Here is a 57671-nt window from a genome sequence, read left to right on the forward strand (position 1 = left end):
AAAAATTGATATAATTTTGTCTTTACAAAGCATTGGTTCTGTTTATTGGTTCGCAAAACAAATTTACTTAACCTCTGCTTTGTGTTTTTTATGCTTTGCAAACTAGCAACTTGAATTAATTAATTTAATTTTGATTCTCTAAATAACCTCTTGATTATGAAAAAACAACTACTTGTACTGCTTTTTATTTTTTGTTGTATTAAGGTTCATGCTCAGACAAATGGGCTTTGGGAAAAAGTGAATTCAGTTTCTGCTAAAAAGGCAGGTAGTGTTCTTGGTCAGGATAAGTTATATTATAAGCTGAACGAAAATCTTTTTACTCAGAAAATTGCTGTTTCAGGTAAAACATCAAAAAGTGAAGCCTCTGAAATTACAATTCCAAATGCAGAGGGCGTTTTAGAAAGATTTATGGTTTGGGAATCCTCAAATTTCGATCCTGAACTGCAGGCAAAATACCCTGAAATCAGAGCGTATGAAGGAACTGGTCTGGATGATAAAACTGCAAAAATCCACTTCAGTGTAGCGCCAATAGGAATTCAGACAATAGTGTTTCGTACAGACAAAGCAACTGAATTTATAGAGCATAATCAGGACAATAAATCAGAATACGTTTTGTTTACCTCTAAAAATAAGGAGACTTCAAAATCTATGATTTGTGTTACCAAAGATGATGGTAGTAAAAGCTTTTCAGGAAGTACAGCCAAAACAACATCCAATACAAAAACTTTAAAAACCCTTCGTCTGGCAATATCATGTACGGCAGAATATACCAATTTTTATGGAGGTACAAAGGCAGGTGCTTTAGCCGGGATCAATGCTACAATGACAAGAGTGAATGCTGTTTTTAATAAAGATCTTTCAGTACAATTAAAATTAATAGCCAATAATGAAGATGTTATTTATACAAACACCACTACGGATCCTTATTCTAATGCAAGAGAAGGTGTTGCAGGAGCCTGGAATTTAGAAGTTCAGCAAACACTGACAACTGTTATTGGAAATGGAGGTTATGATATTGGGCATTTATTTGGAGCTTCCGGAGGAGGAGGAGATGCAGGCTGCATAGGCTGTGTATGCGATAATCCTGTTTCTGCGTCAGATGATCAGGCGAAAGGAAGTGCTTTTACCTCTCCTTCAAACAGCATTCCGCAAGGAGATACTTTTGATATTGATTACGTAGCTCATGAAATGGGACACCAGTTAGGAGCCACCCATACTTTTTCTTATGAAACCGAAGGAACCGGAACAAATGTAGAACCAGGAAGTGGTTCAACCATTATGGGCTATGCAGGATTAACAGACTATGATGTACAAAATCATTCAGATGATTATTTTGCCTATGCAAGCATTTTGCAAATTCAGGATAATCTTGCCACAAAAAGTTGTCCGGTTAGTACAGCAATTTTAAATAATCCTCCTGTTATAAATGTCGGTTCAGATTATACGATTCCTATTAATACGCCATTTGTTTTAACGGGTACAGGTTCAGATTCTGATGGAGACATTCTTACCTATAGCTGGGAACAGAATGATAGTGGAAATCAGCAGGTGATAAAAGAGAAAAGTATTGCCTATCCCACAAAACCAGACGGACCATTATTCAGGTCACTGCCGCCTACATCATCTCCAGTCCGCTATATGCCAAGCCTGAATACCGTGCTTCAGAACAGACTAACGACAACATGGGAATCCGTTTCGTCAATACCAAGAAGTCTGCATTTTTCTTTAACAGGAAGAGACAATTCAGTCTTAGACACACCTCAGACAAATACTGGTAATATGGTGGTTACCGTAAGTTCTGTTGGGCCATTTGTGGTAACTTCTCAAAACACAACAGATATTGGATGGCAAAAAGGCTCTTTTCAGCCTATAACCTGGAACGTAAATAATACAAATACATTGATGGGTTCTGCTAATGTCAACATTAAATTGTCTACAGATGGCGGACTGACTTTTCCAATAACTCTGGCTGCCAACACACCCAATGATGGTTCGGAGACTATTACAGTACCTACAGATATTACCGCTACAAATTGCAGGATTTTAATTGAACCAACGGCTAATATTTATTATGCTTTAAATACAAATTCATTTGCAGTGGGTTATACCTCGGCAACAACTTGTAATACTTATAGTTTTGGCAGTGCATTTAGTATTCCTTTCTCGACTTCGAACGCTTTTACAACAAAAACAGTCACTGTACCGGCTTCTTCAGCAACGGTTTCAGATGTAAATGTAGCTGTAAATGTAACGCATGACAGATTTTCGGATATCGAAATACAAATAGAAAGCCCGCAGGGAACTGTTGTAAAACTGTATGATAAAAACTGTGATATTGTTAGCTCGACATTAATACTTGGGTATGATGATTCAGGAGTTGCTTTGGATTGTTCTAAAACTACTAGTCAGATTGTTTTGCCGATCGGATCTTTAAGTGCTTTTAATGGGCAAAATCCCCAAGGACAGTGGAAATTTAGTGTTCGTGATGCTGTTTCAGGAGGTTTTGGAACTATAAATTCTGCTTCGGTAAATATTTGCACCCAAACCTTTACGCTCGATAATTCTGAATTTGAAAAGATAGATTTTGTGTTATATCCTAATCCCAATAAAGGAAATTTTACTGTTCAGTTTGATTGCGATTCAACCAAAGTAGTAGAAGTAACAGTGCATAATATTTTGGGAGAAAAAGTCTATGCTAAAACATTTGGTAAGACAACTTATTTCTATCAGAATATTCAAATGCAAAATACTACTGCGGGATTGTATCTGGTAACAGTTACAAATGGTGATAGAAGAATCGTTAAAAAGATGATTGTAAACTAAAGTCTAGTGTGCCATTGCCATACAAACAATACTGATTTTGGCTCCCGGAATTTTAAGCAATGAACGGGAGCAGGCTTCAAGAGTGGCGCCTGTGGTAAGAACATCATCTATGAGTAAAAAATGTTTGTTGTGGTTCTCTTCTGAAAAGTTCACATCAAATACATTTTTAATTCCTTCTGAACGGCCCAAAAGATTTTTTTTGGATTGTGTTTTGGAATATTTTTTTCTGAATAAAATCGAATTATCATAAGGAATATTTAATCCTTTGGACAAAGCTTTCCCAAAAGTAGTGACCTGATTATAGCCTCGTTCCTTAAATTTCTTTTGATGTAAAGGAACAGGAATTACAACATCAAAAGCAGTTTTGAGATTGATGTTTTTTAAATCTTCCACATACCAGTTTCCCAGAACGGTCCCAATTTCCTCGTAGCCTTTGTATTTCAAATTATGAATCAGCTCCTGAACCATTCCTTTTTTATTGAAGTATAAAAAAGCAGAGGCATGTTCAATTTCAATTTTGCCATAAAACTTTTTGACTGCTTCATTGTTAGTGTCTAAATGATATTGTGTGAGAGGCATTTCATGACGGCAAGTAGTACAGAAAACCGTTTCATTGGTCATTAAAAGAGTATGACAGCCTGCACAAACTTTAGGAAAAAATAGATTTTTTAAAGATTCAAACATATTTTGTTTTTAATAAAAGTAAGAAAAATATTAAATATATAAAAACACAGGTTAAAAAGTTAGAAGTATAATTCAAAAAAAATAACATCAAATGAAAAGATTGTGAATGTAGATTATTTGAAAAAATATTCTGAAGCATAAAAATCAGGATTTATTTATAAAAAATTAAAAATCAAGGGGCAATCTTCAACTATTTTTCTTTTTTTTAAAATCACTTTTTATATTTTTGCACCACTATGGCAAAACAAGACGATTTATTTAAGAATGTGGTTTCGCACGCAAAAGAGTACGGATTTATTTTTCCGTCAAGCGAAGTTTACGACGGATTGAGTGCAGTGTATGATTACGCACAAAATGGTGTCGAATTAAAAAAGAATATCCGTGAATATTGGTGGAAATCAATGGTTCAGATGAATGAAAATATTGTCGGCCTTGACGCTGCAATATTAATGCATCCAACAACCTGGAAAGCTTCAGGTCACGTTGATGCCTTCAATGATCCGTTAATTGATAATAAAGATTCTAAAAAAAGATATAGAGCTGACGTTTTAGTAGAAGATTACGCTGAAAAAATTCACCAAAAAGCGCAAAAAGAAATTGACAAAGCAAAGGCTCGTTTTGGCGATGCATTCAATGAAGAGGAATTTAAAACAACAAATGCCCGTGTAATTGAATATTTAGCCAGAGAAAAAGAAATCAGGGAGCGTTTAGGGCGTTCTTTAGGAAACGGAGATTTAGAAGATGTAAAAGCTTTAATAGAAGAGCTGGAAATTGCAGATCCTGAAACCGGTTCTAAAAACTGGACAGATGTAAAACAGTTCAACTTGATGTTCGGAACTAAATTAGGAGCTTCTGCAGAAAATGCAATGGATCTTTATTTACGTCCGGAAACCGCTCAGGGTATTTTTGTGAACTTCTTAAATGTTCAGAAATCAGGTCGTATGAAAGTTCCTTTTGGAATTGCTCAGACTGGTAAAGCATTTAGAAACGAAATCGTTGCAAGACAATTTATTTTCCGTATGCGTGAATTTGAACAAATGGAAATGCAGTTTTTTGTACGTCCTGGAGAAGAAATGAAATCATACGAATACTGGAAAGAAACGCGTTTGAAATGGCATTTGTCTTTAGGGCTAGGAAAAGAAAACTACCGTTTTCACGATCACGAAAAATTAGCGCATTATGCCAATGCGGCTGCAGATATCGAATTTAATTTCCCATTCGGATTTAAAGAATTGGAAGGAATTCACTCCCGTACTGATTTCGATTTGAAAGCACACGAAGAATACTCTGGTAGAAAACTGCAATATTTTGACCCTGAACTGAACGAAAACTATGTGCCATACGTAGTAGAAACTTCAGTTGGTTTAGATCGTATGTTCCTGGCTGTTTTTGCAACTTCATTACAGGAAGAAACTTTAGAAGACGGTTCAACAAGAACAGTTTTGAAATTGCCAGCAGTTTTAGCACCAACAAAAGCAGCGGTTCTTCCATTGGTTAAAAAAGACGGATTACCTGAAATCTCAAGAAAAATCATCGAAGATTTGAAATGGGATTTCAACGTAGCTTATGACGAAAAAGATGCAGTAGGACGCCGTTACAGAAGACAAGATGCTTTGGGAACGCCTTTCTGTATTACGGTAGATCATCAGACTCTTGAAGACGAGACGGTAACAATTCGTCACAGAGATACAATGAAACAGGATCGTGTAAAAATTACTGAATTAAGAGCTATTATCGAAAATGAAGTTTCGATGAAAAACTGGCTGATGAAAATGTAAAATTTTAATTTTCCAATATATTAAATCTCAAATTCCGAATAGGAGTTTGGGATTTTTTTATATAATGCATCCGGTTGTTTTTTATAAATGTAGGTTATACGTTTCAATATTTTTTATAACTTTAGATGTTTTCTTTTACAGAAAATACTTTCCAGAATTAATAGATTAACCCCAAAATTTAATTCCACAAAAAAAAAATGAATTACACCTACATTATTTTAGATGATGATCCGGAAAGTGTTGAGCGAATCAGGAAGATCGCAAATGAGTTTTCAGAGCTGAATTTTATAGCTTCTGCCAATAACTATAACGATGGACTAAACCTGATCCTGAAACATATACCTGATTTGGTTTTTTTAGAAATTGATCCCAAAGACAAAGCCAGTGGGCTTGGTCTGACCTTAATTAATGGCTTATTAATGTATTTAAAAGAACTGCCAAAAATTATTGTAACAACAAAAAGTAAGGATTTAGCGTTTGATTGTATTCAGTATGAAGTAAATGATTATTTTCTTAAACCATTATCAGCTATAGATTTTGTAAAATTAATCCATAAGCTGAATAAATTATATAACGAAGATGAGGTACTCCTGGTTCAGAAACTGAAGCCAAAAGAAAAACAAAGCATGGAAGAAGGTATCCAAATCAATAAAAACCGTAAATCTTTCATCTTATGCGTAAAATCATATGGAGATCATCGTTATATTGATTCAAATGAAATCTGTTATTTTCAGGCCGACAACAACTCGACTGATATTCATTTGAAAAGCGGAGAAATGATTACTGCTTTTAAAACACTGAAACATTTTGAAACAGTTTTATCAAATCCTTTTATCAGGATACATAACAGTTATATAGTAAACCGGAATTATATTTCGAGAATTCATACCGGAAATTCGTTATGTTATATTAAAAAAACAACTATAAAACTGCCTTTTTCAAAGTCTTATAAAGCAAATGTTGATTTCATTATTAGTGAATTTGCGAATGAAAATTACATAGAAACTTAAAATAAAACCATCTGCCCTGATTTGCTATCTATTCACTCATGAACGGGTAGCATTGACCATAAATGCCTTTTTTTAAGGCGATTGTTGAGCTTTACTGTATTAGTTTTACAAAAGAATTCCGAACGAAACGGAATCAGAAAATGTAAAAAAGTATAACAATATAAAACTCAACAGTCATGAAAAAATTAGCTTTAACAACAGGATTATTCTCTTTCGTAATGGTATTAACTTCTTTTAATACATCTGCAACAACTACTAATGATATTATCATAAACAATACAACAATCGGTATTGATGGAAATCAGTCAGTAGGACAAAGCAGAAAAGTGGATATGATGGGTTCTGACTTATCAAATCAAAAAGTAAGTATTGATGGAAATCAGTCAGTAGGACAAAGCAGAAAAGTGGATTAATTGCTTCTAATTCATTCAAATATATCAAAGGCCGTCTAATTTAGACGGCTTTTTTGTTTAAGGCTAATGGATAGTTTTGTATTTTTGAGTAAACAATACAGACAAAGTTGAAAAAATACTACCTGATATTACTTATTTTTTTTATTGGTTGTAACAGGCAAAATGAGGAAACTCATGTGTCTCGCAGATCCAAAGACAGCCTTAATTTGTATTTATCACTTGCCAATGAATACAAATTGCCTGTAGAAATAAAAAAAAAATACACCCGAAAGGCTTTTGAAGTTATTATGAGCCAACCTGAAGATTCTCTCAAAAGGGTGAACCTTTTCAAAGTTGCCAACCGTTATTTTAATATGCGTGACTGGAATGAATACAATAAGACGGTTAAGATTATTCTGGAGAAGGCACAAAAAGCAAATGATTCTGTTTCAATGTCAAAGGCTTACACTTATCTGGGAGATTATTACAGTTCTCAGGCAATTTCAGATAGTGCATTTTTATACTATTTTAAGGCGGAAAAAATTTATACCGACTCTAATTCGTTCTATAATTTAGCCAAGACAAGACTCAGTAAAGCTTTGCTTCAATTTAATGAAGGGGATTTTTATGGGAGTGAAAAGGCTGTTTTTAATGCTCTTAGAGTTATTAAAGGTAAGAACAATAATGATATTTTATATGAAGCATATAATTTACTTGGAGTAATATATAATGAATTGGGTGATTATGAAAAAGCCATAGAATTTCATAATAAAGCAATCGCCAGTATTGATAATAACCTGATTCCTGCTGAATTTCAGTCGAAGGCGACTTCGTTGAATAATATCGGTTTTGTTTATCAGAATCTTAATGATTATAAAAAAGCCAATTTTTACTTTAAAAAAGGGCTGGAAGAGAAAAACCTTTACAACCAAAAGCCTGAGCTATATGCCATTTTGCTGGATAATTTAGCTTATTCGAGATTCAAACTAAACCAGAATGAAGAACTTCCTGACTTGTTTTATAAGGCTCTCAAAATAAGAGACAGTCTTCAGTTGACTGCAGGTATAACAGCCAGTAAAATGCATTTATCCGAATATTATGCTGTTAAGAAAGACACCGCTAAGGCAATTCATTATTCAAATCAGGCACTTTTGGTTTCAAAACGAACGAAGAATTTTCGAAATGTTTTGGTTGCTTTGAAGCAGTTGTCTTTAATACAGCCTGAAAAAGCTTCAAAATATTCCGAAGACTATATTCATCTTAATGACAGTCTACAAAAGGCAGAACGTAAGATGGGGGATAAATTTACCCGAATAGAATATGAAACAAATGAAATAAAAAACGAAAATTCGAGTTTAGAGATACAGAACAGGACGTTAGTTTATGTTTTTAGTATATTTTCTCTCATTGTTTTGTTCTTTTATATTTATAAAACGCAGCAGGCGAAAAACAGAGAACTGCTTTTCAAACAGCAGCAGCAGGTTGCCAATGAGGATATTTACAATCTGATGATTTCTCAGCAAAATGCAATTGAAACGATGCGAATTCGTGAAAAGAAAAAAGTCGCACAGGATTTGCACGATGGTGTTTTGGGAAGAATGTTTGGTGTCAGGATCAGTTTAGATAGTCTTGATAAGTTAGATGAAGAAACAGCAAATGACAAAAGGAAAAAATATTTGCTTGAGCTGAAAGAGATTGAACAGGATATACGTGAGATTTCGCATGATTTGAACAAAGAAAAATCGGGACTGATGAACAATTTTGTAGCGATTTTAGAAAAGTTGTTTCAAAACCAGACGAATACATTTAATACGAAGCTAATTTATAATATAGATTCCAATATAAAATGGGATCTGGTAAGCAATGTTGTAAAGATTAATTTATACAGGATAATTCAGGAAGCGCTTCAAAACGTAAATAAATATGCGCAGGCAAAAACAATTAATGTTGAGTTTAAAAACGAAATCAATTATCTGGCAGTACTAATATCAGATGATGGTGTCGGATTTAATACACACAAAACAAAAAAGGGGATTGGGCTGCAAAATATTGTGTACAGAACCGCAGAATGTAACGGGAATGTAGAGATACATTCGGCGAAAGGGGAAGGGACTTCTATTGTAATAAAGATACCAATTGATCAAAAAATAAATAAAATTCATAATGAAAGCTGATTCAACGCTTAAAAAAATAAACAGGATTCTCATAGTAGACGACCATCCGTTTATTATTGAAGGGTATAAAAATGCAATTACGCGTTATAATCCTGACACCCATGAGTTTTTGATTTCTCAGGCAAAAGATTGTAAGTCTGCTTATGAAATTATTACAGATCCCGAAACGGTACCTTTTGATATTGCTTTTTTAGATATTAGCATGCCGGCTTATGATGAAAAAGAAATTTTTTCGGGAGAAGATCTGGCCAAGTTGATTTCGGAATACATGCCTCACTGCAAAATTATTCTGCTCACGATGTATACCGAATTATTAAAAATAAAAACAATTATTCGGACCATAAACCCAAACGGTCTGATTATCAAGAACGACCTTACCTTTGATGAACTCCTTCTGGCTTTTGATAAAGTGTTAAAAAGTGATAAATATTACAGTCATTCGGTTCAGAAAATGCTGAACCAGTCGCCTCATAATTCAATTGAAATCGATGAATTTGACAAACAGATTTTATTTCATTTGTCTAAAGGAACCTCAGAAGAAGAAATGCCACATTATATTCCTATTTCTATAAACGCAATTAATAGGCGAAAAAAAGGACTTAAAGAACTGCTCAAAATAAAAAATGATTCTGATGATGATTTGGTAAAAGAAGCCAAAAGCAAGGGACTTTTCTAAATGAAATTACAAAATAAAAATTCCAAATTCCAATGACATTTTCAAATTGGAATTTGGAATTTTTTTATTTGATTTTTTAAAAATTTATTCACTCAGCGCATCCCAGCCTCTGGCTTTTAAAGCAATTTTAGTATTCGCTCTTGTCACCAGATGAATTCCTTCGCTTTCCTGAGTCATGTGACCAATTACAGAGAAGTTTGGATTTCCTTTTATTTTGTCAAAATCATTAATATCGATTGTGAATAAAAGTTCATAATCTTCACCACCGTTAATCGCAACGGTTGTACTGTCGATATTAAATTCTTCGCAGGTCGAAATAAACTGAGGATCCAATGGCAGTTTGTCTTCGTACAGATTACAGCCCACTTTTGATTGCTTACACAAATGAATAATTTCTGAAGATAATCCGTCAGAAATGTCAATCATCGAAGTTGGTTTTATTTCAAGGGCATGCAAAAGCGTACGAACATCTTTGCGGGCTTCCGGTTTTAATTGTCTTTCGACCAAATAGGTGTAAGGGTCCAGATCAGGCTGGTTGTTTGGATTTACCTGAAAAACCTGTTTTTCGCGTTCCAAAACCTGTAATCCCATGTAAGCCGCGCCAATATCTCCGGTTACGACCAATAAATCGGTTTGTTTGGCTCCGTTTCTGTACACGATTTCCTCTGCATCGGCTTCGCCAATTGCCGTGATACTGATAATTAATCCTTTTTGAGATGAGGTCGTGTCACCGCCAATCACATCTACTTTATACTCTTTTGCAGCGTGTGTAATTCCTTCAAATAATTCTTCTAAGGCTTCGAGTGGGAAACGATTAGAAACGGCTACAGAAACCGTTATTTGGGTTGGTTTGGCATTCATAGCGCAAATGTCAGAAACATTTACCACTACCGACTTGTAGCCTAAATGTTTTAACGGCATATAAGCCAGGTCAAAATGTACGCCTTCTATCAGTAAATCGGTAGAAACAACTACTTTTTTATCCTTAAAATCAAGAACAGCAGCATCATCGCCAATGCTCTTTAAGGTCGATTCCTGAGTGACATCAAAATTTTTGGTTAAATGCTCAATAAGGCCAAATTCACCTAATTGCGCTATACTGGTACGTTGCGGATTTTTATCTTCGATCATTTTTCTAAAGTTCCAAAGTTTGTAAGCTGCAAAGGTACAAAGTTGAGGGTGGAATAACTATAAACGAAGTTGGATTATTGATTTGAAGCAGAAATATCCGGCTTGAAGTTCACTGAACTCTGGTTAAAAATTAAAATGTAAGTGAAGTAATTGAAATACATTTTACTTTTTTTGGTGATATCTAAAAATAACTTTGAATCTATTTTAGGATTATTTGTAGATGAGTGAAACTTTTTTAGAGTGAGAAAATTTTCCAGTTTTTATTTGTCTCTGTAAATTTCAAACTCTCCATTTGCGATTTCCTCTATATATTCATCTTCAGAAATTTTCTCTTCAAAAATGATCATTTCCCAGGTTCCTGAATATTTGTTTTCGCTTTTATCATAATAACCAAAATATTCTATAGTAGGATGTTGCACGTTTTTATCGAACTTAATATTTCCATCTTCGTCTTTATAATAGTGATAAGGATAGTTTATGACAAAGCTAATTATGTCGTTTTCAATAAATCCTTTTACCATTATGGGTTCTGAGAAAATATTTTCAGATTCTGAATCGGTTGATGTTCCTGTAAATGAATTACCGTTAAAAGTCAAATCCATTTGAAATGCTACTTTTACATAAGTATCTATAATTTCATAGCCGTGTAAGTATGTAAAAAATCCTTTCCAGGTTTGTTTGTTATCAATGATTCTCATAGGTGTTTATATTGATTTGGAACTGTTAGGGGGTAATTTATTGACTGTTTCTTTTCCATTATGGCAGGACGCACAAATAGAGGATACTTGTCAGCGAAGCTTTATGTTTTCCCAGGAATCTTTTGTCATTTCAAATTTGATTTCCTTGGTTCCATGCATTCCGTTTTTTGTCCAGCCAGACTTTAAATAAAATTTTTCAGCCCTTGTATTTGGTGAAGTTCCGAGCCAAACGTAGTCTTTTCCGTTTGCGAAATACCAATCAAGCATAATGCTTTGAAGTTTTGCAGCAATTCCTTTACCCTCAAATTCACGTTTTAGAAAAAGAGCCCAGATATTATTTTCTTTTAAATCGGCAATAGCAAATCCGACTATTTGATTTTCAATCTCGCAAACCCAGCCTTTTCCCCGATCAAACAGAAACTCTTCACAATCTTTATCACTTACCAAATCGGGATTTGACAAGATATTTTCTTTTACAGCGTTTCTAACCACTTGAATCTGCCTGATGTCTTCTATTTTTGCTTCTCTAAATAACATTTCTTCGAATGAATTAAAATATTGGTTTGTGTGAGTGTTCTCCTTTGACGAGACTTTAAATCTGTTGCTCGTTTGTAATGCGGCTATTTAAATAATTGCATAAAATCTTTAAGGGACTTTTGAGTTAATAACCGCGTTACAAACGCTACAAATTATCTTTTAATTTATGTAGGGATAGTTTTTCGGTTAAGCATAAATTTTTCAAATGCAAAACCATCTTTAAATTCAGCCTAAAACCCCAATCTCGTCAAACGGCTAAGTGTGTTAGTGGCTGCTTTTATTTTTTACGAAACTCTATTTTTCAATTCTTTTAAAATTACTTTTGCTTTATCAAATCCAATTTTTTCTAAATCAGGAATAATTTTATCTTTAAATATTTTGTCATTTCTCCTTTGATTTGATTTTAGAATAATTGATTTTCTACAGTTGAATAATAATTCGTCTGCGTATATTTTGAATTTACTTTTGTGTAATTCGAATAAGCCTGAAAGTGATTTTAGAACATCTTCGTTTTGAATTGTGATTATAAAATTGTCATTATTATTGTTTAAAAATGTTAGTAATTCAATGTCATATTTTCCATTAGTTGTTTCAGAAATACGTTTTATAGCTTGAAACAATGGACCGATTTGAAAACCTTTATGATTGTTTTTTTGCAATTTGTTTAATAAATCATTTTTGCAATGTTTTTCAGTAATTTCTGGATTTATTGAATAACTAAAATAAAATGATTTTAAAAAATCACTGATTGTTAGTTTATTATAACGCTTTTCAATATTTGTGTATTTTTTTAGATATTCATCAAGTAAATAGTTAACTTTTTCATTGCAGTTCTGTTTGTTATTTTTATCGACTTTATTCTTTAATCTATATAAAACTTCAAGTGATTGAGACATATTTAAATCGATATTTAATAGCGAAGCTATTAAATATTCATTTTTAAGTTGACTAAAAAGACTAATCGATTTATCAATATTAAAATTTGAAATTACTCTAAATATATCTTCTAAATATGTAATTTTCTTTGATTTTATATAGTCATCAATTTCTTCTGGAGTAATTGATAAAATAATATTTTTATCAAAACCTTTAATTTTTAATATTTTTGGATTTCTTATTAATTCGATAATTGAGCTACTCGAATCAATTTCATCAATTGCTTTTTTTGTAATCTGAATTGTTTGAGAATTTTTAATATTTAAATTTTCTTTTGCAAATTCATAAAATGAAAGAAGCGAATTAATATCTTTTTCGGTTTCAATTTTTGTTATGAATTCATTTTTATTGGTTACTTCACTAATAATTGAAATAAATTCTTTTGGTTCATTTGAAAGACGTTTTAATTCTAAAACCCTTGCTCTAAAATTTGATAAACTACATTCATTTAGCAATTTGATTTTTAAAATTCCATTTTTTAAGTCATTTGATAAAAACATTTTGACTGATTCAGAATTTATGTTTGATAAATCAGATAATGCTTTTGAATATTCAGATAAAGAAGAATCTAATAATTTTTGATTTATTGTATTGTTTTCAATAAGCTCATTAAAAATAAATGTGCAAGAATTTGTACCTACAGAAATGTCAATTTTTTGAAGTTCTCTTAAAGATTTTGCAATTTGATCTATTTTTTGCTTTTTAGCTTTCTCGATTAGTTTATTCCAATCCATTTTTCGGATTAGTCCATAAACAAGTTTTTTTGTTTCACTTGAAGTATTTAATTCCGAAAGTGAATTTGTTATGTTTGAAAAACCAGGGAGTTTGTTGATTTTTTCTAGCCATTCAGGAAAGTGTAAAGAATTAAGAATTTTATAAACTGTTTCGGGTTTTCTACTTTGTTTACTTATTCTCATTGTCAATTCTACAATAGAATTGGTTTTTACAATTTCATTTTCGTATAATACATTTATTATTTTTTCAAATGGTAATTCTATTGATAATAATTCTGAAATCTGTATTAGATTAGAATAATTCATATAATCCTGAAATAGAAATAAATTAAGTTTGTTTTTATTTAGATATGTTATAATTAAATTGTAATATTTTGATAATTTTATTTTATCAATTCGAGTACAAAGTTTAAATAGAATTGTAATTAAAGAATTTACTTCAAATTCTTTAATGTTTGTTGAAAATGATTCTATTATTATGTGCTCTATTTTTTCATTTTCTAAAATGTTTATTAGAATTTCTGTTTCTTCTAAAATTTCTGAATTAATGAATTTATTAAGTATAAGATGAATATTTAATGAGTATTCTTGTCTATTAAATTTTGATATATAATTGATTATTAATTCTGATTTTTTTGCCAAATCAACATTCTCATTTACGTATGAAATAGAATCAAATATTAATTTTGCATATTCTTTATGGGGGAAATAATGATAATCACTTGATGAGTATTTTAAAATTATTCCTTTTTCTTTTAGTTTTTCATCAATACTTTTTTGACCTTTTAACAAGATAAATGGAATATCATTTTTATATAAAATACAATAAGTATAAAGAGAATCACTCTCAACTTCATTAAGATTGTGTTCCTCATAAAAATATTGAAGAATAATATTTTGATTAATTTTATCAAAAGTTAAATTGTTTGATATTCGATTCTTCTTTTCCCAAACTCTTAATGCAATATTTAACTTTAATAGATTACTACTTGTGTTTTTTAAAATATCAAGAAAATTTCCTTTGTACCAATTTATTTCTGAATATTGATTTTTTAACGAATCAATTTTTTTTGAAATTATTCCTGAAATTTTTTCTTCTAAATCTTCATTTAAATCTATTCTATAATATTTGATTCCTTCAATTTTATCATAAATGCTATTTTCATCAAATTCATCAAAAGTCTTGTAGTATCTTGAAAGAAAAAGACATTTTATCCATTTATGTTTTGATAATCTTTCTTTAATTTTTAAAAACGACTTAATATTGTCGTGAATGTTGTCTAATATTATCAATGAATGACAATGAGATATTTGAATTAATTCTTCAAGGACTTTTGATTCATCAAAAATTGGTTCTGTAAGATTTAAATAAAAGATTCTTTTGTTTTTTATTTTTTGAATAATTGCATAAGCAATTGTAGTTTTTCCACTGCAAGGGTTTCCTAAAACACAAAATTGGTCTGTGATGTTATGAGTAAAATTGTAAGCTAAATTATCAATCTTAAGTTGTTCTTTTTTACTGAAATATATTAATTCTTCTTTATTGAAATAATTTGTACTATCAAATTTTTGGTTTTTTCCAATTTCTTTAAAAAGTACTAATTTTGACAAACCATAAAACTCTTCACTTACTTCTTGTTTAATCAATTCAGAGATTTCAATCCTTTTTTCTTTGTCTAATTTACTTATATCACCAATAAGATTTTTAATTGTTTTAATGTGAATTTTTACTCCGTCAATTTCTTCAACAATTGATGTGTCAATATCTTTCAGATATTTTGTTTCAATTATAAAGAATACCCAAAGTTTTTTTAATCCTTTAATTTTCCAATTATTTAGGGTTAGTGTTTTTGTATCATTAATTTTGGTTTTCTCATTACTTTGGATTGCAGTAATTTGAATTCCAATTTTTTCTTTTGAATCATACAAGTCGATTCCTTTTGAGTTTAATTTTTCGTAGTTTAAATTGATTAACTCTTCAAAACCATAAACTTTATTGAAAATCCTCAAAAAGAAATCTTCTGCTTTTACTTTTTCATCGTGAAGATTCAAAAGACTTCCTCTTTGTATTTTATCAGTATAAGCGAAAAGATTAAGTTCTATGTCGTTCATTTTCGGCTTTAATTTGTTGTTTAGAGGTTTCGTCGTCAGAAGGTTGCCACTAACGTCAGTATGTGAAAAAACTTGTCCAAATTTAGAAAGTATTCGGAGAGCTATCTGTGAAAAATCTCAAATATGGGATTCTCAAGAGGCAGATTTTAGTTTTTTCACAGACTGACGTCTTGGCACTACCGGGTTTGGGATTAAATTAAGCCCTATTTTCGGATTTCCAAATCATTCCAAATACAAAACCATCTTTCCATTAAGCCAAATGCCCAAATCCGTTGTAGTGGCTGTTGGTAGATGGCTTTTTTATATCTTATTATTTTCGTCTTTTTTTATTGCTAGTTCTTTTTGTTCTTTTGCAACTTCTTCAACCCAATCTTTTTTATTTGGATCGTTAATTGCTAAATCATAATATTTAATTGCTTCATCAAAATTTCCAATTCTTCTTTCCATTTCAGCAACTAAATAATTAATGTTTGCAATTACTGTTTTGTCATCATATTCATTTTTGTCTAAAGCAGAAATTAAATTATCTTTTGCTTTTGATTGGAGTTCTTTTCTAAATTCAATTTGTTTACCATTTTCACGTAATAAATATGAACCTGTAACATAGCAAAAGGCAATTTCTTTGTTTGATTTTTTTTGAAATTCCTTGATTTCGCCTGCAATTAAACATTGTCTTGCATCATCAATTTTTATTTTATCAAATTTTGTTAGATATTCTTTAATTTTAATTTTGTCTTCTTCACTTATTCTTTCTTTGAAGTCATCAATATAACCTGAAAAATGACATTTTGGACAAGTGTTTATCAACTCTTCGTAATGTTCTCCAATTGCACCTTGCTTCTGAAAATCTTTAAAAGAACCAAAAGTTGTCATACTCATCGTCACACAAAATGTTACGTCTTTTCCATCTATTGGACATTTTACAGTTTCATTTTCACAAGTATGTGCATTTGCAAGATTTTGCCCAATTAAAAGGACTATTACAATTAAAATTAATTTTTTCATAGTTGTTTAGTTTTATTCTAGGTGTCGTTTTTTTTTAAGCTATCTGCCAACGGTCTGCTAGTAGGCGCAGGTTGGGATTAAAAATGAGATTTATTTACATTAAACACAAATTTTGCAAATACAAAACAGATTTTTAATTGTCACCAAAACCCAACTTGTGCTTACTAGCTGTTAGCAGATGTTTTTTTATTCCCATCCAGGTCCATTTTTTTCATTACAAGGTTGGATAGTTCCCCAATCAGAAAATTCTAAAGCTGGTTCTCCATCTTCACATAAGGTCACCATTTTATAAAATATTTCGAAATAATCAATATTTAGTGGAGAGTAATCATCTTGAAATTCTAATAACTTTTCACGACCGTTATGAATTGCTTTTATAAAAAGTTCTTGATTATCTGTCGTGAAGCTCCTTATGTCTAAATGTCGATTTAGAAATTCATCTGTGCTAGGTTTATAAAAACCCCATCCACATTCTCCGCTTTCGTCATCTAAATCTGGTATTTGAGTTTCAAGCCATTTAGCCAACTCATTTTCATTTTCGAGTAAATACAATTCTTTAATTGCAATTTTCAAAATTTCGTCATACCCTGTCCATCTGCGACCAAAACATCTTCCGTCCTTTAGTATAATAAATCCACTTGCCATAATTAGTTACTTTTCGGTCATTAGTTGTTAAAATATCTGCTAACTCATATATACCCGCTACAAAATAGCGACAAAGCTACTTAAAATAGATGCATATACGAAGTTTTTACTTTTCTCCAAATATAGAAAAATAATAATCTCAACCTTACAAAAATGTTCTTCTGCCCGCGTGAAGGATGGGAGCAGGTTACCGAAGTAACGCGTACAGCCTGACAGCCTGCCGGTAAGAGGGCGAATAACCGTAAAGTATGTTTGCCCTCTTACCGGGATGGTGGCACGCCCAAATTATTATCGTTTCATGCTAAAATGGGCTTTGAAAACCTGAATTGTTCCGTTTTGTGTATAAGTGGCCTGAAACCAGTAATCTGAAGAAGGTAAGGGACTACCATTGAAAATGCCATCCCAGCCGGTACCGGAAGGCTTGATCGTTTTTAGGAACTTGCCGTAGCGGTCGTAAATGGTGATGACGGCATCGGTTTGATAAGCAAGATCGGGAATGTTCCAGGTGTCATTGTAACCATCGTTGTTTGGAGTGAAAAATTTGGGGTATTTGAGTACTTTGGCAAACAAAATCTGATTGTCGCAATTGGCTTTTGTGTCTCTTATCGTAACTGCATGTTCTCCCGAATCGACATCGTGAAATACATTGCTCGTTTGAAAATCGCCATCATCCAGTTGATATTCATAGGTTCCGAAACCATTTGTCAGGTTGACGATGATATCGATAGTATCTTCAAAATCATCCGAAACGGTAACGGTTGCGACGGCCGGGCTGGATTTATCGACGGTAACTGTGGCCGGATTATAACCGCAGTCGTTTCCAACATCAGGCACTTTTTTGACAGGTACAACGGTATAAACTCCTTCCTGAAGTGCGGTGTAAGTTGGTCCTGTGCCCACTTTGGTTTCGTTTAAATACCACTCAACAGTATAATCGGGTGAATTAATTCCGGAATTTAATTGTGCCGAATGCTGTAATTCGCCTGTTTGGTAATCGACACAAATGATTCCGTTTTGTACTGAGAAACTTTTCAGCGGATAAATGGTAATATTAAAATCATCCTGAGCAAAACAGTTAGAGTTTGTTGCTGCCGATGCGTAAATATACATTTGTTGGCTTGCAGTTATTTTTTGCCCTGCTGTATATTGGGTTCCGGTTGCGTTGGGTCCGCTATAATAATTTCCGACGGTCAACGGAGGCAAAGTATAGCTTTCGCAAATAGCAACATCAGGAATACTGACCAGTACGGGTGTTTGGGAAATAGTAACGGTAAAGCTTTTTTCGCTTACGCAGGTCAGACGTGTACCGACAATGGCGTAGACATAAATGGTTTGCGAAGTTTTTAAGATGGTTCCTGCGGGAATAACGGGACCTTTTCCACCAGGCTGTGCGTAGTAATTTCCCAGTTTCAGCGGAGGCAAAGTATAACTGTCGCAAACATTTATGTTGTTAAAATTACCAACATCTATTCCGTTGTAATTGACTTTGAAAAAGGTTTCATTGCTGCAGGACGTAAAATCGGCCCATTCGTTATAAATATAAATGGTTTGAGTGGTGTTGATGGCAGTTCCTTCGGCAAGTTGAGTTCCCGTGCCTCGAGGACCTCCTGTGGCCGTATAATATTTTCCGTTTTTCAGTTTTGGAAGTTTAAAGTCGGTACAGGTTACTACATCTGTAAAACTGTCAACAAGCGGAAGAGGCCTGATTTCGACAGTAAAACTATGTTCGTTTGTACATTCCGGTCCCACAGCATATACATAAATAGTTTGAGTTGAGGTAATGATGTCACCCGCTTTTAGTCGTGTGCCTCCACCGTTGGTTTTTGTAAAATAGTTACCATTTACCAATGGAGGTAATACATAACGGGTACATTCCAGTCTGTTGGGCGGTGTATCTACCAATGGCAAAGGTTTTATGGTGATTTCGTATTTAAGGTTTTCGGTACAATTGGGCGATGTTGTTGTAGCAGTATAATAATAAACAGTTTGCGAACTGGTAATAACTGTTCCGACCGGAATATTTTTGCCCTGACCACCCGGACTGTCATAATAACCCCCAATCGCCACAGGGGGTAAAGTAAACTTTCCGCATACTGAAACCGGAACAAAAATCGGAGAATTGATAATGTCGATTTGAAAAGAATGTTCATTGGTGCATCTTCCGTCATTTGCAAAAACAAATATTTTCTGGCTTGAAGTTATTTTGTCTCCGGCATTTAGGGCTTTGCCTAATCCTCCGGATAATGTAAAATAGTTTCCGTTTGTCAAAGGAGGCAGTGTATACGAATCGCAAGTCACAACATTAGCGGGTTTATCTATTTCGGGTAAAGGATAAACTGTAAAAGGGACAGCGATGTCACGGCACACTGCTCCATTAATAACTGCGTAATAATAAATGGTCTGACTGGTTGTAAATGCTGTTCCCTGAGGAATGGAATCCCCTTGTCCTCCCGGGAGGGTGAAAAAACCACCGGCAGGCACTCGCGGAACGATGTATTGACCACAGGCTTCTTTTTTAAAAGTGATTTCGTAAATCAGAGTTACATTAAAACTGGTCTCATTGGTACAGTTGTTTGTGTTTCGGCCTCTGTAAATGTAGTAAACGCCTCCTTTGGTGATGATATCTCCGGCATTCAGTTTAGTTCCTGTTCCGTTTGGACCAGTATTATATTCACCATTTGTAATTGGCGGTAATGTATAACTGTCGCACGCAATAACATCCGGAATCTTATCTACTGCCGGAAGTGGATTAATGAGGATGTTAAAATTGACTGTAGTGTTACAACCTGTATTCGAAATATTTTCAATGCGTACCCAGATCGTTTTAGGTGATTGTGATAAAGAAGTAATGAATGCTTTGGGATCTGGGATGTTATTTCTGGCACTATTAGCATCGGTTTCGCTGTTGTAATACCTGATTTTATATTCTGAAGGATTTAATCCGTTTAGAATGGCAGTTTCCTGAACAGTTAAATCAACAGATACTTTTTTAGAAATATTGTCACAAACATTTAAGTCTGGTGGTTTCACAATATTTATCGGAGCAGTTACCAATAAATTAAATGAAATGACATTATTACAAAAGAAAGTTTTGTCATAAACTGGTACTGCTTTTATGTATATCGTCTGATTGCCGGAACTGGTGTAGGAACTCAGTTGATTTTCGGGTATTATCGGTCCGTTTGAATTGGCTGCTGTTAAAGACTCAAAATAATAAATAGCATATTTTGCGGGATCAATTCCTAATGCGACCAGATTATTCTGGGTTAAATCATATTGATAAATACCATTTGTGCTATAACAGGCAGTTAGATTTTTAGGAGATTTTATAATTAAATCTTTAATCACAACTTCGTCTTTAACGACACAGCCTGAAAGTGTTGCTGTAACTCCATAAGTTCCTGCTTTATCTATTGTCAAAGAATTACCCGTTTCGTTCTGGATTACAGCTCCATTTAGTGTCCAGACATACGAGTAATTGCCTACAATATCAGATTTAAGTGTGATTTTTTCACCTTCACAGATAGTTCTGTCGGGACCTAAATCCATGGTGGTCATAAAACTGCCTCCTTTTATAAAAACTGCCGAATCATAATTACTGTCATTATAATCGCCAATAGCGAGTTTTATACGATAGGTTCTGTTTGGAATTACCCTTGAAGAGGCGGTTAAAACTTTGGTTTCTCCTCTCATATTAATAGCCGACAGAGCCGGATTCGTCACATTATAACGGTCAAACAAATTAGCATTGGCAGATAAACAGGACGAATTGTACTGCTGGTCTCTAATATTCTTGACTGAAACAGGTGTAGTTGTGCCCGGCAGAACGGCTAGATTTGTAGAAACACCGGTTGTTAAATCTGTCAGTATAAAAGCAAAAACATCACTGAACCCACATTGAAATTCGCCATATTCATTAGATGCAAAAAGAAAATCAAAACTAAAATTACTCGACAAAGGGGTAAAATCAAACTCAAGAAAACTGACATCCGTAATAGGTACCACTTGTCCGTTGCTGTCACTGATAGCCTGCAGATCGCTGTCAGTAGCATTGTTCAGTTTACTGCTTTCATTAATTCCGTTATAGGATCCTTCGGTATATTTGGCATTTCCGTTTCGAATGATGATTCCGTTTGAAATTGGGAAATTAGGATTGGTGTTTGTGAATTTACCGATACCCCCGCGGGATGAAAATTTGAAGTTACTTTCGTTTGAACAGCCATTCTGCATTAATTCCGTTCGGATCAGTTCAGGTATGGCCAAAGTTGTAGTGTCGACTATGATTCCTTGTGATGAAGATATTGCCGAATAAAATAATAAAATCAGAAGTAGAGCAGATCTCATAATTCATTATTTTACAAATTTGGGTATTTAAAATTACGAAATTATTTCTTTTTAAATATATGGTTGTCAGTATTTTATGATTTTGTTAATTTATTGCGGAAAAAATGATTTGCAGTTTTTGGTTTTGTTAAAATCAGCAGAGGCGCACAGTCGTGCAGCTAAAACCTTGTGATAACATTAGAAATTAGACGCACGACTGTGTGTCTCTGCAGCAGGAAATAAAAAAATATTTATTTTTTATTTCCTGCTGACAAACTGTTGTCACCGACCCTCAATAATTTTGAAATGTCAACAAATTAAAACTTTAAAAATCATGAAAACATTAGAAACACAAGCACAAGTAATTACTTCAGAAGATTTATTGAAACACTGGCAAGGGCACAGGGCATTAACACGTCGTTTGATTGAATTGTTTCCGGAAAAAGATTTCTTCGAATTTTCAATTGGCGGTATGAGACCTTTCGCAAAATTAGTCGATGAACTTTTGGCTATTGCAGCTCCGGCACTCAAAGGAATTGTAAACCGCGACAGCCAGCCTTATACTGAAGGAGAAGAGAAATTGATTTTTAAAGCACAATATCTCGAAAAATGGGATGAAGCTACAGCAGAAATCAATAAGTACTGGGAACAATTATCGATTGAGGATTTTAGCGAAACCTTTAATCTTTTTGGGCAGTATGAATTTCCGATTATCCAGAATATCTTGTATTTTATAGATAATGAAGTACATCATCGTGGTCAGGCGTATGTGTATTTAAGAGCTTTAAATATCGAACCGCCTTTTTTCTGGGAAAGATAAATTCCTGAAATGGCCTGTTGGGAAATGTATGAATTGAGAGTAAAAACATCATTTATAATTTAATAGATGATGTCATCCTGAGCGGAGTCGAAGGCTTTTTATCTGAAAAGGGCTTTGACTCCGTTCAGCCTTACACTTGTTTAATTTTACCCAACGGGTTACAATAATAAAACTCCTGATTTTCTTTGGGAGTTTTTTTATAAAAGCCTTTGTCTGTTGATTTCCAGTAATTCTAGAGTTCGTGTTTTTAAACTTTCCGGTTCCAGAATTGTGGCGTGATCTCCAAACATTAAAAACCATCTGGGAAAACCGCTGTCAATATCCCGGGACATAAATGTCATTTCTATTTTTCCGTCGATTTCTTTTTCGGAAATAAAACCGTGGTATTTTCTTTCCGTTGACAGATATCTTGCAATTTTTTTATCGATTAAGATGCGGACTTTTGTGGTTGGGCAAGTTTCTGTTTTTGTCAAATACGTTTCCAGTGAATCGTGTTCAATAGTGAAATCAAGGTCGGTTTTTTTAATGCCCTGAATTCTGTCAGTCCTAAACTGTCTGTAATCTTTTCGCAAATGGCAATAGCCTAAAAAATACCAATTATTATTGTCGTGAAAAACCCCCACGGGCTCTAAATTTCGCTGTGTAGTTTCGTTTCTTTCATACGTTTTGTAGGTCAGCAGAATTTGCTTTTTTTCAGCAATTCCTTCAAAGAGAACCGCTAAAGTATTGGGCGAATTGTCATTAAATAAAGGTTCAGCGGTTTGCATGACCACTCGCGATTCAATATTCGAAAGATAATCTTTATCTGTACTTCTCAAAACGGCTTTCAGTTTGTACATTGCCGATGCATAATGCGTTCCCAAAGACGGATCGGTAAATTTCTGCATCAGTTTTTCGGCTGCAATAAAACTGCTTACTTCCTCACGCGTAAACATAACAGGAGGCAATCGGTAACCTTCCATCAAAGCATAACCCACTCCGGCTTCACTGTAAATAGGAACGCCGGATGCTTCAAGAGTTCTGATATCCCTGTAAATAGTCCTCAAACTACATTCAAAACGATCCGCCAGTTCCTGTGCTTTTACAATTTTTTTAGATTGCAACTGAATCAGGATGGCAACAATACGGTCAAATCGTTTTGGGGTTTCGTCGAGCATTTTTTCTTTTTTTTGGTTCAAAGGTTAGGGGCTCAAAGTTACAAAGGTTTAATCTTTGTAGAATAAAAAAAGCTGTTTCAATTTGGAACAGCTTTTACTTTTTAAGTAGAATGAATTTAAACATTTTTTTTGCATCTTTACAGAATTGTAGTACTAAATTTTGGCGTAAAAATGAAGCTCCCTTTTGAGCCGGTTATTTTTGGGTATGAAATTAATATCCATTTAGTTTTAGAATATCTGGCATTTTTTTTAGGTTATCGATATTATGTTTTTTTGAGAAAAAGAACAGTAGATACCATTGTTTCCACTAATAGATTGTCAATTATATTAGGCGCTGCAATTGGAGCTTTTTTGGGTTCAAGAATTATGGGTTTTCTGGAAAATCCTGTCTTCCCTATTGATGCAACATCAATTTTGGAGCTCTTCAATGCAAAAACAATTATGGGAGGATTGTTTGGCGGACTATTAGGAGTCGAAATTGCGAAAAAGATTATAGGAGAAAAAGAGTCATCGGGTGATTTATTTACCTTTCCAGTTATTCTGGGAATTTTTATTGGAAGAATAGGCTGTTTTTTGTCTGGAACCAATGAGTTTACTTATGGAAAAGAAACGACCTTTTTTATGGGTATGAATCTTGGCGACAATATTATCAGACATCCAATTGCATTATACGAATTAATTTTTCTGATTATTTTGTTTTTTGTTCTGCAGAAATTAAAAACCAGAAATTTAAAAAACGGACTATTATTTCAGTATTTTATGATTGCCTATTTTGCGTTCCGCTTTTTTGTAGAATTTCTGAAACCCAATTATTTCCTGATTTTTGGAATAAGTTCGATTCAGATTTTATGTTTGATTTGTCTGCTCTATTATAACAAAACAATTTTAAATTTATTTGTAAAAAATGCCAGTTAGAAAATATACTTATTATGACTTTACCTTAAGTCTTTGCCCAGAATGCTTAAAAAGAATTGATGCTAAAATTGTTTTTGAAGATGAGAATGTCTACATGCTTAAAAGATGTCCGGAACATGGGAGTTCTAAGGTTTTAATCGCAGACGATATTCCGTACTACAAAAATATCCGAAACTATAATAAACCCTCTGAGATGCCATATACTTTTAATACAAAAACGCATTATGGCTGTCCCTACGATTGTGGTCTATGTCCGGATCACGAACAACATTCCTGCTTGACAGTTGTTGAGGTTACAGATCGATGCAATCTGACATGTCCGACTTGTTATGCAGGTTCATCGCCTAATTATGGCCGACACAGAACTCTTGAAGAAGTAAAAGCAATGCTTGATACGGTTGTTAAAAACGAAAAAGAACCTGATGTAGTACAAATTAGCGGAGGTGAACCAACCATTCATCCTGAGTTTTTTGAAATATTGGATTATGCAAAATCTCTTCCGATAAAGCATTTAATGTTAAACACAAATGGAATTAAAATTGCAAAAGACAAAGAATTTGTTCAGAGGCTAAAAAGCTATGCTCCGGATTTTGAAATCTATCTTCAGTTTGATTCTTTTGAAGATAGTGTATTGCAAGAATTGCGGGGAGCCGATTTGAGCGAAATACGAAAACAGGCTTTAGAAAATCTAAATGAAGTTAACTTGTCGACAACTTTGGTTGTTACGCTTCAAAAAGGATTAAACGATCATGAAATAGGTAAAATTGTGGAGTTTGCACTAAAGCAAAAATGTGTTCGGGGTGTTACATTTCAGCCCACTCAAATTGCAGGCCGACTGGAAAACTTTAACTTAGAAACCGATCGCATGACATTAACAGAAGTAAGAAGAAAAATCCTGGAGCAAACGACTGTTTTTAATTCAGATGATTTACTTCCTGTTCCCTGTAATCCTGACGCTTTAGTAATGGGTTATGCGTTGAAATTAGGAGACGAAGTTTTTCCGTTGACGCGATATATTAATCCAAATGATTTACTGGATAATAGTAAAAACACCATCATTTATGAGCAGGATGAGGTACTTCGCGGCAAAATGATAGACTTGTTTAGTACAGGAAACTCTGTAGAAGTAGCGCAGGAAAATTTGAAATCGATTTTATGTTGTCTTCCAAATATTGATGCGCCTGAATTAGGGTATGACAACTTGTTTCGAATCATTATCATGCAGTTTATTGATGCCTACAATTTTGATGTAAGAGCGATCAAAAAATCCTGTGTGCACATTGTGAATAAGGACAATAAAATAATTCCTTTTGAAACCATGAATTTGTTTTACAGAGATGATAAAATAGAAAGATTAGAAGAATTAAGAACTAACATATAAAGAATATGACAGCGCTAGAAGTAGGTAATTTAGGTGGTTTAGTCGCTTTTTTTGTAGCGATTATGATTGTACCTCCAATTTTAATGACAATCATTGGTTTTGCAGTGAAGAAAAACCACCCCAACGGAGCAAAAGTTTGTTTTATTATTGGAGCCTTATATCTGATTATTGGGTTAGGTATATGCGGAACGCTTATGTCTTAAGTAAACCCCCAATAGTTTTGTGTTATTGGGGGCAAGCTTATTACAAGTGGATTAAAATCTATATAGTAATCCAAATTTAGGCTGATCAAAGATGTTCTCGAAGAGGTTGATATTTAATTCAAATGTATTTGAAGACGGGCCATTTTCTGGAGAAACACTATTGTATGAAAGCACATTGGCCAGTACAAAAGTTACCGCAATATTTTTGGTTATAAAATAGTTTAAACCAACATTAATATCCGCAGTAAGGCTGTTGCTGTCGTCAGATCCTGTTGGGTCTTCTACTTTATTTCGGCCATAACCTAATCCAACTTCACCATATGCTTTGAAGCGTTTTTTATCCAATTCTAATAAATAGTATCTTGCAAATCCGCCAATACCAAAGATATTAGTTTTTGTGTCAGTAAGCTCATCTTTGTCACTTGAAAAACTAATCTGTCCGCCAACAGCAAATTTGTCATTAAGGAAATATCCAAATTTGGGATTAAAAGCATAATAATCACGATCGCCGCCAGTTGAAATTTGTAAAGCACCTTCGATAAACATATCACCATGAGCAAAGGTGATGCCTTTTGCTGAATTCATTTCAGAATAAACCTGATCTTCCTGTTGTGCATTAACAAAGTAAAATGTAAATAAGCCTAAAATAATTGATAATTTGGTTTTCATAATCTTACAGTTTTAAAGTTGTAAGATTAAAAATACAAATTTCAATGTAAAATTAATTTTAAGTTTGATGAAATGTGTTAAAAATCAATGATTTAATCTTTTTTGGTGTTAAAAATAAGATAAATCTTACGTTAAAAATGTATGTTTTAACTGTTTGATATTCAGTGTATTTTTAAAAACAACAAAAAAACCCAACAACTTTCGTCATTGGGTTATATCTAATTACTAAGGACTTAATATTTAATCATTCAATTTCAAAACAGCCATAAACGCCTCCTGCGGAATCTCAACGTTTCCTACCTGACGCATACGTTTTTTACCTTTTTTCTGTTTTTCAAGAAGTTTACGCTTACGCGAAATATCTCCACCGTAACATTTTGCGGTAACGTCTTTACGAAGTGCTTTAATAGTTTCACGAGCAATGATTTTAGCACCAATTGAAGCCTGAATCGGGATTTCAAATTGCTGACGCGGAATTAATTCACGCAATTTTTCACACATTTTCTTACCAATGGTATAGGCATTATCAGCGTGAATTAAGGCAGAAAGAGCATCTAATTGATTAGCATTTAACAAAATATCCATTTTAACCAATTTTGATTCTCTCATTCCAATTGGAGAATAATCAAACGATGCATATCCTTTTGAAACTGTTTTTAATCTATCATAGAAATCAAATACAATTTCTGCCAATGGCATGTCAAAATTTAATTCAACACGTTCTGTTGTCAAATAGGTTTGGTTGGTAATTTGTCCACGTTTTTCAATACACAAACTCATCACATTACCCACAAAATCAGCTTTGGTAATAATAGTTGCTTTGATATAAGGTTCTTCTACCCGGTCTAATTTTGTAGCCTCAGGTAAATCGCTCGGATTGTTTACGATAATAGGAGTATCTGGTTCTTTTTTAGTATAAGCCAAATACGAAACGTTTGGAACAGTCGTAATTACTGTCATGTTAAACTCACGCTCTAAACGTTCCTGAATAATTTCCATGTGTAACATTCCTAAGAATCCGCAACGGAAACCGAAACCTAATGCTGCGGAACTTTCAGGAGCGAAAACTAATGAAGCATCGTTCAATTGTAATTTTTCCATTGATGCACGTAAATCTTCAAAATCTTCCGTGTCAACAGGGTAAATTCCGGCGAAAACCATTGGTTTTACATCCTCAAAACCTGTAATCATATTGGTAGTTGGCGCTTTGGCATCCGTAATCGTATCACCCACTTTTACCTCTTTTGCTTCTTTAATGCCCGAAATCAAATACCCAACATCTCCCGTCGAAATCACATTTTTTGGAACCTGATTCAATTTCAAAGTACCTACTTCATCAGCAAAATACTCATTACCTGTAGCCATGAACTTAATTTTCTGTCCTTTTCTAATTTCGCCGTTTACAACTCTAAAGATTACTTCAATTCCACGAAACGGATTATAATGTGAGTCAAAAATCAAAGCTTGTAATGGTTCTTCCGGATTTCCTTTTGGAGCCGGAATTTTTTCGATAATGGCAGCAAGAATGTTCTCAACACCAAAACCTGTTTTTCCCGAAGCATGAATAATATCTTCCAATTTACATCCAAGTAAATCGATAATATCATCACTAACCTCTTCAGGATTAGCACTTGGTAAATCAACTTTATTTAAAACCGGAATAATTTCCAGGTCGTTCTCAAGAGCTAAATATAAGTTGGAAATAGTTTGTGCCTGAATGCTTTGCGCAGCATCTACAATCAAAAGAGCACCTTCGCAGGCTGCGATAGATCTTGAAACTTCGTATGAAAAGTCAACGTGACCGGGAGTGTCGATTAGATTTAAAATATATTCTTCTCCCTTGTAAGTGTACTCCATCTGAATGGCGTGACTTTTAATGGTAATTCCACGTTCACGTTCCAGATCCATGTTGTCAAGCAATTGTGCTTTTTCTTCACGGGCAGTAACGGTTTGTGTCGCACTTAGTAATCGGTCAGCTAATGTGCTTTTACCATGGTCAATGTGTGCAATGATGCAAAAATTACGTATCTTCTTCATTTTAATATATCAATTCTCTAATTGAGTTTTAAGTCTTTTTTGGGTATAAATTGCACTGCAGCAATTGCTTTAGCACATGTGATTAAGGCGCAAAGATAGCGCAAAGTTTTGGATTCTGGAATCTAGTTCCCCGATAGTTGATTTTGAAAATTAAATTAGGGTCTTAAAACTCAAAATTGAATCCTTTTTCAGTAAGTTTTTTGTAGATTTCAGGATCAAATTTATAGAGTTTTGCTGCCCTGTGCGAAACATCCTGTTGTTTTTCTTCCAGAGCGACCAATAATTTCATGTGGAGAATTTTTCTGCGGAAATTCGATTTGTCCAGTTCGATTCCTAGTATCTCTTCGTAAAGATGCATTAATTGCAATAAAGTGAATTTTTCAGGCAAAAGATTGAATCCAATCGGAGCCTGTTTTACTCTGTTACGTAGTTGCATTAAGCTGAATTGCAGGATTTCCTGATGGTCAAAAATCAGTTCAGGTAACTCATTTATTTTATGCCAGGTCGCTTCCATCAGGGTAAGACCCGCTTTTACATTATAGTCTTCACGATTTACCAATGTGTAATAACCAATGGTAACGATTCTTCTTCGGGGCACACGTTTTGGAGCTGTGAATGCTTTTAGCTGCTCCAGATAAATATTGTCCAGGCTTGTAAGTTCATACAAAATTCGTTGTGCGGCATCATCAGAACTCTCTTCTTTTTGTAAATATCCTCCAAGAAGCCCCCATTTTCCTATACTTTCTCCTTCAGCATGATGTGCCAAAAGTACTTCAAGGTTTCCTTTATTAAAACCAAATATGACACAGTCAATCGTGATTCCGTCAATAGTCGGTTTTTGGATTTCTGAAACGGTTTCGTTATCAGTTCTGGAAGTTTTTCTAGTGTGTAAAAATGCCATTTTGTTTGCTTTTTATAAGCTGGTTTTTAAAATTCAAAATTAAATCCTTTTTCGGTAAGTTTTGTATAAATTTCTGAATCAAATTTGTACAACTGAGCTGCTCTGTGTGAGACATCCTGTTGTTTTTCGTCAAGGGGTACGAGTAATTTCATATGAAGAATTTTTCGTCTGAAATTAGATTTGTCCATTTCAATACCTAATATTTCTTCGTATAAATGCATTAATTGCAACAATGTAAATTTTTCTGGCAGAAGCTCAAAACCAATTGGGGCCTGACGAACCCGGTTTCTCAAATGTTTCATGCTGTATGCAAGAATTTCATTGTGATCATAAATCAAATCCGGAATTTCATTAATCTTATACCATTTAGCGTCAGATGCTGTAAAACCAGCCTTAATATTGTAATCTTCTCTTTTGATTAGAGCATAATATCCAATTGTAATAACACGTCTTAGCGGAAAACGATCCGGATTTCCAAACGCTTTCAGCTGCTCCAGATAAATTTGGTCTAATGCTGTCAGTTCATTCAGCAACCTGTGAGCAGCATCATCAGTACTTTCCCGTTTATTGATCCATCCTCCTGGAAGTCCCCATTTCCCTTTGCTTATTCCTTCAGCGTGCTGGACCAAAAGCACTTCAAGACTTCCTTTGTCAAAACCAAATATAACACAGTCAATAGTAACCGCATTCATTGCTGAATAATCATTTTTTGCGGCAATACTATTGTGTAAACTACTAACCATGTTGTTAAAATTTTGACAAATTAAATAAATAAAAACAATAATATATGCTTAGTAAACAATATATTTTTGAATATTATATAAAAATGTTATAAATATTGAAAATAATATAAGTGTGTCGTGCTAATTGTTTTAAATCATTAATAAAATATTGTTCAAAATGATTATTTATTGATAATTTTCTATTATTTATTTGTTATTGTTTTGATAAATAATTAAAAATACATCTGTATTTATTTTAAATGAAAAAAAATAGTGCCAATATTTTGTTAATATAGAAAAATTGCACTACACTTGTAGTCAAATTAACCATAAGATAAATTCTTTTTGACTATAAGCAAATTGAAAACAGAAAAGTATTAACGAAAACTCTAAAAGGCTTTGTAAAAATTAATTCAGAAACTCTGATAATTCATTTGCAGGGAAACAACCGTTTTAAATACAATTTTTGATAAAAAAATCACGGGAATGCATCATGCAAAGGGTAATTGCAGAAAAAACAGATTTACGGATCATTTGACATATTGCTAAATTTAGAAAAGGAGAATTCTTCCGAAGGAATTGAAAAAGCAATATGTGCAAACGGAGCTCCTCAGCCCTTCGTGGCCAATCAAAAAATAGATAATTCCAGAATGCGTTTTACTTAAAAAAAATTACTAACAACAAAATTTAACCAAATTATTAATGATTATGAAAAGCAATTATTGTATTAAACCGACAATGCTCCAGTTTTTTCTGGTGCTGCTGCTTAGCGTATTTACGATGCAGTCTGGTTTTGCACAAGAGCAATCCCAATTTGTAAGCGGAAATGTGAAATCGGCAGACGATGGTATGGGGATTCCCGGTGCGACGGTAGCAATTGAAGGAACAAAAAAAGGAACATCAACAGATTTTGATGGGAATTTCAGGGTAGAAGCAAAGGCAGGTGATGTTATAACTGTAAGTTTTATGGGATTTAAAACCCAGCGTATAACAGTAGGTACACAAAAGTCGATTACTGTTACTTTACAAACAGAAGCAGCAGATCTTAAAGAAGTTGTAGTTATTGGTTATGGTACACAAAAAAGAACAGCTGTAATGACTGCTATTACACAGGTTACAGGCGAAAATCTTACTAAAACCAATACTATTAATGCACTTCAGGGGCTTCAGGGGCAGGCAGCCGGACTTCAGATAACTTCTACATCTGGACAGCCAGGAGAGAAGCTAAATGTTGTAATCAGAGGTTTAGGAACTACAGGAGCAAGCAACCCGCTTTATGTGGTGGATGGTATACTTACAGGAGATATTACATATCTGAACAATTCTGATATTGAATCTATTTCAGTTTTAAAAGATGCTGCTTCGTCTGCCATCTACGGATCACAAGCTGCAAACGGGGTTATTTTGGTAACTACTAAAAAAGGCAGAAGGGGTTCCCCAGGACAAATTACTTTTGATCAGTATTATGGAGTACAGTCGGTAGCCAGAAAAGTTGATTTATTAGACGCTACAGAATATGCTGTTATTTTAAATGAAGCTGCTGTAAACTCTGGTAAAAATCCTTACTTTACTAATGCTCAGATTGCTACTTTAGGAAAAGGTACTAACTGGATGGATAAAATGCTTACAGATAATGCAGCTACCAAAAACTTCTCATTTGGAGCTTCAGGAGGTTCCGAAACTTCAGTTTATTCTGCATCATTGTCTTATTTAGGACAGGAAGGAGTAGTTGGAGGGCCAGATTTATCCAATTATGAGCGTTACAATTTCAGATTCAATTCAGAGCATAAATTATATAAGGATGTCCTGACTTTTGGACAGAACTTAAGCTTTGCTTATGTGGATAAAAACGGTATTGGAGTTGGAAATCAATACAACAACTCTTTAAGAAGCGCTTTCCAGACTACTCCGTTATTGCCAATGTATGATGCCGATGGAAATTATTATGATACTACAAAAAATAGTGAACCATGGCTTTCAGGTATTTCAAATCCTTATGCAATGATGGACTACAATAATCAAAATGAAAGTAATAATCAAAAGCTGTTAGGAAATGTTTATTTACAGGTTGAGCCAATAAAAAACCTAACATTTAAGACCACTTTGGGACTGGATTATTATGTGTCAGAAGGCCATTCTTACAAGCCTGTATATCACTTATCAGTTTACGCCAATAATAATTATGATACAGTGAACCAAAACATGAGTAAAAACAGAAGCATTACCTGGGATAATTTATTAGGCTATAAATTTAATGTTGCCAACGATCACCATATAGAAGCTATGGCAGGAACATCCTATATTAATTATGCAGAAACTTCTGTAGAAGCAAATAATGCGGACTCTGTTTTTAATGATTTAGAACATGCCTGGATAGACAATACGACTAATAAAGACGGAGCAAAAATAACCATTAAAGGTAAAAAAGAAGAAAATAGACTGATGTCTTATTTTGGAAGGGTAAACTATAATTATAAAGACACTTATTTCTTCAATGGAACACTTAGAGCAGATGGTTCATCCAAATTTGCACCAGGAAATCAATGGGGGTACTTCCCATCTGCATCTGCAGGGTGGGTCGCATCAAATGAAGCATTTTTAAAAGATTCACAAGCGATAAACTTCCTTAAAATAAGAGCAAGCTGGGGTCAGGTTGGGAATCAGAGTATTAGGTCGTTTCAGTATTTAGGTCTAATGCAATCAAAGAATACAAATTATATTTTTGGTAATACCGAAGGTGTACTTGCGCCGGGAATATATCCTTACAGATTTGGAAATCCTGACTTAAAATGGGAAGCTTCAGAGCAGATTAACCTGGGTTTTGATGCCAGATTTTTAAACAATGCTTTAAGTGTAACATTTGATGTTTATAAAAAAACGAACAAGGACTGGCTAATTTTAGCTCCAATTTTAGCTACTGCAGGTGTTGAAGTAGCACCTTATATGAATGGAGGGGATATTGTTAACAAGGGGGTTGAGCTTAGTCTTAATTATCAGAATAAAATTGGCGACTTTAATTATAGTGTTAGTGCAAATGGCGCTTATAATAAAAATACAGTTGGTCAGATACCAACATCAGATGGTATTATTCATGGATTGAGTAATGAACTTTATGACAATGCAGGAGAATTCTACAGAGCTGAAAACGGATTTCCACTAGGTTATTTCTGGGGATATAAAACGGGTGGTGTTTTCCAAAATCAGGAACAAATTGATAATTATAAATCGGCAAACGGTGTAGTATTACAGCCAGGTGCCGCTCCGGGAGATATCATCTACGTAAATACAAACGGTGATGATAAAATTGATGCTGATGATAAAACCAGCGTAGGAAACCCTAATCCTGATTTTACTTATGGATTTAGCTTATCTGCTAATTATAAAGCTTTTGATTTTTCTTTAATGGCGAATGGTGTAGCCGGAAACCAAATCGTGCAATCTTACCGAAACCAATCCGGCGCTTTTGGTAACTATACTTCCAGAATACTGAGCCGTTGGCACGGTGAAGGATCTTCTAACTCAATGCCGAGAGTAACAGAAGACAACAGAAACTTCACTCAATTTTCGGACTTATATGTTCAGGATGGTGATTTCTTAAGAATCAATACGGTTACCTTAGGATTTGATTTAGCTAAAATGAAACATTCTAAATCATTCTTTGCAAGCCAGTTCAGGATTTACTTCTCAGTATTAAATCTTTACACTTTTACGAAATACGACGGTATGGATCCTGAAATTGGATTTGGTTCTTCAAATGATGACCAAAAATTTGCATCAGGCGTGGACGTAGGTTATTATCCAAGACCAAGAACCTATATGCTGGGGTTAAATGTTAAACTTTAATAAATAAAACAATGAAAAATACCTATTTATATATTTTCTGTTTGAGTTTATTCTCACTGGGTTCTTGTAGTTTAGAAACAGAACCTTTGGTAAATCTTACAGATACAAATTTTTACAAAACCACAGATGATGCTTATGCGGCATTAGTAGGTTGCTATGATGGTTTACAGGTAGCTACGGGAGCTTCGGGATTGGGTGTACCTGTAATAAGCGAAGTAATGTCCGATGATTGTTTTGGAGGAACAGGTGCTTCCGATGGTTACAATTATGCCTTAATAGATGAATTTGATAAAAGCCGTTCTCCAGCTGATGTGGACTTGCTTAATAACAATTGGATTGCCTATTACAGAGCAATTTATCGTTGCAATCTTTTCTTGTTAAACATGGACCAGATTGACTGGAAAGGAGATACAGCTTTAAGAAATATGTATGAATCTGAAACCAAATTTATCAGAGCTTATGTGTATTTTGAAATGGTGCGTTTGTGGGGTAACATACCTTTGTTAACAGCTCCTTCTACAGATAATATTCCACAGGCAGCTCCTGAAGAAGTTTATAAAGTTATAGCAGAAGATTTAGTTTTTGCTGCAGACAATCTGCCAAATGCGGTATATAGTTCTGTACCAAACGGAAGAGTTACGAAATGGGCAGCAAAATCTCTATTAGGACGTGTTTACCTTTATTATACAGGATATTATGGAAAGACTGATTTAGCAGGAGTGGTAACAAAAGCACAGGCTTTAAAACATTTAGAAGATGTTATTGCATCAAGTGGTCACGGTTTGGTTGATGATTTTTCTACTTTATGGCCAGCCGCTTCGGTTGATAAATATGCAGGTGAGAGTAATAAAGAGTTCATTTTTTCTATAAAATACACTTATACCAGTGATTACAACGGAAATACGGATGGTAATGCCTGGCTGGTAATGTTCGGAATGAGAGAGTTCTCATCTTATCCTTACGCGCACGGATGGGGAGTAACAGTAAACTCACAATTATGGGATGCTTACAATGCTAATGACACAAGACGTGTAGCGACTGTAATTGGAATCGATGAAGAAAGTATAAAATTTGATAAAATTAACAGCCAAAGGGAATATACGGGTTATTACAATAAAAAATATTGCCCAATGATTGACAAGGATGGAAAAGAACTTCCTATGGTTTTGGGTAGTCCGTTTTGGGATATCAGCCAGTTTCAGGATTATGTTGTATTGAGATACTCAGACGTTTTATTAATGGCGGCAGAATTAGGCAGCGGAAGCGCTCAGTCTTATTTTGATGAGGTGAGAAGAAGAGCATATAAAGCAAACTTTACTTCATTAGCACCAACTCAGGAGAATATCATGAAAGAAAGACATTTAGAATTTGCTCTTGAAGGAATCAGATATTGGGATTTATTGCGTCAGGGAATTGATAAAGCGTCGTTAACTATTGCAGCATCATCTACAACCTTATTAAGCGGTGGAGTTGCCGGAACAAAAACAATTTCGGCTGCCAAAATTCAGGAAACAAAAGGATTATCGCAAATTCCTAATACCCAGATTACATTGTCAGGGAATGTTTTAAAACAAAATGCCGGCTGGTAATTTTAACTAAAAACTAAAGAAAATGAAAAATATTAAAATAGTAATTACAACATTTTTGACATTAGTACTTCTACTGTCATCTTGTTCACCAGACACCTATTCCTTAGATGCCGTGACTGATAAATCGGATATTGATTATGAAATTAAACAGGATTTTGCTGTAGATCCGGGAGGAAATACTGTAATATTAACTAATAAAACCCCAGGCGTTGTATTAACCTGGGATTATGTTACAGGGAAATCAAATAAAGCTACAGAAACTGTGAAATATGCTTTTAAGGGAAATTATACCATTAAAATCACAGCAGTTACAGGAGGAGGAATTGTTGAATTAGACCCTGTTACAGTTACAGTTACAAAGGATAACCTTAACTATGTAAACGATCCTCTTTGGAATTTACTTACAGGTGGTGTTGGAAAATCTAAAACCTGGCTTTTGGATTTAAATGCTGATGGAGTTTCGAAATACTTTATTGGTCCAATGTATTTTTATGGTAAGGATAACGCATGGTTAGAAGGCGGCGATAATGGTTGTTATGGTACTGATTGCTGGAATTGGCTTCCGGAGTGGAAAGGAAACACATGGATTGCGGCTAAAGGGGATTACGGAAGTATGACTTTTAGTTTAGAAGGTGGTCCATTTTTAAAAACAGATCATAAGATGTCTCCAGCATATGGTCAGGAGTCAGGAACATTCTTTTTAGATGCTGCTGCAAAAACTTTAACGACTTCAAACGCTACCATTTTACATCCGAATGAAAATGAAAACTGTGTTGTAGATTGGAGATCGATGAAAATTATGTCTTTGACTGAAAACACATTACAAGTAGGTGTGATGAGAAAAAATAGTTGTGAGTCTACAGCAACATTGGTTTTTAACTTTATATCAAAAGAGTATAGCGACAACTGGGTACCAAAAGATGCTCCGGACCCTAATCCTGCAATTGATTTAAATGGCGGAAGCGTGGATGATTTATTATCAACTACAACTACAACCACTAAAACATGGGCATTAAGTAAAGACAGCCCATTTAACTGGACTGATTTGAATGGTGCATTTTTAAATCCGTGGAACACTGTAACTGATTATCCGGATTGGGCAGCATACACAGTAGCAGATCAGGCAACTGTAGTGAAAAATAAAATCTCTTTTTCTGATGATGGAACTGTTAAAACCGTAAAAAGCGATGGTACTACAACTTCAGGTACTTATACAACAAGTACTGATGGAACAAATATTATCACTTTTGCCGGAATAAATCCTTCATTTGCGATAGGCAATTCCTGGGCTAGTGTATCTACTACTGCAAAAAACCAATGGAAAATTGTTAAAACAGCAAAAACTGGTAATGTGGTTACTGACATCTGGTTTGGAAAACGTGATGAGGTAAAAAGTGAGTATATGGTTTTCCACTTTGTCCTAAGTAATTAATAATCTAAAACCACTTTTTTAAATAATTAAGTCATCTCTAAATACAATCTTAGTACTATTTTTTTGAAAGAGAGTGTTTAGGGATGTCTTATTATTTTTTACTTTTTTGACAAAATCAAATCAGGTTAAGACTAAAAAGTACAACAATATATAAATGAAAAATAATAATTTACCCTCCCCAATTAGTTAAAATTATCGGTATGTTTATTTTTTTGAACGAATCCAAAAGTAACATGAAGCATTTGAATTTTTTAAAGACATTGACAATTTTAGGACTTTTTGCAATTTTTAGCTGCAATGAGAGAAATACTGATTTTGAAAACCGAAAAGTGTCTTTTAATTCAGACTGGAATTTTCATCTTAATGATAGTATTGTTGATAAAGATACTATTGGAGCTTCTACAAAATGGAGAACTTTAGATGTTCCTCATGATTGGAGCATTGAAGAAAAATTTGATGAAAAAAGTCCCGCAGGTTATGGCGGAGGATCACTTAACGGAGGTTTAGGCTGGTACAAAAAAACATTTAAAGTTGCTGCAGAAGACAGCACAAAAATAACGTCAATCACTTTTGACGGCGTTTACAGAAACAGTGAAGTCTGGGTAAACGGACATTATTTAGGAAAACGTCCAAACGGATATATTGGTTTTCAATATGAAATTACCCCATACTTAAATTACGGAGACAAAAACAACGAAATAATTGTTAAGGTTGACAATTCAAAACAACCCAATTCACGCTGGTATTCGGGTTCGGGAATTTTTAGAAATGTCTGGATCGAAACTACAGATAAACTTCATGTGGGACAATGGGGAACTTACATTACAACTCCAAAAGTTACGGCAGAAAAAGCTTCGGTAAATATTGAAACTACAATTAAAAATCAATATGCAGAAGATAAAAAAGCTAAAGTAACCACAACTATTTTTAAAGAAGACAACAAAGTAACAACGGTTACTCAAGATATAATAATCAATGCAAATGGGAATCAAATTGTAAAGCAATCAGCTGAAGTTGAAAATCCTGCTTTATGGTCAGATGAAAAACCGGAATTGTACACAGCAGTTACCGAAATTTCGCTTGATGATAAAATTATTGACCAATACAAAACTACTTTCGGAATCAGAGATTTTAAATTCGATTTAAACAAAGGTTTCATTCTGAATGGAAAACAAGTAAAAATCAAAGGAGTTTGCATGCACCATGATTTAGGTCCGTTAGGTGCTGCAATCAACACACGTGCAATCGAACGTCAGTTGGAAATTTTAAAAGAAATGGGTGTAAACGGAATTAGAACTTCTCATAATCCGCCTGCTCCAGAACTTTTACAGCTTTGTGATAAAATGGGTTTCATCGTTATGGATGAAGCTTTTGATATGTGGAAACAAAACAAGACAAAATACGATTATGCTAATGATTGGGACAAATGGCACAAACAAGACTTAATCGATCAATTGTTACGCGACCGAAATCATTCAAGTATTTTTATGTGGAGTATCGGAAATGAAATTCCGGAACAATGGAATGAAACCGGAATCGAAATTGCCAAAGAATTAGCGGCAATTACACGCCAATATGATAAAACAAGACCAATTACTGCAGGAATGAATCCGCCAGTAAATATGAATATTGATGCCGTGACTTTGCAATTTGAGAAAAAGAATGTTTCGATTAATCCGCTTGCTGGATCTGGAGTTTTAGATTTAATCGGGTACAATTATGCGCATCAGACATTCGAACATCATCTGAAGAACTTCCCAAATACACCTTTTATCGCAACCGAAACAACTTCAGGTTTGCAGACAAGAGGATATTACGATGCGGTTTCAGATACTATAAAAAAATGGCCAGTTAGTTGGGATAAAAAATTTGAAGGAGGAAATACTGGAAATACGGTTTCAGCTTACGATCAGGTACAAACGCCTTGGGGTTCTACACACGAAGCGACTTGGAAAGTAATTAAAAAATACGATTTCTTGGCAGGAATGTACGTTTGGACAGGTTTCGATTATATCGGAGAACCAACTCCGTACGAATGGCCATCGGTAAGTTCGTATTTCGGAATTGTCGATTTAGCCGGTTTCCCGAAAGACGTTTATTATATGTACCAAAGTGAATGGACAGATAAAACTGTTCTTCACATTTTCCCACATTGGAACTGGAAACCAGGACAAACCGTTGACGTTTGGGCATATTATAATAACGCTGATGAAGTGGAACTTTTCGTAAACGGAAAATCAGTTGGAAAAAGAAGCAAAAAAGGAGACGATTTACACGTAATGTGGCGAATTCCTTTTGAAGCTGGAACTTTAAAAGCCATTTCTCGTAAAGGTGGAAAAGTGGTTTTAGAAAAAGAAATTAAAACGGCTGGAAATCCATCTCAATTAAAATTGACTGCAGATAGAAGTACTATCAAAGCCGATAAAAACGATTTGTCATTTATCACAGTTGACATTTTAGATGATAAAGGAACGATTGCACCAAACGCGAATAACGCGATCAACTTCTCTTTAAAAGGAAATGGGAAAATCGTAGGAGTTAGCAGTGGAGATCCGGTTAGTCACGAATCTTTTAAAGGATCAAAACACACGGCGCTGGCAGGAAAATGTCTGGTAATTGTTCAGTCTGGAGATAAATCTGGAAGATTAGAATTAACCGCTAAAGCGAATGGCTTAAAACAAGCTACAATTGTAATTACAACAGAATAATAAGTTACGATCTATCCTAACAGGTTTTTAAAACCTGTTAGGTATCAATAGATTTTTATTAAGATATTAAATAAATAAAATACCTAACAGGTTTTAAAAACCTGTTAGGATAAACTAACATCTAGATTATTAACCAATGAAAAACTCAAAACTAACCGCATTATTTTCTGCTGTCATGTTTGGATTTTTAGCAGTTCCAAATGCTAACGCTCAAATCCAAAATGCAGATGTATTAAATGCGCCAATAGATATCAGTAAAGATTTTCAGAACTATCTGAACACTTTTTATTTCGCAGACGAATTGGCTTCTTTTGATCCTGCAACAGGAAAAGGAACCATCAAATATCTGAGATACAATTATAAAACACGTCAGGCTTTCAACAACATGATGATGAAACCGGATGTGGAAAAAGCAAACGAATTTCCAACAACAGAATATGCAGAATCTCCTGTTTTGCCATTCGAAATTCAATTTGTTTCAGATCGAACAGTTAGAATCAAAACGACTTCAGGACCGCAATTTCATCCGCAGAAGGAATCTTTAATGTTGGTTGACGGCGTTGCACCAAATCACCCAGAATTATGGAAATATGCTAAAATTGAAGGCGGTCACAGTTATACAAGCAAACACGGAAAAGTTGAAATTTTGACAAAACCTTGGCATGTAAAAATCTACGATGAAAAAGGAAAATTGCTGACAAGCACGCTTCATGATACTGATTTTAAAAATACATACACGCCGACACTTCCGTTTTCTTACGTTCGCAGAAACAGCGATTATTCTAGAAGTATGGGAGCAGCTTTTAGTTTAGAACCAGACGAAAAAATATTTGGTTGTGGAGAATCTTTCACACAATTCAACAAACGCGGGCAAAAAGTAGTTTTATGGACGGATGACGCCAACGGAATCCAAAATGAAACGATGTACAAACCGATTCCGTTTTATATGAGCAGCCGCGGTTATGGTGTTTTCATGCACCATTCAACACCAATTACGGTTGACTTTGGAAAATATTTCTCAAGTGCAAACGAAATGTACATTGGAGACGACGAAGCCGATTTGTTTTTCTTCATCGGAGAACCAAAAGACATTTTAGACCAATACACGAATTTGACTGGAAAAGCTGCAATGCCACCGCTTTGGTCATTCGGTTTTTGGATGAGCAGAATTACTTATTTCTCTGAAAAAGAAGGAAGAGAAGTAGCAAGGGATTTGCGTAAATACAAAATCCCAACAGATGTTATTCACTTTGATACAGGCTGGTTTGATGTAGATTGGAGAAACAATTATGAGTTCGCAAAATCTCGTTTTCCAGACGCGACAAAAATGATGTCTGATTTAAAGAAAGATGGTTTCCAGGTTTGTCTTTGGCAGTTGCCTTATTTCACGCCAAAGAATACTTTGTTCCCTGAAATCATGGATAAAAATTTAGCGGTAAGAGACAGAAAAGGAAACCTTCCGTACGAAGATGCTGTTTTAGATTTCTCAAATCCAGAAACAATTACTTGGTACCAAGGAAAATTGAAAAAGTTATTTGATGAAGGTGTTGCGGTTTTCAAAGTAGATTTTGGAGAAGCAGCTCCGCCAGACGGAATTTACCATTCTGGTAGAACCGGTTTCTACGAACACAATTTATATCCATTAAGATACAACAAAGCGGTTGCAGAAATCACGCAGAAAGAAAAAGGATATACTTTAATCTGGGCAAGAAGTACTTGGGCAGGCTCACAGCGTTATCCTTTACATTGGGGAGGAGATTCTGAAACTACAAACGGAGCAATGTCGGCAGAATTACGCGGCGGACTTTCTTTAGGATTAAGCGGATTCAGTTTTTGGAGTCATGATGTTGGAGGTTTCGCAACTAAATCGCCTGAAAATATTTACAGAAGATGGACTCCTTTCGGAATGTTGACTTCTCACGTAAGAAGCCACGGAGAACCGCCTCGCGAACCTTGGTTGTACAGCAAAGATTTCTTGGAAGGATTTAGAAAAGCAGACAATATGCGTTACGAATTAATGCCATACATCTATGCTCAGGCGAAAGAAAGTTCTCAAAAAGGTTTACCAATGATGCGTGCGCTTTTTGTAGAATATCCAAACGACCCGGGAGCTTGGTTAGTAGATAATCAGTATTTATTTGGTTCAAGTATGTTGGTTGCACCGCTTTTTGAAGAGGTTGAAGAAAGAGACGTTTATCTTCCGGAAGGAACTTGGATTGATTATCAAACTAAAAAAGTGTACCAATCGGGCTGGCATAAAATCAAAGCGGGCGAAGTGCCAATTATTGTTTTAATCAAAGACGGAACTGCAATTCCACACATCGGTTTAGCGCAGTCTACAAAAAATATGGATTGGAGCAAATTGACTTTGAAAGTGTATGCAAGCGACAAAACCACTTCGGCAACAGCCAAAGTATTTTTGCCAGAAGGTGATGCAGTGCAAGAAATAAAAGTGAACAAAACAGGAAACAATTTTGATGTAGTTGCAAATCCATTAAACGGAAAAACCACTTTTAAAACCGAGTGGGCAAAATAAAAAAGTTAGCCATGAATTACACGAATTACCACGAATTGAATTTGTGATAATTTGCGGAATTTGTGGTAAAAGAATATAGCCACAGATTGCACAGATTAAAGAGATTATTACTCTCGCAGATTTAGCAGATCATGCAGATTCTTTTAATTTTTAGAATCAGCTCAATCTGCCACATCTGCGAGAGAAAAATAAAAATCCTTTAAGTCAGCGGCAAAAAAATATAATACCAAAAAACATGAAAAACTATCTAATTCTCCCAGCCGTATTGTTTTCAATGACAATAGGCTACAGTCAAAAAACGAAAAGCGCTTACGAATTGGCATCGCCAAACGGAAAAAATAAAATCAAATTTGAGCTGGTAAAAAATGCTCCAAAATACGCAGTTTCTCACGGAAAAACCGAAGTGATTTCTCCATCAAATATGGGATTTGTATTGAAAGGAAACGAAGACTTAAGTTCAAACTTTGAAATAAAAGGAGCAAAAACTTCTACGTTTGACGAAACTTGGGAACAAGTTTGGGGAGAAAAGAAAAACATCAGAAATCATTACAATCAATTGGTAGTCGATTTACAGCAAAAAACAGGAAACAAAAGAAAGTTACAAATTCAGTTTCGTGCTTTTGATGACGGAGTGGCTTTTAGATATGTTTATCCAAAACAAAATGTAAAAGACAGTATTTTCATCATGGATGAAAAAACAACTTTCAACTTAAAAGAAGACGGAAAAGCGTGGTGGATTCCTGCTAACAGAGAAAACCGCGACGAATATCTTTTCGAAGCTGCGCCGGTTAGTAAATTGGATACCGTTTTAACACCATTAACAATCGAAAGTAAAAACGGATTGGCTTTAAGTTTTCACGAAGCAAACCTGATTGATTTTGCGAGTATGACTTTGGTGAATAATAAAGGAACCGAACTAAAATCGGATTTGGTGCCTTGGGCTGATGGAGTAAAAGTCCGTGTAAAAGATACCTTTACTTCATCATGGAGAACGATTCAGATTGGAGAAAATCCGGGAGAACTGATTACTTCTTATTTGGTTTTAAATCTGAATGAACCAGACAAATTAAAGAATACAAACAGCTATTTCAAACCATACAAATATTTAGGAATCTGGTGGGGCATGCACATCGGGAAATATACATTCTGGGAAAGCGACAAGCAAGGTGCCACTACAAAACACGCTGAAGAATACATCGATTTTACCGCAAAAGAAGGTTTCCACCATTTATTAATCGAAGGCTGGAATAAAGGCTGGACGCCGGGCTGGTACGAGAACCGTATGCACATGTTCAGCTTCACGAAAAATGCTGATAATTTCGACTTAGAAAAAGTGGTTGAATACGGAAAGAAAAAGAATATCGAATTAATCGGTTACCATGAAACAGGCTCAAACTTAATTAACTACTTAAAAGAAGTTGACGAAGGTTTTGCTTTGTACAAAAAACTGGGAATCCACACGGTAAAAATTGGTCACGTAGGTTCTAAACTGAATATGAAACAAATGCACTTCGGACAATTTGGGGTGAACTATTTCAGATACATTTTAGAAAAAGCAGCACAATATGATTTAGCGGTTCTATACCACGAATCTATTAAAGATACAGGAGAAAGAAGAACCTATCCAAACATGGTTTCGAGAGAAGCAGCACGCGGACAGGAATACAACGCCTGGAGCGAAGGAAATCCGCCGAACCATTTGAGCATTATTCCATTCACAAGATTACTTTCTGGCCCAATGGATTTCACGCCTGGAATTTTTGATGTTGAGGTAAAACAAGGTTATCCGGGAAAAAGAATCCAGGGAACAGTTGGTCAGCAATTGGCATTGTATGTAGTGCTTTATTCACCAATTCAAATGTTAGCCGATCTTCCTGAAAATTACGAAGGAAAACCAGCTTTACAATTCTTAAAAGATGTTCCGACCGATTGGGAAGACACTAAAATCTTAGAAGGAAAAATTGGTGAATACATCACAACAGCAAGAAAGGACAGAAACAGTGCCGATTGGTATTTAGGAACTTTAACAAATGAAAATCCAAGAAATGTAAATGTTTCATTATCATTCTTAGATCCAAACGCAACTTACGAAGCACAGATTTATGTGGATGCCGAAGGAACAGATCAGAAACACAATCCGGAAGCCGTAGCCATTTCAAAGAAAACAGTAAAATCTACAGATTCTCTAAAACTGAATTTAGGAGGAGCCGGAGGAGGTGCTGTCAGATTTAAAAAATTGTAATTCATTAATTTTCTATAGAGGCGTAATGTGTAGAGACGCACAGCAGTGCGTCTAACATTAAGAATTAAAACATTTTTAGATGAAAAAGCTTCTCATAATAGCGGTTCTTATTAGTTCAGTCAATTTGTTTGGACAAGACCGAACCATAAAAGTAGATTTCAATAAAACGGCCGGAAAATTAAACACCATGTTCAAAGAATGCATTGGTGCAGGAAGAGCAAATGAAGGGCTCCGTGCCGACTGGCAGCAGCAGCTGGCAATGGTGAAAAAGGAATGCGATTTTAAACACATCCGCTTTCACGGTTTACTGACCGATGATATGGCAGTTTACAGGGAAGATTCAAAAGGGAATCCGGAATACAATTACCAATATGTAGATGTATTATTTGATTTTATTGTGAGTCTGAAAATGAAACCCTTTGTTGAATTAGGTTTTATGCCCAATGCACTGGCAAGCGGGAAAGAAACCATTTTCTGGTGGAAAGGAAACGTAACACCGCCAAAAGACTATAAAAAATGGGAAGATTTGATTCGGAATCTAACGGCACATTTCAAAGAGCGCTATGGAGACGAAGAAGTAAAAACATGGTATTTTGAAGTCTGGAACGAACCAAATTTGTCACCAGGTTTCTGGACAGGTACTCAGGAGGAATATTTCAAATTATATGACTATGCAGTTCGCGGTGTAAAAGCAGTAAATTCTGCGTATAAAGTGGGCGGTCCTGCAACAGCCGGTGCAGCCTGGGTTCCGGAAACCATTGAATTTGCTGCTAAAAACAATGTGCCTCTGGATTTTATTTCAACACATACTTACGGAGTAAAACAAGGGTATTTGGATGAATTCGGGACTTCGGGAACGGTTTTAAATAAAGAAGAATCCAGCGTAAGCGGTGATGTACTCAATTCGCGCAGGCAGATTGCAAACTCGGCTAAGCCAAATTTGGAATTGCATTATACAGAATGGAGCAGTTCGTACACACCTGCAGACCCAATTCACGACAGTTATCATTCGGCAGCTTATATTCTTCAGAAACTGAAAGAGGTGGGCAATGCGGCAAACTCAATGTCATACTGGGTTTTTACCGATATTTTTGAAGAACCGGGTCCAAGATTTACTCCTTTTCACGGAGGTTTCGGATTATTGAACACGCAGGGCATTAAAAAACCGGCTTATTTCTCGTATTATTTCCTGAATAAATTAGGGGAAACAGAACTTCAGAATACGGATAAGGCTTCATGGGTAACTAAAAATTCAAAAGGAGATGTTCAGCTTTTATTCTGGGATTTTACCAATACCCATCCGGGCGACAAAGTCTGGAACCAAACTTATTATGTTCAGGATTTACCTTCGAAAGAAAAAGGAAAAGTAAAAGTTGAAGTTTCGGGTCTTCAAAAAGGAAAATATACATTAGAAATCTATAAAGTCGGATATAAAACAAATGACGTTTTTGCAGATTATCTGGCAATGGGCAAACCAGCCCAGTTAACCAGACAGCAGGTTAATTCACTTAAAGAAAAAAATAATGGAGCCGTAATCGCAACAGAAAAAGTAACGATTGATGCATCAGGAAATTATAATAAAGATTTCAAAATAAATGAGAATGATGTGGTCTTATTTAATCTGATAAAACTATAATTCCAACAGTGAACATAAAATAAAACCAATTATAAAATTTAAACACCACGATTTTAAAATTTTAGTGAGGATGGGATTTTAAATCTAAAAACGAAATGATTTATGAAAAACAAAATTTTACGACTATCAGCATTTATGGCTTTTGTGGTTTTTACTTCGGGTAAAAATTATGCGCAAAATTCAATTGCTGTTCAAAAACAATATTTAGGTAAATCTATGACTTCAGAATTCGATACCAAAATTGATAAATTGATTTCTCAAATGACGCTTGAGGAAAAAATAGGAATGCTCCACGGGAATAGTATGTTTGCCAATGCCGGTGTAAAACGTTTAGGTATTCCTGAATTAAAAATGGCGGATGGTCCATTGGGAGTTCGTGAGGAAATTTCGAGAGACAATTGGGCTCCGGCTGGATGGACAAACGATTTTGCAACTTATTATCCTGCGGGAGGAGCTTTGGCAGCAACGTGGAATGCAGAAATGGCACATACTTTCGGAACTAGTTTAGGAGAAGAATTGCGTGCGAGAGATAAGGACATGCTGCTTTCGCCGGCAATCAATATCGTAAGAACGCCGCTTGGGGGAAGAACTTACGAGTATATGTCTGAAGATCCTTTTTTGAATAAAAAAATTGCAGTGCCTTTGGTAGTGGGTTTACAGGAGAAAGATGTAATGGCGTGTGTAAAACATTATGCTGCCAATAATCAGGAGACTAACCGTGATTTTGTAGATGTGCAGATTGACGAGCGTACGCTTCGCGAAATTTATCTTCCGGCTTTTGAAGCTTCTGTAAAAGAAGGAAAAGCCTATAGTATTATGGGAGCTTATAACAAATTCAGAGGAGAGTATTTGTGTGAGAATGATTATATGCTGAATAAAATCCTTCGTGATGAATGGGGATTTAAGGGGATTGTAGTTTCAGACTGGGCAGCGGTGCATTCAACAGGAAAAGCTTTAAAGAATGGTCTGGATATTGAAATGGGAACACCAAAACCGTTCAACGAATTTTTCTTAGCAGATAAATTAATTGCAGCAGTCAAAACCGGAGAAGTTTCAGAAACAGAAATTAACCTGCATGTAAAACGTATTTTACGAACCTTGTTTCAGGTAAAAGCAATGGGGGGCGGAGAACGTGCAAAAGGTAGCATTGCAACCGAAGCGCATTATCAGGATGCGTACAAAATTGCAGCAGAAGCAGTAGTATTATTAAAAAATGAAAACAATGCCCTGCCATTAAAATTGGACGGAATTAAATCAATTGCAGTAATCGGAAACAATGCAACCAAGAAAAATGCTTTGGGCGGATTTGGAGCAGGAGTGAAAACAAAAAGAGAAGTTACACCTCTTGAAGGTCTTAAAAACAGATTGCCTTCATCGGTTAAAATTAATTATGCCGAAGGATACTTAGAGCGTTACGAAGAAAAAAACAAAGGTAATTTAGGTAACATTACTTCAACAGGTCCGGTAACAATAGATCAGTTAGACCCGGCAAAATTACAAGAAGCTATAGAAGCCGCTAAAAATTCAGATGTAGCCGTGGTTTTTGCAGGTTCAAACCGTGATTATGAAACAGAAGCTTCAGACCGCAGAGATTTAAAATTGCCTTTCGGACAGGAAGAATTAATTCAAAAAGTATTGGCTGTTAATCCAAATACCATTGTGGTTATGGTTGCCGGAGCTCCTTTTGATATTGATGGTGTAAGCAAAAAAACAAAAGCTCTCGTTTGGACCTGGTTTAATGGTTCTGAGGGAGGAAATGCTTTGGCTGATGTACTGTTAGGAAAAGTAAATCCATCCGGAAAGTTACCCTGGACTATGCCAAAGAAATTAATGGATTCTCCTGCACACGCGACAAACAGTTTTCCTGGTGATAAAGCTGTAAATTATGCGGAGGGAATTTTGGTAGGATACCGTTGGTTTGATACAAAAAAGATAGAACCTTTATATCCTTTTGGTTACGGATTGTCATATACCAATTTTACTTTGGATAATGCTAAAACAGATAAAACTTCTTATGCGTTAAAGGAAACAATTACGGTTTCTGTTGATGTCAAAAATACTGGAAAAGTAGATGGAAAAGAAGTAGTGCAACTATATGTATCTAAATCTGATTCAAAAGTTCAGCGTGCAGCGCAGGAATTAAAAGGTTTCCAAAAAACAGATGTTAAAGCAGGAGGAACAAATACCGTAAAAATTAATCTGGAAGTAAAAGAATTGACCTACTACGACACAGCTACAAAGAAATGGAAATTAGAACCTGGGAAATATACTTTGAGACTTGGGAATTCTTCAAGAGATATTAAAAAAGAAATTGTAATCACTATTAAATAAAATTCACATTAGACATAATGTATTAATGTAAAACAAAAACCACTTTATTAACTATAACAACCAAATAAATGAAACAAATAATGAAAAATTACCTGTTAAGCACAATACTGTGTTTATCATGTATAAGTTTCTGGGCCTGCAGTTCAGATAAAGAAACATCTGAAGAAGAGCCAGATCCTGTTGTAAAAACCCTTACTGTTGATATTAATAAAGTTGATCTTGACAGTAAAGCCGGTAGTGCAGATGTAATTGTAGCCACAAATACTACAGCCTGGTCAGTGAGTACATCAGATGCGACCTGGATAAAATTTACTCCAGGTACAGGTGTAGCCGGGAGAACAACAGTTACGATTTCAGTTTTAGAAAACACCAGTACTGTAACCAGAACGGCAGATGTTACGATTAGTTCCAGTGATGTACCTACTGTAAAAATAACCGTTTCGCAAGCAGGAAAGGCAGGTTTATATCCGAGCTATAATACGAATCCAATTGCAGCAGATGCTACAGGTATGAGCAGTACTGCTGTACAATTGGCCGCTAAAATGAAATTGGGCTGGAATATCGGAAACACTTTAGAAGCAACTGGAAGTGAAACAGCCTGGGGAAATCCAAAAGTTACAAAAGCATTGATTGATCTGGTTAAAGCAAACGGTTTTAATGCTATTAGAATTCCGTGTTCCTGGAATCAATATGCTAATGGGACAACAGCAAAAATAAGTGATACTTGGTTAGCCAGAGTAAAAGAAGTGGTACAATATTGTGTAGATAATGATATGTATGTAATTGTAAACATCCATTGGGATGGCGGATGGTTAGAAAACAATTGTACCGAAGACAAAAAAGAAGCAAACAATGCCAAACAAAAAGCATTTTGGGAACAAATAGCAACTCATTTACGTGATTTTGATGAGCATTTGCTTTTTGCTAGTGCTAATGAACCAAACGTTGAAGATGCAACTCAAATGGCTGTATTAGCTTCCTATCATCAAACATTTGTAGATGCTGTTCGCTCAACTGGAGGTAAAAACGCATATCGTAATTTGATTGTTCAGGGACCATCAACAGATATCGAAAAGACAGCCAAATTGATGAATACTTTGCCTACCGATAAAATTGCGAATAGAATGATGGCTGAGGTTCATTTTTATCCGTTTCAGTTTACACTTATGACTAAAGATGAAGACTGGGGTAAAATGTTTTACTATTGGGGAGCAGGAAATCATTCAACTACTGATACAGCGCATAATCCTACCTGGGGAGAAGAGGCTTTTGTAGATGAAGTTTTTTTATCAATGAAAACGAAGTTTGTAGATAAAGGTATCCCGGTAATCTTAGGAGAGTTTGGTGCAATCAGACGTGATTTGACAGGTGATGCTTTAACATTGCACTTAAAATCAAGAGCTGCTTTTCTAAAATATGTTGTAAAACAGTCCAGAGCAAACGGATTAGTTCCATTCTATTGGGATGCCGGAAATTTAGGTACAAATACAATGTCTTTATTTGACAGAAGCAATAATACCGTATACGATTCGCAGGCATTAACTGGCTTACAGGACGGGTTGAAATAAAAATTTTTTTAGTATCTGCAGTTGGTTTTATATATTGAAATTTCAAAATAAAAAATGTTTTTCGATAGATAAAATTAACTGCAGATTCCTTTTTTTATCATTTTAGAATACCAAGAATAGCAGATTCCAATTGAATAAAAATTTTGAATATCTAACCGAAAAACTCAATAGTATGAAAAAAGCATTTATGGATTGCCAAATAACAGTTTTGCTGTGTTTGCTTTTAGTAGCAAATTTATCCTGCAGTAATGATGTGCCTGAACAAAAAATTATTACAGATACAAATTCAGTTGTGCAGGCTGCTTCTACGTCAAAATTACCCAATTATAATACAAATCCATTACCTGCAGACCCTTCAGGTATGGGGAGCGATGCCAAAACGATTGCATCAAAAATTAAAATAGGATGGAATATCGGTAACACTTTGGAAGCCACTGGAGGTGAAACGGCCTGGGGGAATCCAAAAGTAACAAAAGCATTAATAGATTTAGTAAAAGCTAAAGGTTTCAATGCAGTACGCATACCATGTTCGTGGAACCAATATTTGGCTAATTCGACAACTGCTCAAATAAAAGCAGACTGGATGAACAGGGTTAAGGAAGTGGTAAAATATTGTAATGATAACGGGATGTATTGTATTGTAAACGTGCATTGGGACGGCGGATGGCTGGAGAACAATATTACAGTAGCAAAACAAGCGGAAAACAACGAAAAACAAAAAGCCTTTTGGGAACAGATTGCAACCAGTCTTAGAGAGTTCAACGGATTATTACTTTTTGCAAGTGCTAATGAACCTAATGTAGAAAACGCCGAACAAATGGCGGTACTTAAATCCTATCATCAGACTTTTATTGATGCTGTGCGTTCTACCGGAGGAAGAAATGCTTACAGAACTTTGATCATTCAAGGGCCAGGAACAGATATTGCAAAAACAAACCAATTGATGACTTCTTTACCTACCGATAAATTAGCGGGACGCATGATGGTAGAAGTACATTATTATGCGCCATGGCAATTTGCCGGATTGATTCAGGACGAAAGCTGGGGAAAAATGTTTTACTATTGGGGGAATGGCTATAAATCTACAACCGATACAGGCAGAAATGCAACATGGGGAGAGGAATCTGCAGTTACAGCCGATTTTAAACTGATGAAAACTCAGTTTGTAGACAAAGGAATTCCGGTAATTTTAGGAGAATTTGGTGCCATTAGACGTTCTTCATTAACTGGAGATAATCTAACGAAACATTTGGCTTCACGTGCTTATTATTTAAAATATGTAGTGCAACAAGCAAAGGCGAATGGTCTGGTACCTTTTTACTGGGATGAAGGAAGCATGAATAATAATGGTTTTGGAATTATCAACAGAACGAACAATACCGTTTTTGACACTAAAGCACTCACTGCTTTAATGGATGGTTTGAAGTAGAATCTGATTTATAAAAAATCAAAATGAAAAAAAACATAGTAACCTTTATATTGTTTTTTTCTTTGTTTGCAAGCGCCAATGTCAGAATGCCTTTGTTGTTTTCTGACGGAATGGTGTTGCAGCGCAATAAGGAAATTCCGGTTTGGGGATGGGCTGATGCGAATGAAAAAGTAATAATTCATTTTAACAAACAAACCAAAACCATACAGGCTGATACAAACGGAAAATGGATGGTTAAACTAGCTGCCGAAAAAGCCGGAGGCCCTTTTGAATTAACCATTACAGGAAAAAACAAAATTGTTATCAAAGACGTTTTGGTCGGCGAAGTATGGATCTGCAGCGGACAATCCAACATGGAATTCCAGATGTATAAACTGCCTGATTTTGAAACTCAAAAGAATCAGGCTAATTATCCGATGATTCGTCAGTTTGGTGTGGCACAGGATTTAAGCGGAACTCCAAAAGAAGATTTAAAAGCCGGGAAATGGGCAGTTTCGAACAAGGAAAATATTCGCGATTTTACGGCAGCAGGTTTCTTTTTTGCTAAAAAGTTATACGCCGAATTAAAAGTTCCAATCGGAATTATCAATACATCATGGGGAGGAACCTGTGTAGAAACCTGGACAAGCCACGAAGCATTTCAGAATAGTGATGACTTTAAAGCGATGATTGCAGAAGTTCCAACCGTAAATATGGATGAAATTTTCGAAAGTTATAAAAATTCACTTTTAGGCAATCTTAAAAAGGTTCAGGGTTTTGATGTAACACTGGCAAACGAAGATCAGTTTAAAACATTTGAATTTAATGATAACAATTGGCCTGAAATAAAAGTGCCTTCTCTTTGGGAAAACCAGCAAATCGGAAATATTGATGGAATTGTCTGGATGCGAAAAACAATTGTTTTAACAGCTGAACAAGCCAAAAGTGAAGCTGTTTTACATCTGGCAAAAGTTGATGATGAAGATATAACATACATTAACGGAGTTCAGGTTGGGACCAACAATATTTGGGAGAAACTAAGAGTATATAAAATTCCAGCGGGTGTTTTAAAAGAAGGTAAAAATGTAATAGCTGTCCGAATTGTGGATTACAGTGGCGGCGGCGGAATTTATGGAGAATCTGCCGATTTGAAAATTCAATTGAAGGATAGTAATTTACCTCTTGAAGGACTTTGGAAATTCAATGTTGTTCAGGTAAAACTTGCAGTTTCGCCAAACAGTTACCCTTCATTATTATACAATGCTATGGTAAATCCGCTGGTTCCGTATGCGATTCAGGGTGTTTTATGGTATCAGGGTGAAGCGAATGTCTGGAGAGCCAGTCAGTATAAAATAGCATTTCCGTTAATGATTGAGGACTGGCGAACCAAATTTAATCAGGGGAACTTCCCTTTTTATTTTGTGCAGTTGTCCACTTTTGATGAGTTTGGAGGCAATAGTAAAAAAGGCAGCCGTTGGGCAGAACTCAGAGAAGCACAATATGAAACTTTAAAAGTACCAAACACAGGAATGGTCGTTACAACCGATATCGGTAATGCCAAAGATATTCACCCAACCAACAAGCAAGATGTTGGACTACGTTTGGCAGCAATCGCATTAAATAATGTCTACGGCAAAAAACAGATTTTTAGCGGACCAATGTATAAATCTCAGGAAATAAAAGGGAATCAGATTATTTTGACTTTCGATAATGTAGGCACAGGGCTTATGGTACCAAATAACACAGTGTTAAAAGGTTTCGAAATCGCCGGTGCCGACAAAGTTTTTCATTCTGCGAAAGCGATAATTATAGACAACAAAATTATCGTTTCGGGCGATCAGGTTCAAAAACCCTTTGCCGTTCGCTACGGCTGGGCAGATGATGATACTGAAATCAATCTTTTTAATAAAGAAAAATTTCCGGCATCGCCCTTTAGAACAGACAATTGGGAAATGATTACGGCCAATGAAATTTATAAAGTCAACAAATAATACGACTATGAAAAAAGCAATTTTCTTAATTATAAGTTTCATTTCGCTTACAATTAATGCGCAGCAGCAAAAGGACAATGTAAAAGACGGGTTTTATCAAAACCCAATATTTGCAGGCGATTATCCTGATCCTTCGATAATTCGTGATGGTGAGGATTATTACATTGTACACTCTTCATTCAATTATTATCCCGGATTATTAATTTGGACCTCTAAAGATTTAATCAACTGGAAACCCGTTACGCATGCGCTCCAAAAAAGCGTAGGTGCAGTCTGGGCTCCGGATTTGATAAAACTTAATAACAAATTTTACATCTATTTTCCGGCAAACGAAACCAATTATGTCGTTTGGGCAGATTCGATAAACGGTCCATGGAGTGATCCGATAGATTTAAAAATCGGTAATATCGATCCCGGACATTTTACCGACGAAAAAGGAAACCGTTACCTGTATTTCAGCAACGGAAGTTATGTCCCGCTTTCAAAAGACGGATTGGCAATTTCGGGAGCAAGTAAACAGGTTTATGAAGGCTGGAAAATACCTTCAGAATGGTCCATTGAATGTTTTTGTATGGAAGGGCCAAAGGTTTTTAAAAGAGGCGATTACTATTATTTAACCACAGCCGAAGGTGGAACCGCAGGGCCTGCAACAAGTCACATGGTAATTTCGGCAAGGTCAAAATCACCTTTGGGGCCTTGGGAAAATTCGCCTCATAATCCAATTATAAGAACAAACAGCGCTTCTGAAAAATGGTGGTCAAAAGGGCACGCCACATTAATTGATGATGTTAAAGGAAATTGGTGGATGGTTTTTCACGGCTACGAAAACGGTTATTACAACATGGGACGCCAGACACTTTTGCAGCCTGTAGAATGGACAAAAGACGGTTGGTACAAAATGAAAGACGGTATTAAAACCGAAGATCAAATTAAAAAACCGGCAGGCGAAACCATAAAAAGTAATTTCACACTTTCGAATACTTTTACGGGAACGAAACTCAATCCGCAATGGCAATTTTTTGATGAATACGATTCCAGAAGAGCTACATTTTCTGCAAACGGAATAAAAATCAAAGGCAAAGGAACGGGTATCGGCCAGAGTTCTCCCTTGTTATGCACACCTTCAGACCATTCGTACACGGCTGATGTAGAAGTTGAAATAGAAGGTAATGCATCGGCTGGATTGGTTCTTTTTTATGATCCTAAAATATTTACAGGAATCGCTTTCGATAAAGAAAATATCATGGCAATTCTTAGAGTATGGCAGTTTCCCACTGTAAAAGGAGTGAATAAAAAACACTTATTTCTACGTCTGGAAAAAAAGCAACAGGTTGTAAATATGTTTTACAGCATCGATGGAAAGGACTGGCTAAAAATCGAAAACTCGGCTGAGGTAAGCTCATTCAATCATAATGCGCTAAGTGGCTTTATGAGCCTTAAGTTAGGTCTTTCAGCGGTTGGAGAAGGTTCGGTGACGTTTAGGAATTTTACATATAAACCTTTACCCGGATAATTTGGGCGTGACCATACCGAGACAAGAAGGCAAATATACTTTGTGTAAATACGCCTTCTTGTCTCGGTACGGTCGGGCTATCCGCACTACTTCGGTAGTTTGCTCCTATCCCTCACGCAGCAACTGTATTTTCAGGAACTGGTAGGATTGAACTGTAAATTACTCCAGAAACATGTTATATTGCAACATCCAATCTTTCTGTGCGGACAATACATTTGAATAATTCGAACCAAAAACTCTTATAAATGAATTTAAACCTCATAAAAAAAACATTTTTCATCCTACTTCTCACATTTTACATCACAAACACTTCGGCGCAATCCAGCCATGTTTTATGGTATAATCAGCCTGCCGAATATTTTGAAGAGAGCCTCGTTTTAGGAAACGGAAAAATGGGAGCAACCGTTTTTGGCGGAGCCAATTCAGATAAAATTTATTTGAACGATATCACGCTTTGGTCGGGTGAACCTGTAAACCCCAATATGAACCCTGAGGCATACAAAAATATTCCGGCAATTCGAGAAGCGTTAAAAAACGAAAACTACAAGCTGGCCGAAGAACTAAACAAAAAAATCCAGGGAAAAAACTCAGAGAAGTATGCGCCTTTAGGAACATTGGAAATCAATAATTCAGAGAAAGGAAAAGCAGTAAATTACCATCGTGAACTGGATATTTCAAATGCCATCTCAAAAGTAAGTTACGAAATGGCAGGTATAAAATATACCCGGGAATATTTTGTTTCGGCTCCGGACCAAATCATGATAATCAAATTGACAGCCGATCAAAAAGGAGCTTTAAATTTTGATATTAATTTAAAAAGCCTTTTAAAGTCAAATGTCGAAGTAAGAAATAATATCTTAGTAATGACAGGTTCTGCTCCAATTCATGAAAATGCAGGATATAATGTTGTGCCAAAATATTTGAGCATAAAAGACAGAGGAACAAGATTTACCGGTTTAGTCCAAATTAAAAAAACAGACGGAAAAATTACAAGTTCAAGAGAAACCTTAACCTTAAAAGACGCTACAGAAGCCATTATTTATGTTTCAGTAGCCGCAAGTTTTAATGGTTTTAACAAAAATCCAGCAAGCGAAGGTTTAGACGATGTTGGAATTGCATTGCAAAACATGAACAAAGCATTTGCAAAATCATTCGATAAATTAAAAGAATCCCACATTTCAGATTATCAAAAATTTTATAATCGTGTCGATTTAAATTTGGGCAAAACCACAGCACCGGATTTACCAACAGACGAACGTTTATTGCGCTACGCTGATGGAAAAGAAGACAAAAATCTCGAAATTTTATATTTCAATTTTGGGCGTTATTTGCTCATTAGTTCCTCAAGAACTATGGGTGTTCCTGCGAATTTACAAGGAATTTGGAATCCGCATTTAAATCCGCCTTGGAGCAGTAATTACACGATGAATATTAATCTGGAAGAAAATTACTGGCTGGCAGAAAACACCAATCTTTCAGAAATGCATTTGCCATTGCTGAGTTTCATTAAAAACCTTTCGGTAACCGGAAAAATTACAGCTAAGACTTTTTATGGCGTTGATAAAGGCTGGGCTGCAGGACATAACTCAGATATCTGGGCGATGACCAATCCGGTTGGTCAGTTTGGAAAAGAAGAACCGATGTGGGCTTGCTGGCCAATGGCGGGTGCGTGGCTGAGCACACATATATGGGAACATTATATTTTTACTCAGGACAAGAACTATTTAAAAGCTGAAGGTTATCCGTTAATGAAAGGCGCTGCCGAATTTTGTATGGGATGGCTTGTGCCCGATAAAAACGGAAATCTAATTACTTCGCCATCAACTTCACCTGAAAATCAGTATAAACTGGCGGATGGTTTTGTCGGAGCAACTCTATATGGAGGAACAGCCGATTTGGCGATGATCCGTGAATGTTTTGATAAAACAATTAAAGCTTCAAAAGTGCTTAATATTGATGCAGATTTTAGAGCAAAACTAGAAAAAACGCTGGGGAAACTACATCCGTATCAAATTGGTAAAAAAGGCAATTTACAGGAATGGTATTTCGATTGGGAAGATAAAGATCCAAAACACCGTCACCAATCGCATTTATTCGGATTGTTTCCGGGCAATCATATTACACCTTTAAAAACTCCGGATTTGGCTGAAGCATCTAAAAAAACGCTGGAAATAAAAGGAGACGAAACCACAGGATGGTCAAAAGGCTGGAGAATCAATCTCTGGGCAAGACTTTGGGACGGAAACCGGGCTTATAAAATGTACCGTGAATTACTTCGATATGTAGATCCTGACGGAAAGAAAACTGAAAAACCAAGAAGAGGAGGAGGAACGTATCCGAATTTATTCGATGCGCATCCGCCATTTCAAATTGACGGGAATTTTGGCGGAGCTGCTGCTGTAGCCGAAATG

36 protein-coding genes (1 of these 36 running past the window's edge) are annotated in these 57671 nt (G+C 35.1%); 23 read left to right on the forward strand and 13 right to left on the reverse strand.

The genetic code is table 11. From position 1 onward, the window contains the following. The first annotated feature begins 156 nt into the window (after positions 1-156). The gene (locus AAEO57_RS18060; RefSeq protein ID WP_341694437.1) at positions 157-2823 is read left to right on the forward strand and encodes a zinc-dependent metalloprotease; all 2667 of its coding nucleotides are present in this window, start codon (positions 157-159) and stop codon (positions 2821-2823) included. A 3-nt stretch (positions 2824-2826) separates the two neighbouring features. Here AAEO57_RS18060 and AAEO57_RS18065 read toward each other — a convergent pair whose 3' ends face one another. After that, positions 2827-3507, reverse strand: coding sequence for a ComF family protein (locus tag AAEO57_RS18065; protein ID WP_341694438.1), 681 nt, complete (start codon positions 3505-3507; stop codon positions 2827-2829). Between the two features lie 236 nt (positions 3508-3743). Between AAEO57_RS18065 and AAEO57_RS18070 the strand changes: the two genes are divergently transcribed. From AAEO57_RS18070 to AAEO57_RS18090, 5 genes are all read left to right on the forward strand, one after another. Beyond that, complete coding sequence (locus AAEO57_RS18070) at positions 3744-5285, forward strand: glycine--tRNA ligase (RefSeq protein ID WP_341694439.1); 1542 nt, start codon at positions 3744-3746, stop codon at positions 5283-5285. 197 nt (positions 5286-5482) lie between these two features. Further along, positions 5483-6295 (forward strand): LytR/AlgR family response regulator transcription factor, encoded by an 813-nt coding sequence (locus AAEO57_RS18075; RefSeq protein ID WP_341694440.1) that lies wholly within the window; start codon positions 5483-5485, stop codon positions 6293-6295. Between the two features lie 176 nt (positions 6296-6471). Further along, positions 6472-6708 (forward strand): hypothetical protein, encoded by a 237-nt coding sequence (locus AAEO57_RS18080; protein WP_341694441.1) that lies wholly within the window; start codon positions 6472-6474, stop codon positions 6706-6708. A 107-nt stretch (positions 6709-6815) separates the two neighbouring features. Further along, complete coding sequence (locus tag AAEO57_RS18085) at positions 6816-8861, forward strand: tetratricopeptide repeat protein (RefSeq protein ID WP_341694442.1); 2046 nt, start codon at positions 6816-6818, stop codon at positions 8859-8861. Then, the gene (locus AAEO57_RS18090) at positions 8851-9537 is read left to right on the forward strand and encodes a response regulator (protein ID WP_341694443.1); all 687 of its coding nucleotides are present in this window, start codon (positions 8851-8853) and stop codon (positions 9535-9537) included. The genes AAEO57_RS18085 and AAEO57_RS18090 overlap by 11 nt, the downstream gene beginning before the upstream one ends. Before the next feature lie 84 nt (positions 9538-9621). Here AAEO57_RS18090 and thiL read toward each other — a convergent pair whose 3' ends face one another. The 7 genes from thiL to AAEO57_RS18125 all read right to left on the reverse strand — a co-directional run bounded on the left by thiL (position 9622) and on the right by AAEO57_RS18125 (position 21679). Then, entirely contained in the window at positions 9622-10668 is a 1047-nt protein-coding gene (thiL, locus tag AAEO57_RS18095; protein WP_341694444.1) for a thiamine-phosphate kinase, read from the reverse strand. 260 nt (positions 10669-10928) lie between these two features. Next, positions 10929-11366 (reverse strand): hypothetical protein, encoded by a 438-nt coding sequence (locus AAEO57_RS18100; protein ID WP_341694445.1) that lies wholly within the window; start codon positions 11364-11366, stop codon positions 10929-10931. A gap of 90 nt (positions 11367-11456) precedes the next feature. Continuing rightward, a complete protein-coding gene (locus AAEO57_RS18105; protein WP_341694446.1) occupies positions 11457-11903 on the reverse strand; it encodes a GNAT family N-acetyltransferase in 447 nt (148 codons plus the stop codon). 284 nt (positions 11904-12187) lie between these two features. Next, entirely contained in the window at positions 12188-15685 is a 3498-nt protein-coding gene (locus tag AAEO57_RS18110; protein WP_341694447.1) for an SMEK domain-containing protein, read from the reverse strand. A 300-nt stretch (positions 15686-15985) separates the two neighbouring features. Next, positions 15986-16690: a tetratricopeptide repeat protein gene (locus AAEO57_RS18115; protein WP_341694448.1), complete on the reverse strand. Its 705-nt coding sequence runs from the start codon at positions 16688-16690 to the stop codon at positions 15986-15988. Between the two features lie 186 nt (positions 16691-16876). After that, positions 16877-17335 carry a hypothetical protein gene (locus AAEO57_RS18120; protein ID WP_341694449.1) on the reverse strand — a complete coding sequence of 153 codons (459 nt, stop codon included), beginning with the start codon at positions 17333-17335 and terminating at the stop codon, positions 16877-16879. A gap of 288 nt (positions 17336-17623) precedes the next feature. Then, positions 17624-21679 (reverse strand): choice-of-anchor L domain-containing protein, encoded by a 4056-nt coding sequence (locus AAEO57_RS18125; RefSeq protein ID WP_341694450.1) that lies wholly within the window; start codon positions 21677-21679, stop codon positions 17624-17626. A 313-nt stretch (positions 21680-21992) separates the two neighbouring features. Between AAEO57_RS18125 and AAEO57_RS18130 the strand changes: the two genes are divergently transcribed. Beyond that, positions 21993-22478 carry a DinB family protein gene (locus AAEO57_RS18130; RefSeq protein WP_341694451.1) on the forward strand — a complete coding sequence of 162 codons (486 nt, stop codon included), beginning with the start codon at positions 21993-21995 and terminating at the stop codon, positions 22476-22478. Positions 22479-22675: 197 nt separating this feature from the next. On the opposite strand, the gene AAEO57_RS18135 is transcribed toward AAEO57_RS18130, so the two are convergent. Beyond that, entirely contained in the window at positions 22676-23635 is a 960-nt protein-coding gene (locus tag AAEO57_RS18135; RefSeq protein WP_341694452.1) for a helix-turn-helix transcriptional regulator, read from the reverse strand. Positions 23636-23806: 171 nt separating this feature from the next. Here AAEO57_RS18135 and AAEO57_RS18140 point away from each other — a divergent pair, with 171 nt between their 5' ends. The 3 genes from AAEO57_RS18140 to AAEO57_RS18150 are packed head-to-tail and all read left to right on the forward strand — an operon-like array spanning position 23807 to position 26134. Continuing rightward, a complete protein-coding gene (locus tag AAEO57_RS18140) occupies positions 23807-24550 on the forward strand; it encodes a prolipoprotein diacylglyceryl transferase (protein ID WP_341694453.1) in 744 nt (247 codons plus the stop codon). Continuing rightward, positions 24540-25931: a radical SAM protein gene (locus AAEO57_RS18145; RefSeq protein WP_341694454.1), complete on the forward strand. Its 1392-nt coding sequence runs from the start codon at positions 24540-24542 to the stop codon at positions 25929-25931. Before AAEO57_RS18140 ends, AAEO57_RS18145 begins: the two co-directional genes overlap by 11 nt. 5 nt (positions 25932-25936) lie before the next feature. Further along, a complete protein-coding gene (locus AAEO57_RS18150) occupies positions 25937-26134 on the forward strand; it encodes a hypothetical protein (RefSeq protein ID WP_341694455.1) in 198 nt (65 codons plus the stop codon). 51 nt (positions 26135-26185) lie between these two features. Here the strand turns inward: AAEO57_RS18150 and AAEO57_RS18155 are convergent, their stop codons facing one another. The 4 genes from AAEO57_RS18155 to AAEO57_RS18170 all read right to left on the reverse strand — a co-directional run bounded on the left by AAEO57_RS18155 (position 26186) and on the right by AAEO57_RS18170 (position 30484). After that, positions 26186-26803 carry an outer membrane beta-barrel protein gene (locus AAEO57_RS18155; RefSeq protein WP_341694456.1) on the reverse strand — a complete coding sequence of 206 codons (618 nt, stop codon included), beginning with the start codon at positions 26801-26803 and terminating at the stop codon, positions 26186-26188. A gap of 240 nt (positions 26804-27043) precedes the next feature. Beyond that, positions 27044-28840 carry a translation elongation factor 4 gene (gene lepA / locus AAEO57_RS18160; protein ID WP_341694457.1) on the reverse strand — a complete coding sequence of 599 codons (1797 nt, stop codon included), beginning with the start codon at positions 28838-28840 and terminating at the stop codon, positions 27044-27046. 163 nt (positions 28841-29003) lie between these two features. Then, complete coding sequence (locus tag AAEO57_RS18165; protein WP_341694458.1) at positions 29004-29741, reverse strand: NUDIX hydrolase; 738 nt, start codon at positions 29739-29741, stop codon at positions 29004-29006. Positions 29742-29767: 26 nt separating this feature from the next. Continuing rightward, positions 29768-30484, reverse strand: coding sequence for an NUDIX hydrolase (locus AAEO57_RS18170; RefSeq protein ID WP_341694459.1), 717 nt, complete (start codon positions 30482-30484; stop codon positions 29768-29770). 687 nt (positions 30485-31171) lie between these two features. Between AAEO57_RS18170 and AAEO57_RS18175 the strand changes: the two genes are divergently transcribed. From AAEO57_RS18175 to AAEO57_RS18235, 13 genes are all read left to right on the forward strand, one after another. Further along, entirely contained in the window at positions 31172-34306 is a 3135-nt protein-coding gene (locus tag AAEO57_RS18175; RefSeq protein WP_341694460.1) for a SusC/RagA family TonB-linked outer membrane protein, read from the forward strand. An 11-nt stretch (positions 34307-34317) separates the two neighbouring features. Continuing rightward, complete coding sequence (locus AAEO57_RS18180) at positions 34318-35895, forward strand: RagB/SusD family nutrient uptake outer membrane protein (RefSeq protein ID WP_341694461.1); 1578 nt, start codon at positions 34318-34320, stop codon at positions 35893-35895. A gap of 22 nt (positions 35896-35917) precedes the next feature. Beyond that, positions 35918-37327, forward strand: coding sequence for a hypothetical protein (locus AAEO57_RS18185; protein ID WP_341694462.1), 1410 nt, complete (start codon positions 35918-35920; stop codon positions 37325-37327). Between the two features lie 200 nt (positions 37328-37527). Continuing rightward, positions 37528-40035, forward strand: coding sequence for a glycoside hydrolase family 2 TIM barrel-domain containing protein (locus tag AAEO57_RS18190; protein WP_341694463.1), 2508 nt, complete (start codon positions 37528-37530; stop codon positions 40033-40035). Positions 40036-40171: 136 nt separating this feature from the next. Then, complete coding sequence (locus tag AAEO57_RS18195; protein ID WP_341694464.1) at positions 40172-42571, forward strand: glycoside hydrolase family 31 protein; 2400 nt, start codon at positions 40172-40174, stop codon at positions 42569-42571. Between the two features lie 235 nt (positions 42572-42806). Then, positions 42807-44813, forward strand: coding sequence for a glycoside hydrolase family 97 protein (locus tag AAEO57_RS18200; RefSeq protein ID WP_341694465.1), 2007 nt, complete (start codon positions 42807-42809; stop codon positions 44811-44813). Positions 44814-44892: 79 nt separating this feature from the next. Further along, positions 44893-46449, forward strand: a complete 1557-nt coding sequence (locus AAEO57_RS18205; RefSeq protein ID WP_341694466.1) for a GH39 family glycosyl hydrolase — start codon at positions 44893-44895, stop codon at positions 46447-46449. A 102-nt stretch (positions 46450-46551) separates the two neighbouring features. After that, positions 46552-48780, forward strand: a complete 2229-nt coding sequence (locus tag AAEO57_RS18210; RefSeq protein ID WP_341694467.1) for a glycoside hydrolase family 3 C-terminal domain-containing protein — start codon at positions 46552-46554, stop codon at positions 48778-48780. A gap of 80 nt (positions 48781-48860) precedes the next feature. Then, positions 48861-50348, forward strand: coding sequence for a cellulase family glycosylhydrolase (locus tag AAEO57_RS18215; protein WP_341694468.1), 1488 nt, complete (start codon positions 48861-48863; stop codon positions 50346-50348). 172 nt (positions 50349-50520) lie between these two features. Then, positions 50521-51777, forward strand: a complete 1257-nt coding sequence (locus tag AAEO57_RS18220) for a glycoside hydrolase family 5 protein (protein ID WP_341694469.1) — start codon at positions 50521-50523, stop codon at positions 51775-51777. 23 nt (positions 51778-51800) lie between these two features. Continuing rightward, positions 51801-53747 (forward strand): sialate O-acetylesterase, encoded by a 1947-nt coding sequence (locus AAEO57_RS18225; protein ID WP_341694470.1) that lies wholly within the window; start codon positions 51801-51803, stop codon positions 53745-53747. Positions 53748-53754: 7 nt separating this feature from the next. Continuing rightward, the gene (locus tag AAEO57_RS18230) at positions 53755-55260 is read left to right on the forward strand and encodes a family 43 glycosylhydrolase (RefSeq protein WP_341694471.1); all 1506 of its coding nucleotides are present in this window, start codon (positions 53755-53757) and stop codon (positions 55258-55260) included. 245 nt (positions 55261-55505) lie between these two features. Beyond that, on the forward strand, positions 55506-57671 hold the 5' portion of the coding sequence (locus AAEO57_RS18235) for a glycoside hydrolase family 95 protein (RefSeq protein WP_341694472.1). 243 nt of this gene lie beyond the right edge of the window; the window shows 2166 of its 2409 coding nt (coding positions 1-2166); its start codon is at positions 55506-55508; its stop codon lies beyond the right edge, outside the window.

It is taken from the genome of Flavobacterium calami (genome assembly GCF_038290035.1).
Lineage (GTDB): Bacteria > Bacteroidota > Bacteroidia > Flavobacteriales > Flavobacteriaceae > Flavobacterium > Flavobacterium calami.

Coding starts and splice junctions, on each gene's coding strand:
- AAEO57_RS18060 (WP_341694437.1), top strand. CDS start 157: ATGAAAAAACAACTACTTGTACTGCTTTTTATTTTTTGTTGTATTAAG.
- AAEO57_RS18065 (WP_341694438.1), bottom strand. CDS start 3,507: ATGTTTGAATCTTTAAAAAATCTATTTTTTCCTAAAGTTTGTGCAGGC.
- AAEO57_RS18070 (WP_341694439.1), top strand. CDS start 3,744: ATGGCAAAACAAGACGATTTATTTAAGAATGTGGTTTCGCACGCAAAA.
- AAEO57_RS18075 (WP_341694440.1), top strand. CDS start 5,483: ATGAATTACACCTACATTATTTTAGATGATGATCCGGAAAGTGTTGAG.
- AAEO57_RS18080 (WP_341694441.1), top strand. CDS start 6,472: ATGAAAAAATTAGCTTTAACAACAGGATTATTCTCTTTCGTAATGGTA.
- AAEO57_RS18090 (WP_341694443.1), top strand. CDS start 8,851: ATGAAAGCTGATTCAACGCTTAAAAAAATAAACAGGATTCTCATAGTA.
- thiL (WP_341694444.1), bottom strand. CDS start 10,668: ATGATCGAAGATAAAAATCCGCAACGTACCAGTATAGCGCAATTAGGT.
- AAEO57_RS18100 (WP_341694445.1), bottom strand. CDS start 11,366: ATGAGAATCATTGATAACAAACAAACCTGGAAAGGATTTTTTACATAC.
- AAEO57_RS18105 (WP_341694446.1), bottom strand. CDS start 11,903: ATGTTATTTAGAGAAGCAAAAATAGAAGACATCAGGCAGATTCAAGTG.
- AAEO57_RS18110 (WP_341694447.1), bottom strand. CDS start 15,685: ATGAACGACATAGAACTTAATCTTTTCGCTTATACTGATAAAATACAA.
- AAEO57_RS18115 (WP_341694448.1), bottom strand. CDS start 16,690: ATGAAAAAATTAATTTTAATTGTAATAGTCCTTTTAATTGGGCAAAAT.
- AAEO57_RS18120 (WP_341694449.1), bottom strand. CDS start 17,335: ATGGCAAGTGGATTTATTATACTAAAGGACGGAAGATGTTTTGGTCGC.
- AAEO57_RS18125 (WP_341694450.1), bottom strand. CDS start 21,679: ATGAGATCTGCTCTACTTCTGATTTTATTATTTTATTCGGCAATATCT.
- AAEO57_RS18130 (WP_341694451.1), top strand. CDS start 21,993: ATGAAAACATTAGAAACACAAGCACAAGTAATTACTTCAGAAGATTTA.
- AAEO57_RS18135 (WP_341694452.1), bottom strand. CDS start 23,635: ATGCTCGACGAAACCCCAAAACGATTTGACCGTATTGTTGCCATCCTG.
- AAEO57_RS18140 (WP_341694453.1), top strand. CDS start 23,807: ATGAAGCTCCCTTTTGAGCCGGTTATTTTTGGGTATGAAATTAATATC.
- AAEO57_RS18145 (WP_341694454.1), top strand. CDS start 24,540: ATGCCAGTTAGAAAATATACTTATTATGACTTTACCTTAAGTCTTTGC.
- AAEO57_RS18150 (WP_341694455.1), top strand. CDS start 25,937: ATGACAGCGCTAGAAGTAGGTAATTTAGGTGGTTTAGTCGCTTTTTTT.
- AAEO57_RS18155 (WP_341694456.1), bottom strand. CDS start 26,803: ATGAAAACCAAATTATCAATTATTTTAGGCTTATTTACATTTTACTTT.
- lepA (WP_341694457.1), bottom strand. CDS start 28,840: ATGAAGAAGATACGTAATTTTTGCATCATTGCACACATTGACCATGGT.
- AAEO57_RS18165 (WP_341694458.1), bottom strand. CDS start 29,741: ATGGCATTTTTACACACTAGAAAAACTTCCAGAACTGATAACGAAACC.
- AAEO57_RS18170 (WP_341694459.1), bottom strand. CDS start 30,484: ATGGTTAGTAGTTTACACAATAGTATTGCCGCAAAAAATGATTATTCA.
- AAEO57_RS18175 (WP_341694460.1), top strand. CDS start 31,172: ATGAAAAGCAATTATTGTATTAAACCGACAATGCTCCAGTTTTTTCTG.
- AAEO57_RS18180 (WP_341694461.1), top strand. CDS start 34,318: ATGAAAAATACCTATTTATATATTTTCTGTTTGAGTTTATTCTCACTG.
- AAEO57_RS18185 (WP_341694462.1), top strand. CDS start 35,918: ATGAAAAATATTAAAATAGTAATTACAACATTTTTGACATTAGTACTT.
- AAEO57_RS18190 (WP_341694463.1), top strand. CDS start 37,528: ATGTTTATTTTTTTGAACGAATCCAAAAGTAACATGAAGCATTTGAAT.
- AAEO57_RS18195 (WP_341694464.1), top strand. CDS start 40,172: ATGAAAAACTCAAAACTAACCGCATTATTTTCTGCTGTCATGTTTGGA.
- AAEO57_RS18200 (WP_341694465.1), top strand. CDS start 42,807: ATGAAAAACTATCTAATTCTCCCAGCCGTATTGTTTTCAATGACAATA.
- AAEO57_RS18205 (WP_341694466.1), top strand. CDS start 44,893: ATGAAAAAGCTTCTCATAATAGCGGTTCTTATTAGTTCAGTCAATTTG.
- AAEO57_RS18210 (WP_341694467.1), top strand. CDS start 46,552: ATGAAAAACAAAATTTTACGACTATCAGCATTTATGGCTTTTGTGGTT.
- AAEO57_RS18215 (WP_341694468.1), top strand. CDS start 48,861: ATGAAAAATTACCTGTTAAGCACAATACTGTGTTTATCATGTATAAGT.
- AAEO57_RS18220 (WP_341694469.1), top strand. CDS start 50,521: ATGAAAAAAGCATTTATGGATTGCCAAATAACAGTTTTGCTGTGTTTG.
- AAEO57_RS18225 (WP_341694470.1), top strand. CDS start 51,801: ATGAAAAAAAACATAGTAACCTTTATATTGTTTTTTTCTTTGTTTGCA.
- AAEO57_RS18230 (WP_341694471.1), top strand. CDS start 53,755: ATGAAAAAAGCAATTTTCTTAATTATAAGTTTCATTTCGCTTACAATT.